The 48,452-nt window shown below is 70.8% G+C and carries 44 protein-coding genes and 3 tRNA genes (1 of these 47 running past the window's edge); 33 read left to right on the top strand and 14 right to left on the bottom strand.

Annotation, left to right across the window (positions count from 1 at the left end; all coding sequences use genetic code 11):
- The 10 genes from ACRWK7_RS25175 to ACRWK7_RS25220 all read left to right on the top strand — a co-directional run.
- On the top strand, positions 1-254 hold the final stretch of the coding sequence (locus ACRWK7_RS25175) for an NAD-dependent epimerase/dehydratase family protein (RefSeq protein WP_431859073.1). The gene continues 673 nt to the left of window position 1, outside the view; the window shows 254 of its 927 coding nt (coding positions 674-927); its start codon lies off the left edge, out of view; the stop codon is at positions 252-254.
- Positions 242-1,087 (top strand): endo alpha-1,4 polygalactosaminidase, encoded by an 846-nt coding sequence (locus ACRWK7_RS25180; protein WP_431859074.1) that lies wholly within the window; start codon positions 242-244, stop codon positions 1,085-1,087. The genes ACRWK7_RS25175 and ACRWK7_RS25180 overlap by 13 nt, the downstream gene beginning before the upstream one ends.
- Positions 1,087-3,336 (top strand): polysaccharide deacetylase family protein, encoded by a 2,250-nt coding sequence (locus ACRWK7_RS25185; RefSeq protein WP_431859075.1) that lies wholly within the window; start codon positions 1,087-1,089, stop codon positions 3,334-3,336. The genes ACRWK7_RS25180 and ACRWK7_RS25185 overlap by 1 nt, the downstream gene beginning before the upstream one ends.
- A gap of 4 nt (positions 3,337-3,340) precedes the next feature.
- Positions 3,341-6,397: a tetratricopeptide repeat protein gene (locus ACRWK7_RS25190; RefSeq protein WP_431859076.1), complete on the top strand. Its 3,057-nt coding sequence runs from the start codon at positions 3,341-3,343 to the stop codon at positions 6,395-6,397.
- 175 nt (positions 6,398-6,572) lie between these two features.
- Positions 6,573-8,036 carry a tetratricopeptide repeat protein gene (locus ACRWK7_RS25195; protein ID WP_431859077.1) on the top strand — a complete coding sequence of 488 codons (1,464 nt, stop codon included), beginning with the start codon at positions 6,573-6,575 and terminating at the stop codon, positions 8,034-8,036.
- 61 nt (positions 8,037-8,097) lie between these two features.
- Positions 8,098-9,489, top strand: a complete 1,392-nt coding sequence (locus tag ACRWK7_RS25200) for a GAF domain-containing protein (RefSeq protein ID WP_431859078.1) — start codon at positions 8,098-8,100, stop codon at positions 9,487-9,489.
- Positions 9,486-10,562: a tetratricopeptide repeat protein gene (locus ACRWK7_RS25205; protein ID WP_431859079.1), complete on the top strand. Its 1,077-nt coding sequence runs from the start codon at positions 9,486-9,488 to the stop codon at positions 10,560-10,562. The genes ACRWK7_RS25200 and ACRWK7_RS25205 overlap by 4 nt, the downstream gene beginning before the upstream one ends.
- Entirely contained in the window at positions 10,559-12,073 is a 1,515-nt protein-coding gene (pelF, locus tag ACRWK7_RS25210) for a GT4 family glycosyltransferase PelF (protein ID WP_431859080.1), read from the top strand. Before ACRWK7_RS25205 ends, pelF begins: the two co-directional genes overlap by 4 nt.
- Positions 12,073-13,452: an exopolysaccharide Pel transporter PelG gene (gene pelG / locus ACRWK7_RS25215; RefSeq protein ID WP_431859081.1), complete on the top strand. Its 1,380-nt coding sequence runs from the start codon at positions 12,073-12,075 to the stop codon at positions 13,450-13,452. The genes pelF and pelG overlap by 1 nt, the downstream gene beginning before the upstream one ends.
- On the top strand, positions 13,452-13,904 hold the full coding sequence (locus ACRWK7_RS25220) for a hypothetical protein (protein ID WP_431859082.1): 453 nt from the start codon (positions 13,452-13,454) through the stop codon (positions 13,902-13,904). Before pelG ends, ACRWK7_RS25220 begins: the two co-directional genes overlap by 1 nt.
- Before the next feature lie 73 nt (positions 13,905-13,977).
- Here ACRWK7_RS25220 and ACRWK7_RS25225 read toward each other — a convergent pair whose 3' ends face one another.
- Positions 13,978-15,171: an E22 family MetX-like putative esterase gene (locus ACRWK7_RS25225; RefSeq protein WP_431859083.1), complete on the bottom strand. Its 1,194-nt coding sequence runs from the start codon at positions 15,169-15,171 to the stop codon at positions 13,978-13,980.
- 222 nt (positions 15,172-15,393) lie between these two features.
- On the opposite strand from ACRWK7_RS25225, the gene ACRWK7_RS25230 reads away from it, so the two are divergent.
- From ACRWK7_RS25230 to trxC, 7 genes are all read left to right on the top strand, one after another.
- Positions 15,394-15,834, top strand: coding sequence for a MarR family winged helix-turn-helix transcriptional regulator (locus ACRWK7_RS25230; RefSeq protein ID WP_431859084.1), 441 nt, complete (start codon positions 15,394-15,396; stop codon positions 15,832-15,834).
- Positions 15,835-15,956: 122 nt separating this feature from the next.
- Complete coding sequence (locus ACRWK7_RS25235; RefSeq protein ID WP_431859085.1) at positions 15,957-16,592, top strand: XRE family transcriptional regulator; 636 nt, start codon at positions 15,957-15,959, stop codon at positions 16,590-16,592.
- A gap of 239 nt (positions 16,593-16,831) precedes the next feature.
- The gene (locus ACRWK7_RS25240; protein WP_431859086.1) at positions 16,832-17,746 is read left to right on the top strand and encodes a YqaJ viral recombinase family protein; all 915 of its coding nucleotides are present in this window, start codon (positions 16,832-16,834) and stop codon (positions 17,744-17,746) included.
- Between the two features lie 21 nt (positions 17,747-17,767).
- Positions 17,768-18,535 (top strand): hypothetical protein, encoded by a 768-nt coding sequence (locus ACRWK7_RS25245; RefSeq protein WP_431859087.1) that lies wholly within the window; start codon positions 17,768-17,770, stop codon positions 18,533-18,535.
- Between the two features lie 5 nt (positions 18,536-18,540).
- Positions 18,541-18,849, top strand: coding sequence for a hypothetical protein (locus tag ACRWK7_RS25250; RefSeq protein WP_431859088.1), 309 nt, complete (start codon positions 18,541-18,543; stop codon positions 18,847-18,849).
- Between the two features lie 22 nt (positions 18,850-18,871).
- Positions 18,872-19,213: a hypothetical protein gene (locus ACRWK7_RS25255; RefSeq protein ID WP_431859089.1), complete on the top strand. Its 342-nt coding sequence runs from the start codon at positions 18,872-18,874 to the stop codon at positions 19,211-19,213.
- A gap of 114 nt (positions 19,214-19,327) precedes the next feature.
- Complete coding sequence (gene trxC / locus ACRWK7_RS25260) at positions 19,328-19,753, top strand: thioredoxin TrxC (protein WP_431859090.1); 426 nt, start codon at positions 19,328-19,330, stop codon at positions 19,751-19,753.
- Between the two features lie 42 nt (positions 19,754-19,795).
- Here the strand turns inward: trxC and ACRWK7_RS25265 are convergent, their stop codons facing one another.
- Together ACRWK7_RS25265 and ACRWK7_RS25270 are read right to left on the bottom strand one after the other, a co-directional pair.
- Positions 19,796-22,132, bottom strand: coding sequence for a Tex family protein (locus tag ACRWK7_RS25265; RefSeq protein ID WP_431859091.1), 2,337 nt, complete (start codon positions 22,130-22,132; stop codon positions 19,796-19,798).
- A gap of 263 nt (positions 22,133-22,395) precedes the next feature.
- A complete protein-coding gene (locus ACRWK7_RS25270; protein WP_431859092.1) occupies positions 22,396-23,124 on the bottom strand; it encodes an ArsR/SmtB family transcription factor in 729 nt (242 codons plus the stop codon).
- 93 nt (positions 23,125-23,217) lie between these two features.
- Here ACRWK7_RS25270 and ACRWK7_RS25275 point away from each other — a divergent pair, with 93 nt between their 5' ends.
- From ACRWK7_RS25275 to ACRWK7_RS25310, 8 genes are all read left to right on the top strand, one after another.
- On the top strand, positions 23,218-24,144 hold the full coding sequence (locus tag ACRWK7_RS25275) for a DMT family transporter (protein WP_431859093.1): 927 nt from the start codon (positions 23,218-23,220) through the stop codon (positions 24,142-24,144).
- 20 nt (positions 24,145-24,164) lie between these two features.
- Positions 24,165-24,497, top strand: coding sequence for an antibiotic biosynthesis monooxygenase family protein (locus ACRWK7_RS25280; protein WP_431859094.1), 333 nt, complete (start codon positions 24,165-24,167; stop codon positions 24,495-24,497).
- A gap of 657 nt (positions 24,498-25,154) precedes the next feature.
- Complete coding sequence (gene hyfB / locus ACRWK7_RS25285; protein ID WP_431859117.1) at positions 25,155-27,167, top strand: hydrogenase 4 subunit B; 2,013 nt, start codon at positions 25,155-25,157, stop codon at positions 27,165-27,167.
- The gene (locus ACRWK7_RS25290; RefSeq protein ID WP_431859095.1) at positions 27,164-28,120 is read left to right on the top strand and encodes a respiratory chain complex I subunit 1 family protein; all 957 of its coding nucleotides are present in this window, start codon (positions 27,164-27,166) and stop codon (positions 28,118-28,120) included. Before hyfB ends, ACRWK7_RS25290 begins: the two co-directional genes overlap by 4 nt.
- A 160-nt stretch (positions 28,121-28,280) precedes the next feature.
- A complete protein-coding gene (locus tag ACRWK7_RS25295) occupies positions 28,281-28,943 on the top strand; it encodes a hydrogenase-4 component E (protein WP_431859096.1) in 663 nt (220 codons plus the stop codon).
- Positions 28,940-30,373: a hydrogenase 4 subunit F gene (locus ACRWK7_RS25300; protein ID WP_431859097.1), complete on the top strand. Its 1,434-nt coding sequence runs from the start codon at positions 28,940-28,942 to the stop codon at positions 30,371-30,373. The genes ACRWK7_RS25295 and ACRWK7_RS25300 overlap by 4 nt, the downstream gene beginning before the upstream one ends.
- 7 nt (positions 30,374-30,380) lie before the next feature.
- A complete protein-coding gene (locus tag ACRWK7_RS25305; RefSeq protein ID WP_431859098.1) occupies positions 30,381-31,946 on the top strand; it encodes a nickel-dependent hydrogenase large subunit in 1,566 nt (521 codons plus the stop codon).
- Entirely contained in the window at positions 31,946-32,461 is a 516-nt protein-coding gene (locus ACRWK7_RS25310) for an NADH-quinone oxidoreductase subunit B family protein (protein WP_431859099.1), read from the top strand. Before ACRWK7_RS25305 ends, ACRWK7_RS25310 begins: the two co-directional genes overlap by 1 nt.
- A 47-nt stretch (positions 32,462-32,508) precedes the next feature.
- On the opposite strand, the gene ACRWK7_RS25315 is transcribed toward ACRWK7_RS25310, so the two are convergent.
- Positions 32,509-34,779 (bottom strand): ankyrin repeat domain-containing protein, encoded by a 2,271-nt coding sequence (locus ACRWK7_RS25315; RefSeq protein ID WP_431859100.1) that lies wholly within the window; start codon positions 34,777-34,779, stop codon positions 32,509-32,511.
- Between the two features lie 189 nt (positions 34,780-34,968).
- Here ACRWK7_RS25315 and ACRWK7_RS25320 point away from each other — a divergent pair, with 189 nt between their 5' ends.
- The gene (locus tag ACRWK7_RS25320; RefSeq protein ID WP_431859101.1) at positions 34,969-35,874 is read left to right on the top strand and encodes an ROK family protein; all 906 of its coding nucleotides are present in this window, start codon (positions 34,969-34,971) and stop codon (positions 35,872-35,874) included.
- Between the two features lie 131 nt (positions 35,875-36,005).
- Positions 36,006-36,239 carry a hypothetical protein gene (locus tag ACRWK7_RS25325; protein ID WP_431859102.1) on the top strand — a complete coding sequence of 78 codons (234 nt, stop codon included), beginning with the start codon at positions 36,006-36,008 and terminating at the stop codon, positions 36,237-36,239.
- Between the two features lie 202 nt (positions 36,240-36,441).
- On the opposite strand, the gene nagA is transcribed toward ACRWK7_RS25325, so the two are convergent.
- Entirely contained in the window at positions 36,442-37,581 is a 1,140-nt protein-coding gene (gene nagA, locus ACRWK7_RS25330) for an N-acetylglucosamine-6-phosphate deacetylase (RefSeq protein WP_431859103.1), read from the bottom strand.
- Positions 37,582-37,995: 414 nt separating this feature from the next.
- Between nagA and otsB the strand changes: the two genes are divergently transcribed.
- On the top strand, positions 37,996-38,793 hold the full coding sequence (gene otsB / locus ACRWK7_RS25335) for a trehalose-phosphatase (protein WP_431859104.1): 798 nt from the start codon (positions 37,996-37,998) through the stop codon (positions 38,791-38,793).
- A gap of 109 nt (positions 38,794-38,902) precedes the next feature.
- On the opposite strand, the gene ACRWK7_RS25340 is transcribed toward otsB, so the two are convergent.
- The 6 genes from ACRWK7_RS25340 to ACRWK7_RS25365 form a co-directional block, all read right to left on the bottom strand.
- Positions 38,903-39,613 carry an ABC transporter ATP-binding protein gene (locus ACRWK7_RS25340; protein WP_431859105.1) on the bottom strand — a complete coding sequence of 237 codons (711 nt, stop codon included), beginning with the start codon at positions 39,611-39,613 and terminating at the stop codon, positions 38,903-38,905.
- Entirely contained in the window at positions 39,610-40,353 is a 744-nt protein-coding gene (locus ACRWK7_RS25345) for an ABC transporter ATP-binding protein (protein WP_431859106.1), read from the bottom strand. The genes ACRWK7_RS25340 and ACRWK7_RS25345 overlap by 4 nt, the downstream gene beginning before the upstream one ends.
- A complete protein-coding gene (locus ACRWK7_RS25350; protein WP_431859107.1) occupies positions 40,350-42,188 on the bottom strand; it encodes an ABC transporter permease in 1,839 nt (612 codons plus the stop codon). Before ACRWK7_RS25350 ends, ACRWK7_RS25345 begins: the two co-directional genes overlap by 4 nt.
- Before the next feature lie 138 nt (positions 42,189-42,326).
- On the bottom strand, positions 42,327-43,541 hold the full coding sequence (locus ACRWK7_RS25355; RefSeq protein ID WP_431859108.1) for an ABC transporter substrate-binding protein: 1,215 nt from the start codon (positions 43,539-43,541) through the stop codon (positions 42,327-42,329).
- Between the two features lie 108 nt (positions 43,542-43,649).
- A complete protein-coding gene (locus ACRWK7_RS25360; RefSeq protein ID WP_431859109.1) occupies positions 43,650-44,114 on the bottom strand; it encodes a MarR family winged helix-turn-helix transcriptional regulator in 465 nt (154 codons plus the stop codon).
- Positions 44,115-44,307: 193 nt separating this feature from the next.
- The gene (locus ACRWK7_RS25365) at positions 44,308-44,484 is read right to left on the bottom strand and encodes a hypothetical protein (RefSeq protein ID WP_431859110.1); all 177 of its coding nucleotides are present in this window, start codon (positions 44,482-44,484) and stop codon (positions 44,308-44,310) included.
- Positions 44,485-44,782: 298 nt separating this feature from the next.
- Between ACRWK7_RS25365 and ACRWK7_RS25370 the strand changes: the two genes are divergently transcribed.
- Both ACRWK7_RS25370 and ACRWK7_RS25375 read left to right on the top strand, forming a co-directional pair.
- Positions 44,783-46,075, top strand: coding sequence for an outer membrane beta-barrel protein (locus ACRWK7_RS25370; RefSeq protein ID WP_431859111.1), 1,293 nt, complete (start codon positions 44,783-44,785; stop codon positions 46,073-46,075).
- Positions 46,076-46,338: 263 nt separating this feature from the next.
- Positions 46,339-46,917 (top strand): polysaccharide biosynthesis/export family protein, encoded by a 579-nt coding sequence (locus tag ACRWK7_RS25375; RefSeq protein ID WP_431859112.1) that lies wholly within the window; start codon positions 46,339-46,341, stop codon positions 46,915-46,917.
- A gap of 99 nt (positions 46,918-47,016) precedes the next feature.
- Here ACRWK7_RS25375 and ACRWK7_RS25380 read toward each other — a convergent pair whose 3' ends face one another.
- From ACRWK7_RS25380 to ACRWK7_RS25390, 3 genes are all read right to left on the bottom strand, one after another.
- On the bottom strand, positions 47,017-47,334 hold the full coding sequence (locus ACRWK7_RS25380; RefSeq protein WP_431859113.1) for a hypothetical protein: 318 nt from the start codon (positions 47,332-47,334) through the stop codon (positions 47,017-47,019).
- Positions 47,335-47,413: 79 nt separating this feature from the next.
- Positions 47,414-47,572 (bottom strand): hypothetical protein, encoded by a 159-nt coding sequence (locus ACRWK7_RS25385; protein WP_431859114.1) that lies wholly within the window; start codon positions 47,570-47,572, stop codon positions 47,414-47,416.
- Positions 47,573-47,593: 21 nt separating this feature from the next.
- Positions 47,594-47,669: transfer RNA gene (locus ACRWK7_RS25390), tRNA-Thr, on the bottom strand.
- Between the two features lie 354 nt (positions 47,670-48,023).
- On the opposite strand from ACRWK7_RS25390, the gene ACRWK7_RS25395 reads away from it, so the two are divergent.
- The 3 genes from ACRWK7_RS25395 to ACRWK7_RS25405 form a co-directional block, all read left to right on the top strand.
- Positions 48,024-48,109: transfer RNA gene (locus tag ACRWK7_RS25395), tRNA-Tyr, on the top strand.
- Between the two features lie 65 nt (positions 48,110-48,174).
- Positions 48,175-48,248, top strand: a tRNA-Gly gene (locus ACRWK7_RS25400).
- A gap of 83 nt (positions 48,249-48,331) precedes the next feature.
- On the top strand, positions 48,332-48,452 hold a 121-nt coding region (locus ACRWK7_RS25405), incomplete at its 3' end, for a GTP-binding protein (protein WP_431854722.1).

The following is a 48,452-nucleotide window of genomic DNA, read 5'->3' on the forward strand; positions in this document are numbered from 1 at the left end:
CCGCCATGGACAGGCCGCAGGCGGGCGCGCCGGTCTACAACGTGTGCACCGGCAAGGCGACGTCGGTGAACCGGCTGGCCGAGGTGCTGGCGGAGCTGTCCGGCCGCCCCCTGGTGAAGACCCACGGGCCGGCGCGCGCCGGCGACATCCGGGTCTCGATCGGCGACCCGGCGCGCCTGATTGCCGCCTTCGGCACGGCCTGCGAGACCGCCCTGGAGGACGGTCTGCGGGACACGCTGGCATGGCTGGGGTGAAACGCGCCTTCACCGCGGCGGTTGTTGCCGGCATGACACTCGCGGCGCCGAACCTCCGGGCCGAGACCCCCTGGGTCGTCTACTACGCCGACAAGGAGCCGCTCTCGGCCTTCGAGCCCTACACGCTCGTCGTCCTCGACAGCGAGCACCATCCGCCATTGCGCCCGCTGAAGGAGCGCGGCAAGACGCTGCTCGGCTACATCAGCCTGGGCGAGGTGGAGAGCCACCGGCCCTGGTACGAGACGGTGAAGGGCTGGGGCATCCTGTCGGCCGAGAATCCGAACTGGCCCGGCAGCTTCTACGTCGACGTGCGCGACAAGCGCTGGACCGAACTGGTCGTCGCGGAGCTGGTGCCGGCCCTGCTGCGCCGGGGCTTCGACGGGATCTTCCTCGACACGCTCGACAACCCGCCGCACCTGGAGCGCACCGATCCCAAGGCCTTCGCGGGCATGACGGAGGCGGCGGCGCGGCTGGTCAAGGCGCTACGCCGGCACTACCCCGGCATCCGCATCATGCAGAACCGGGGGTACGAGCTGCTGCCGCAGACGGCGGGCGCCATCGACTACGCGTTGGGCGAGTCCGTTACCGCCGGCTGGGACTTCGCTGCCGGCAAGCCACACCTGCAGCCGCCGGACGACACCGCCTTCCAGGTCGAGGCGTTGGCCGCCGCCAAGCGCGCCAACCCGGCGCTGGAGGTGATGACGCTCGACTACTGGGATCCGAACGACGCGGCGGGCGTGGCGAAGCTGTACGCCACCGAACGCGCGCGGGGATTTTCGCCCTACGTGGCGACGGTGGAGCTGGACCGCGTGGTGCGGGAGCCGAAGCCGTGATGGGCCGCATTCTCGCAGCCCTCCTGCTGTTTTTCCTGGCCGTCGTTCCCGCTGCGGCGCAGACCGTGCCGCGGACCGTCCTCGCCCTGTACGACGGCCGCGAAGAGCCGAAGATCAAGCAGTCGCGCATCCATTCCATGGTGGAGATGCCGCTCAACCATCTCGGCCTGACGGTGGCGTACTGGGACGTGGCGAACGGCCTGCCGGACCCGGGCGCCTATCCCGACCTGCGCGGCGTCGTCACGTGGTTCGCCAGCGAGCCATTCGAGGATCCGGCCGCCTACGTGGCGTGGCTGGGCACCCTGACGGAGCGCGGGGTGCGTGTCGCCGTGCTCGGCCAGTACGGCGTGCGCGCGGCGCGCGGCGGCAAGGCGATGCCGATGGCGCTGGTGAATCGCTTCCTGCGGGTCTTCGGGCTGTTCGACGACGAAGGCTATTCGGACCTCACCTACCGCTCGCGCCCGGTGGTGCAGGATTCGGCGCTCGTCGGGTTCGAGCGCAGGCTGGACGGCGTCCTGCCCGGCTACCCGCGGCTGCGGCTGGTGGACGGCCGCTTCACCTCGCACCTCGTCATGCGGCGCGCCGACGATCCGGCGACGGACAGCCACCTGATCGTCACCGGCCCGAGCGGCGGCTTGGTCACCGAGGGTTATGCCCGCTTCTTCGATCCGGAATCGCTGCGCAAGCGCTGGATCATCGACCCGTTCGCCTTCTTCCGCCTTGCCTTCGCCACCGACGACCTGCCCAAGCCGGACGTGACCACGCTGTCCGGCCGCCGGCTGTACTTCAGCCACATCGATGGCGACGGGTGGCGCAACGTCACCGAGGTGAAGCCCTACGCCGACCAGTCCCGCCTCGCCGCCGAGGTCGTGCTGAAGGAGGCGATCGAGGCGCACCCCGACCTGCCGGTCACCGTCGCGCCCATCGTCGGCGACCTGGACGCCGCGTGGAAGGGAACGCCGCAGGCGCTCGCCGTCGCCAAGCGCCTGTTCGCCCTGCCGCAGGTGGAGCCGGCGAGCCACACCTGGACGCATCCGTTCTTCTGGGGCTTCTTCAAGGACTACGACCCGGCCAGGGAGGAGGAGTTCAGGGACCGGGCGCCGGCGCGCAAGGGCGGCTTTCTCGCCCGCTTCCGCAAGGGCGGGACGGACGACCACTACGAGAACGTCGGCGAGGTGGCCGAATCCGCCCCCGGCGCGGACATCGGGCGGTACGCCGTGCCGCGCGCCTTCCTGCAGACGCCGTTCGACCTCAGGCAGGAGATCGGCGGCTCGCTGGAGTATTTCTCCAGGCTGGCCCCGGAGGGCAAGACGGCGCGGCTGATCCAGTGGCCGGGCGACACTACGCCCTTCGAGGCGGCGGTCGTCGAGACGCGCCGCGCGGGCGCCCGCAACATGAACGGCGGCGACACCCGCTACGACCCGGAGTACCCGTCGCTCACCTCGGTGTCGCCCATCGGCGTGCCGGTTGGGGCGGAGCGGCAGATCTACTCCGCGACCAGCAACGAGAACACCTACACCGACCTGTGGAGCAGCCGTTTCTTCGGCTTCCAGAACCTCGTCCACACCGTGCGCGGCACCGAGACGCCGGTGCGGCTCAAGCCGTTCAACATCTACTACCACATGTATTCCGGCCAGAAGCTGGCCAGCGTCAACGCGCTGAAGAAGAACCTCGCGTTTGCGGAAGCCGCGGAACTGGCACCGGTCACCGCCACCGCCTACGCCGCCATCGCCGATGGCTTCTACACCGCGCGGCTGGTGGCCGAGGGGCCGGGGCGCTGGCGCGTAATGGACCGCGGCGACCTCGCGACGCTGCGTTTCGATCGCGCGGTGTTCCGCGGCGTGGACTTCGCCCGCTCGGTGGGCGTGATCGGCCAGCGCCACCATCAGGGCAGCCTCTACGTGGCGCTCGACCCTGCGGTGGCGGAGCCGGTGGTGGCCCTGGCCGACATCGACCGCGCCGACACGGATCCCGCCGCGTCGCGGCCCTATCTGGTGCACGGGCGCTGGGCGCTGGCTGGGCTGTCCGTGGATGGCGGTGGCTTCACGGTGCGGGCGCAGGGGTTCGGACCCGGCGCGATGGCGTGGCGGGTGCCGGGCCCCAGCCGCTGGACCGTGAGCGCCGAGCGCGACGGCCGCGCGCTGTGGCAGGGCGCCGCCGAGGCCGGAACGGACGGCCGCCTGACGGTCACCGTCGCGGCCGGGGCCGAGACGCCGTTGACGCTGCGCTTCGTGCGCGAGGGGCGCTGAGCCCATGCGCGCCAACCTCGTGGTCGTCGTGCTGGTGCTGCTGGCGGGCATCGCGGTCAGCCTGCTGCTGATCCCGCGCGGCAGCGAGCTGGCCCTGCAGCGCTTCCGCGACCAGGAGTTCGCCCCGGCGCTCGCCGCCTACGAGGCGCGCTACGCCCAGGGCGACCGCAGCGCGGGAACGGTGATGCCGCTGACCCGGCTGTATCTGGCCGAGGGCAGCGTCGACCGCGCCATCGCGCTGATGGAGGACTACGTCGCCCACGAGCCGGCCCAGGTGGAGGGGCGTGATCTGCTCGGCACGCTGTACAAGCACGCCCAGCGCCCGTTCGACTACCTGGACAACCTGGAGGCCATCGCGCAGCTGAAGCCGTCGGATGCCGCCTTCCGCGAGCTGGCCGACGCCTATGGCTACTACGGCGAGTTCGACCGGCAGGCGGAGGCGCTGAAGCGGCTGGTGGCTTTGCGGCCCGACGACGCCGAGGCGTCGGTGGACCTTGGCCAGCTGCTCGCCGCGCGCGGCCGCTTGGCCGAGGCGGCGGAGACGCTGGCCGCGGCCGACGACCGCCGGAACGGTGGCATCGAGTACGATGGGCGCGTGCTCCTGACCAGCCTGCTGCTCGATCTCGACCGCGCCGACGAGGCGTTCCGCCGGGCTGAGCGCTGGCTGACCGGAGACCCGCCGAGCTATGCCATCCTCAGCCTCACCGGCCTGATGATGGAGATCGGCCGCCCCGACCACGCCTATCGCCTGATCGCCCGTTTCGCTGAGCGCGCCAGCCGCGAGCCGGCGTTGGAACTGACGCTGATCGACCTGGAGATCGCCCAGGGCCGGGTCGAGGCGGCGCAGCGCCAGTTGCGCGCCTGGGCCGAGGGCAAGCCGATCGACGACGCATCCCTCGGCCGCTTCATCGCGCTGAGCATCAACGCCGGGCAGACGCGTCTCGCGTTCGACGTGGCTCGTCGGCGCGACCTGCACCTGATCCCCGACTGGGCGCTGGTGTCGCTGGCCGAGACCGCCTACCGCGGCCAGGACCGCGCGTTCCTCGATCGCTTGATCGACGAGCTGGGCGACACGTTCCTGGCCGAGCGCCCGCTGCTGGCCGGTGAGATCGCCTGGGCGCGCGGCGACAGCGAGGCGGCGGCGCGCTGGGCCGGGCTGGCGCTCGCCGACCGCGACAGCACCTTCGCCGAGCGGCTGAGCGCCACCCGCCTGCTCACCCGCACCGGACACAAGGAGCGGGCCGTCGCGGAATTCGACCGGCTGGCACCGGACTCTCGTGTGCCCGACGATCTGCTGGAGGAGTTGGGCCTGCTGTTTCTCGACCTCGACCGGGTCAAGGAGGGGCTGGCGTGGTTTCAGGCGCGGCGGGCGGCGCGCCCGTCGAACAGCGCGGACCTCGGCTGGGTGCGGCTGGCCGCCAGGGGCGGCGACGCCGACACGGTGGCGGCGTGGCTGGATACGCGTCCGCGCCTCGATCCGGGCCTGCTGCAGGACGTGGCGTCGCTGGCCGCCGAGCGCGGCGCCGCCGCGCTGGCCCTGAAGGCGGCCGAGCGGGTGTACGCCCAGGCGCCGACGCCGCGCAGCCGGCTGGCGCTCGCCAACGCGCTGCTCGCCGCCGGCCGTCCGAAGGACGCGCTGGGCCATCTGCGCGCGCTGGTCGCCGAGGACAGGGCGTCGGAGCTGCTGGCGCTGTACGTCACCGCGCTCGCCGGGTCCGGCGAGACGGAGGAACTGGCCCGCGTCGTGACGGCCCGTCTGGGCGACCCCACGGTCGGCGAGGCGGAGAAGGATCAGCTCGTCCAGACGCTGATCGACGGCCGGGCCTACCGGGCGGCGCTGCCGTACGTGCGGGCGCGGGCCGAGACGCGCGGGATGGAATGGGTGTACGCCTACGCCGACCTCGCCGCCAAGGCGGGCGCGGTCGAAGAGCTTGCCGGCTTCCTGGCGTCGGCTCTGGAGCGGCCGGGCCTCGACCCGAAGGCGCGCGACGCGATGACCGGGCTGCTGGTGGACACCGCCGGGCCGGCCAAGGCGCTGCCGGCGCTGAAGCGCCTCGCCGACGCCGCACCGGCCGGGGCGTGGGAGAGCCTGTACCGAGAGACGCTGACCAAGCTCGGCCGCAAGGACGAGTTGCGCCGCCACCTGCTGGCCCGGGCCGGCGATGACCGCATGCCGGCGCAGGACCGCCGCGGGATTGCCTTCACCCTGCTGGAGATGGGCGAGCGGGCAGCGGCGGAGGCGACCTTCCGCGCGCTGGCAGCCAAGCAGGGCATCGACGGGCCGGACGTGCGTCAACTGTTGTTCCTGTGGGGGCCGCGGCCCGGTGGACCGGCGCTCGACTGGCTGGAGACGCGCGCACGCGCCGCAACGCCGGCCGAGCAGGGCGCGTGGTACGACAAGCTGGCCGAGCTGGGCGGAGCCAAGCGTGTCGCTGCGGCGCTGGCCGCGCGGGGCAGCGAGGGGGCGTTGCGCGGTCCCTACATCGAGGCACTGGCCAACGCCGGCAAGCCGGCCGAACTGGGCGCCGCGGTGCGCGCCGCACTGCCCGGCGAACGTGATCCGGAGAAGCTGCGCCGCTGGGCCCGTCTCGCCGAGCGCGAGAAGCAGACCGGGGCGGCCGGCGAGGCGTGGCGGGCGGTGATGGCGCTGCGGCCGGACGATGCCGAGGCGCTGCGGCAGGTCGGCATGACCGCCTACGGCGAGGCGCGCTTCGCCGATGCCGAGCGGGCGCTCGGCCGGCTGCTGGCGCGCTCCGACGGCGATTACGAGGCCAACTACTTCATGGGCGAGGCGCTGGTCGCCCAGAAGCGGCCGAAGGAAGCCGAGCCGTACCAACGCCGCGCGCTGGCGCAGGTCCAGGCGATGCCGAACCGCAGCGATGCGGTGCGCCAGACCGAGGCCAATCTGCTGCATCGTCTGGGCCGTATAGACGAGTCCGTTGCCCTGTTCGACGCGCTGCTCCGCGCCCGCCCCAACGACCGCCAACTGCGAGCCGACTACGCCGCCATGCTCATCGAGAACCGCCGGCTGAAGGAGGCGCGCCATGTGCTTGGCGACTGACCCCCTCCCTCGCCTCCGGCGGGGGAGGGAAGGGGCCCATGCGGAGCATGGGAAGGGTGGGGGCTACGGGGTGTCCGCGAAGCCGCTGCCCCCACCCATCCTCCCCCAGCGGGGCTGGGGGAGGGGTCTGATCCTTGTTGTCGCTCTGCTCCTCAGCACCCCTGCGCACGCGCAGATGCGCATCGCCGCCGAGCGCCAGGAGGCCGCCGCCTCGCTCGTCCTGTCCTGGCCCGGCGCGGTGAAGGCCGAGCACGCGCAGGACGGGCGCGAGTTGACGCTGCGCTTCAGCAAGCCCATCGGCGACGCGCGCGTGGACTCCATCGCCGAGCGGCTGTCCGGCTGGGTGGACGGCGTGCAGTACGGCTACGACAGCCTGCTGCTGGTGCTGGCGCCGGACGTCGCCGCCACGGTGGGCATGGATCGCGACGGGGTGCGCGTCGCCTTCGCCCCGGCTCCGCGCGCTGCCGCGCCCAGCGCGGAGGACCAGACGGCGGAGCGGCGGCTCGACTACTTCCGCGCCGTGACGATGATGGAGGACGGCCGCGTCGGTGCGGCGCGCACGCTGCTCGGTACCATGCTGGAGCGCGACCCGGCGGACCGCGAGGCCGTCGACCTGCTGGCCCAGGTGGCCGAGCGGCAGGGGCGCTGGCGCGAGGCGGTGACGCTGTACGGCCGCGCCCTGGACCTCAGCCCCGACAACAAGCCGGCGCTCGACGCCCGCAAGCGCCTGCTGCGCGAGTACGGCGACCAGACGCGGCTGGACTTCGACCTGTTCCATGTGAAGAACGCCGACGTGCAGCGGATCACCCGTCTGACCGGCAATCAGGACGTCGGCTGGAACAGCACGCTGCGGTATACGGTCGAGCGCCGCACGCTGGACGTCGATCAGACGCGCCGCGCCGACGGCCGGCTCGAGGCGTTCCACGGCCAACGGCTGCGCGGCGAGATGAGCCTGCTGCACGACTGGGGCAACCTCGACCAATCGAGGCTCAGCCTGTTTGCCGCGCCGCGGACGCTGGGCATCGGCATCGGCCACGACCTGCGCGACACCACGGGCCAGACCCGCCTCAGCCTTGCGGTCAGTGAGCCGACCTACGCCTTCGTCGAGGGCATCGTCGATGCCGGCCGGCGCGACCGCCTATCGGTCCTGCGCGAGCAGCGCATCTCGGAGCGTTGGGGGGCGACGCTGGGCGGGGCGCTCAACCGCTACGGGCTGGCGGGGCAGAATGACTTGGCGCGCTCGGCGTCGGTGGAGGGATCGCTGCGCTACACCTTCCTGATGGAACGGCCGATCGCGTCGCTGGCCTACGTGCTGGACGCGGAGTACGTGATCCGTCGGGCCGAGCGGTTCGATCCGCTGGGCAACCTCTACGTCCCGCTGCCGGTGGCGCGGCGCGAGGTGCACTCGCTGCAGGTGGCGGTCGAGGACAGCTACGACAGCGGATTCCGCTATGCGCTGCAGGCGGGATGGTCCTACGACCGCTTCAGCAAGGGCGGGCCGTTCGCCGCCGGGATGGTCGGGTACGAGATGCTGGACGGGCTGGAGACCGGCCTGCGCGCCAGCCACACCATCAGCACCACCCGCGGCACCGGCAGCACCGTGGACGCGGTGGGAGGGTACCTGCTGTGGCGGCATTAACCACTTGCTATCCGTACCGCGCCAAGATCGGACGGATGCACGCGACGCGGACCTTGCACGCATGAGCAGCGCCTCCACCCTGGACCCGGATCCGACCCCGGACGCCGCCCCCTCCGTGCGCGACGACGCGTCGCCGCGCCTGCTGGGCTTCCGCCGCGCCGCGCTGGTCGAACTGGTGCTGTTCTTCGGCGCCGCGCTGGCGGTGGACGCGCTGCTGGGCGGCACGCGCTTCGGCGGGGTGCAGCCGCATCCGTTCTGGGTGCCGGTGTTGCTGCTGGCCGTGCAGTACGGCACCGGCGAGGGCGTACTGGCCGCCATCGCCGCCACGCTGGCACTGCGGCTCGGCAACATGCCGGAGCAGCTGATCTCCCAGGACTTCTATCAGTACCTCTACGCGGTCAGCCGCGAGCCGATCCTGTGGCTGGTCGCCGCGGTGCTGTTCGGCGAGCTGCGCATGCGCCAACTGCGCGAACGCGAGGAGTTGCGTGCTGGCATGGAGCTGTCGCGCAAGGAGGCCGACGCCATCGCGCGCTCCTACCGCCAGCTGAAGACGGTGAAGGAAAGCCTGGAGACCCGCGTCGCCGGCCAGCTGCGCACGGTCGTCACGCTCTACCAGGCCGCCAAGTCCATCGACAAGCTGGACGAGGGCGAGATCATGCTGGGCATCGCCGACCTGATCCGTACCGTGATCAAGCCGGACAAGTTCTCGCTGTTCCTGCTGAACAACGACGTGCTGGAATCAGTCACCAACGATGGCTGGGAGGACGACGACAGCTACGCCCGCTGGTTCGATGCCGGCTCGCCCGTCTTCGAGACGGTGGTGGGGCGCCAGCGCTTCCTGTGCGTGGCGCGCCCCGAAGACGAGCGCATCCTGCAGGGCGAGGGCATCCTCGCCGGCCCGTTGGTCAGTGAAGACACCGGCACCGTCGTCGGCATGGTGAAGGTTGAAAGCCTGGGGTTCATGGACCTCAGCGTCAACAGCGTCGAGAACTTCCGCATCCTGTGCGAATGGATCGGCACGGCGCTCGGCAAGGCGCGCCAGTACCGCGAGGCGGCGGCGCAGCGCGTCACCACCGAGGGAGGAACGCTCTACACCTCCGACTACATCGGTCGGCAGGCGGTGTTCCTCGGGCACCTTGGGCGCCGGTTGGGCTTCGAGACAACGATGGTGACCATCAAGCCCTCGGGCATGGCGCGCCTCAGCACGCACCAGCGCCACGAGGTGGCGGCGGCCATCGGCAAGGCGGTGCGCGCGAGCCTGCGTGACACCGACCTCGCCGGCGACTTCGGCAACAGCGGCACCGTGTACGGCGTGGTGCTGCCCGGCACCCCGGTGGAGCAGGCGCGGGTGGTCGCCGCGAAGCTGGAGACCGCGGTGCGCGCCACCCTGCCGCGCCCGCTGTCCGGCCTGCGCATCGAGTTCATCGCCGAACGCGTGGGGGAGGTGGGGTGAGCGACGCCCTTCTCCCCAACGAAGCCCCGCGCCTCGGCACCGCGGGGTTCGTCGTTGTTGCGCTCCTCGCGCTTGGCGCCGAGGCTGGCGTCACGCTGCTGGCGCTGGGCTTCTGGCCGGTGCCGGGGGCGGCATACGGCGCCGTGGTCGGGCATCTCGGGCTGACGGCGCTGCTGACGGCGTGGCTGCCGTGGCGCCGGCGGCGCGGGCTGGACCTGCGGCTGCCGGGGCTGCTGGCGGTGACCACGCTGTTCCTTGGACCGATGGGGCCAGCGGCGACGCTGGGCTGCTCGCTGCTGTTCGCGGTCTTCAGCCGGTACGCCATGGGCTTCCAGGACTGGTACCTGTCGCTGTTCCCGGAGAGCCAGGTCGAGCCGGCGCAGGAGCTGTACGAGTTGATCGTCTCCGGCCGCGAGCAGGCGCACCTCGCTGCCGCGGAGTCCTTCACCGACGTGATGGCGGTCGGCACGCCGCAGCAGAAGCAGGCGGTGATCGCGCTGGTGGCGCGGCACTTCCGCCCGGCCTTCACGCCGGCGCTGAAGCTGGGGCTGTCCGACGCCGACCCCTCGGTGCGCGTGCAGGCGGCGACCGCCACCGCGCGCGTTGAGCACGAATTCAACGAGCGCTGGCAGAGCCTCGACAAGGCGGTGGCCAGCAACCCGCAGGACGTGGCGACGCGCGTCGCGCTGGCCCGGCATCTGGACGACTACGCGTTCTGCGGCCTGCTGGACGCCAACCGCGAGGCCGAGGTGCGGCAGAAGGCGCTGGACGGCTACCGCGCCTGCGTCGCCATGGCGCCGGACGACGACGAGATCCGCCACGACTTCGGCCGGCTGCTGTTGCGCCTCGACCTCGTGGATGAGGCAGCCGACACGCTGGAATCACTGGTCGCGAGCGCCTCGGACCGCCGACTGCTGGTGTGGTACGCGGAAAGCCTGTTCCGCCTGGGCCGCTTCGGCGACCTGCGCGGGCTCTGCGCCCAGCGGCCGGAGATCCTGGGACCGGACGCGGAGCTGCCGGACACGCTGCGCGACGTGGTCGCGCTCTGGAACGGGCTGGCGGAGGCCGCATGACAGACACGGCTGACGTCTGCCTGTTGATGGAGGGCTCGTACCCGTACGTGGCGGGCGGCGTGTCGACCTGGACGCACGACCTGATCAAAGCGCACCCGGACCTGACCTTCCACGTCGTGGCGCTGGTCGCCGACCGCAGCACCCGCAAGCTGGCCTACGAACTGCCGGGCAACGTCACCGGGCTGACCCACGTCTACCTACAGGACCCGGACGCGGGCTGGCCGTGGATGCCGGGCCAGGGCGAGCTGTTCCGCCGCCTGGAGGAGCCGCTGCGCTGCCTCCAGCAGGGCGGCGGGCTGGCGGAGGTGGCCGCGGTGGCGAAGCTGCTGGCGCCCAAACGTGGGCGGATCGGCCGGCGGGTGCTGCTGAACTCCGAGGATGCGTTCCGCATGGTGGTGCGGCTTTACGAGGGGACGCTGCCCGATGCCTCGTTCCTCGAGTATTTCTGGGGCCTGCGGGCGCTGATGGGCGGACTGTTCGCGACCATGCTGGCGCCGATGCCCAAGGCGCGGGTGTACCACGCCATCTCCACCGGCTACGCCGGGCTGTTCGCGGCGCGGGCCAAGCTGGAGACCGGGCGCCCGGTGCTGCTGACCGAGCACGGCATCTACACCAACGAGCGCCGCATCGAGATCCTGATGGCCGAATGGCTGTTCGAGGGCGCCGATGTCAGCCTGTCGGTGGACAAGAAGAAACGCGACCTGCGCGACCTATGGCTCGACACCTTCGCCAGCTACTCGAAGGCCTGCTACGACGCCTGCGACCGGATCATCACGCTGTACGGCGGCAATCAGGAGTTCCAGCGCCGCCAGGGCGCCGACCCGGCGAAGCTCAAGATCATCCCGAACGGCATCGACTACGCCGGCTACAGCAAGGTCGTGCGCGACACGGCCCCGCGGTCGCCGACCATCGCGCTGATCGGCCGCGTGGTGCCGATCAAGGACGTGAAGACCTACGTCCGGGCCGCCGGCATCCTGCGTGAGGACATCCCCGACCTGAAGGCGATGATCCTGGGCCCCCTGGAGGAGGATCCGCAGTACGTCGAGGAGTGCCGCACCATCGTCGCCCACCTGGGCCTGGAGGACACGGTGATCTTCGCCGGCCGCGTCAAGCTCACCGACTGGCTCGGCAAGGTGGACGCCATTGCGCTGACCTCGGTGTCGGAGGCGCAGCCGCTGGTGATCCTGGAGGCCGGGGCATCCGGCGTGCCGACGGTGGCGACCGACGTCGGCTCCTGCTCCGAACTCCTCCTCGGCCGGCCGGACGAGGAGCCGCCGCTGGGCGCCGGCGGTGCCGTCACCGCGCTGGCGTCGCCGCTGGAGACGGCGCGCGAGCTGCGCGCGCTGCTGCTCGACCCGATCTGGCGCGAGCGTTGCGCGACGGCGATCAGGGAGCGGGTGCGCCTCTATTACGACAAGGTGGAGATCGACCGCATCTACCGCGACCTCTACGACGAGCATATCGTCCTGCCTGATTCCCAGGTGCCCAATCTTTCTCTGGGGGCCGCCTGATGGCTGGCATCGGCTTCACCCTGCGCAAGCTGGCGCGCCGCGACGACCTGCTGGGCGTCCTGCAGGGCTACGCGCATTCCGCCTTCATCTCCTCGGGGCCGTGGATGTTCACCATCCTGGCCATCGCCGGCATCAACCTCGTCGGTCGCGACGTGGCGCCGGAGGCGGAGCTGATGCTGTTCCGCGTCGTCACCATCTACAACTTCTGCTTCTCGGTGGTGCTGACCGGGCCGCTGGTGCTGATCGCCACGCGCTACCTCGCCGACGCCATCTATCTGAAACAGGTGGACACCGCGCCCGGCATGCTGCTGGCCAACCTGGGCGTGGCGTACGCGCTGGCGGCGCTGACGGCGGGGCCATTCTACCTGTTCCTCAGCGACCTGCCGCCGGCGATGATGCACGCCGCGCTGGTCAACTTCTTCCTGGTCTGCGGTATCTGGGTGGTGTCGATCTTCCTGTCGGCGCTGAAGGACTACGTGATGGTCACCACGGCGTTCGGCGCGGGGATGCTGCTGAGCTTCCTGGCGACGGTCGGGCTGGGCGTGGTGTTCGGCGGGACCGGTATGGTGTGGGGTGCCAACATTGGATTGGCCGGCATCCAGTTCGCGCTGATCGCCCGCGTCTTCGCCGAATATCCGTACAAGGTGGCGCGGATCTTCGCCTTCCTGTCCTACTTCCGGCGCTACTGGGACCTCGCTTTGATCGGGCTGGTGGGCAACGTGGCGGTCTGGGTGGACAAGTGGATCATGTGGAGCGCGCCGGAGCGCGAGGTGGTGACCGGCTCCATGGTCATCTACACCGCCTACGACAGCGCCATGTTCATCGCCTGCCTGACCATCGTGCCGGCGCTGACCATGTTCACCGTCAACGTCGAGACCCGCTTCTTCGAACGCTACCAAGCCTTCTACCGCGACATCCAGCAGCACGCGACGTACGCCCAGATCGCACGGAACCACACGGCGATCATCCGTGCGCTGTTGGAGAGTGCGCGCAACCTCATCATCCTGCAGGGCGCGGTGTGCGCCATCACCATCTTCCTGGCGCCGACCATCGTCAGCGCGCTGGGCCTGAACTACACGCAGATCGGCATGTTCCGTTTCGGCACGCTGGGGGCGTTCTTCCAGGTGCTGTTCATGTTCACCACGATCATCCTGGCCTACTTCGACCTGCGGCTGCGGAATCTGTTCGTGCAGGTCTTCTATCTGGCCGCCAACGCCGGGCTGACCTTGCTGTTCAGCGAGTTTGGCTTCGCATGGTACGGTTACGGCTATTTCCTGGCTTCGCTGCTGGCCTTCGCGCTGGCTTACCTGATGGCCGCGGATGCGTTGCGTCGGTTGCCGTACATCGCCTTCGTCGCCAACAACCCGTCGGTCCGGTGATGCGAAGGCTGTGCGTCGGACTGCTGTTGCTGGCGGCGCCGGCTCTGGCCGAGCAGCAACCGGAGCGCACCGATCCCGGCCATCAGCGCGGCATCCTGAACCTGTACGTGACGCCGCAGCCTCCGCCGCCGCGCACGCGGATCAGGCGCGCGCAGGTCGTCTACCGCCTGCCGAAGGACGTGCCGGAACTGGCGAAACTGGACGCCAAGCTGTCGGAGCTGTGCCGGCGTGGCGCGTTCATCCAGGAGATGAACGGCTTCTACTGGGCGCGCACGCCGAAGCGCACCTTCGGCGTGGCGTTCTCCGGCGGCGCCAACCTCGTCGACCCGCAGAACAAGCGCAAGCCGGGGAAGGTGTACTTCTTCGAGGAGCCCGAAGGGATGTGCAGCGTGTGGGTTGGCGATCAGGCGAAGCTGATGCCGCACTATGTCGGGCCGTTGCCGGGGGATTGAATGTGAAGTGATGCCCCCTCCCTGACCCTCCCCCGCTGTCGCGGGAGAGGGATGGGGTGGGGGCAAAAGCACCTTACTGCGCCAGGAACTTGGCGATGGTGTCCCCGGCCTTGGCGATGTTGAACAGCCCGTCCACGTGGCCCATCGGGCCGGTGATCGCCTCGCTGTACTCGACCTTGGTGATCTTGCCGAGCTTGTCTTTCAGCGACCGCATGTTCTCGTCCGCGAAGAACACGATGTCGTTGGCCGAGGGGATCAGCAGCACCGGCATCTTCAGCTTCGCCAAGCCCTCTTCCAGCGAGGCGCCATGCCCGGTGACGAAGGTTTGGTTGGCCTTCACCAGATAGAGGAAGTGGTTGGCGTCGCTGGTCGCGGCACGGGCCGCCGCGGCCTTGTCGAGGAACGCTTCCACTTCGAACTGGTTGGCCATGGCGGCACGCGGGTCCTTGCCCTCCTCGGCGAACTTGCGGCCGAACTTGCCGTCGAACCACTGCCAGTAATTGGCCTGCAGCGTCACCACCTTCAACGCCTCGGCGAGGCCCTTCACCGGCTCCGCCTTGCCGTAATAGTCGCCGTTGTTCCAGTTCGGGTCGAGCTTGATCGGCGCGGCCCAGACGTTGAGCCAGGCGATGAGGAAGGCGTTGGCCTCCGCGCCGCCGATCACCGGAACGAGGCGCTTGACCATCTCGGGATGCGCCGCCCCCCACTCGAACGCCTGGAGCGAGCCCATGGAGGCCCCCATCACCGCGTGCAGGGTCTTGATGCCCAGGCTCTCGACCAGCGCCTTCTGCACCTCCACGAAGTCGCGGATGGTGACGACGGGGAAGCTCATGCCCCAGGGCTTGCCGGTGTCGGGGTTGATGCTGGCCGGGCCGGTGGTGACGACGTTCGGGTCCTTGGCGCCTAGGTTGACCAGCGTGTCCGAGCTGATGATGAAGTACTTGTCGGTGTCCAGCGGCTTGCCGGGGCCGATGATGGCATCCCAGTAGCCGGGCACCTTGTCCTCGGCCTTGTACTTGCCGGCAGCGTGTGAGGTGCCGCTGAAGTAATGGGTGACGAGGATGGCGTTGTCCTTGGCGGCGTTGAGGGTGCCGTAGCTCTCCCAGCCGATTCGCACGTTCTTGATGGTCTCGCCGCCGAGCGTCGTGTAGCTCGGCATCTCGAAGACCTTCTTCTCGACGATGCCGTCGTAGGCGAAGGCGGGCGCACCAAAGACCAGCCCGGCGGCCACCGCTAGGCTTCTCAACGCCCAAACCATGCTGCGCATGCAGTTTTCTCCCATATCCGGATGGTCGACGTGTTTTGGAGCGTCGGATCCTGTTTTCATTTTTTGGGGAAGTCTACGCGGGCAATCCCGCTTGTCCAGCCGGGCGAAGGGCAGGGGACGGTGTGACACGCAGCGTGTTGCTTCCACTTTCGTGCCGTGTCGAAGAGTGGTAAGACCAAAGCCCCTTCGCCCTTGGGGGAAACTTCCGGTCCGGAACCCGTCATGTCCTTGCGTCGTACTGACTCCTTTGGGTATCAAGTCAACTACCTCGGCCGTCTGTTCACGCGGGCGCTGGAGCGGCGGCTGGGCCAGCACGGGCTGTTTCCCGGCCAGATGCCGGCGCTGCTGGCGCTGTGGGAACGCGAGGGGATCAGCCAGGCGGAGTTGTGTCGCATCGTCCAGGTCGAGCAGCCGACCATGGCGAACACGCTGAACCGTATGGAGCGCGACGATCTGATCCGCCGCGAGCCGGATCCGGAGGACCGCCGCCGCGTGCTGATCTTCCTGACCGAGCGCGCCCGCGCGCTGGAGGAGTCGGTGACGGCGCTGGCCCGCGACGCCAGCGACGCCGCTGCCCAGGGCCTCGACGATAAGGAGAAGCGCGAGGCGATGCGGCTGCTGGGCACGCTGATCGCCAACCTGGAACGCGACGTCGGCGTCTGATACCCCTCCTGCGACTTTGCACGTCGGAAGGTGACTATTTGGGTCACCCCAGGGGAATCCCTTGCGAATGCGCAGAGCCCATGCACCTTTCTGGCAGGTCTCGAAAGGTCAGGGGTGCGGGCATGGACAACACACGGCGGGCGCTGCTGCGCTGGATGACCGGCGTCATGGAGGCGCACGGCTGGAGCGCCGGGGCCTGGGCGCGCGCGGCCGGGGTGACGCCGACCAACCTCACCCGCTTCCTGCGCGATCCGGTGGGCGCCAGCCTGCCCAGCGCCGACACCATCGGCCGGCTCGCCCGTGTCGCCGGGGCGGAGCCGCGCTTCCTCGACGACGGCGCCTATCCGGCAGTGTGCCGGGTGCCGCTGCTGGACCTGGACCAAGTGCACGCGCTGATGGCGCTGGGCCGGCGGGCGGGGGAGGCGTACCTCGCGGCGGCGTTGCGCGACGGCAGCCCGTCCGTTGCGGTGGATCGCCCGGCCTCGCGCCGCGCCTTCGCGTTGAAGATCGGCTCGCGCAGCCTGAACGCGGCGGGCGTGCTGCCCAACGACCGTGTGGTGCTGGAACCGCCCGACCTTCTGCCGCCGAAGCCGGGAGACGTGGTGGTCACCGTGTCGGACCACACCGTGTGCGGTTACCGCTTCTTCCCGCCGCACCTGCTGCCGGTGTCCACCGATCCCGACTGTTCGCCGACGCCGCTGGATGACGCGCACGTCGCCGGGGTGGCGGTGCACGTGGTGCGGGCGTTGAAGGAGTAGGTTGCGGGTAGGCTGAAACCTCCGCATTTCCGTTCTTGCCGCGAAGACGAAAGGGCGAGGTGGGAAGCTCAAGCTGGGCCATTCCATTTCGGCGTCTCGAATCTTCGATCCTTCGCACCTTACGGCCACGCTGTAGGTTCTCTTTTTGTTCTTGAACGATGCGAAAAAGCAGCCATATTTAGGGTCCGGCGCCATGGTTAACGCCGGAGTAGCTGCAAACTCGCATCGGACGGCGTGGCATGGCGATTACGGAGCGGCAGAAGGCCCTGCGGGCCGGGCGGATCGGTTCGTCCGACGCCGGGCGCGTGATGGCCGGCGACTGGCTCGCGCTGTGGCGCGAGAAGACCGGGCGCGCCGAGCCGGCCAACCTCGATCTGGTGGCCGCCGTGCAGATCGGCATCGCCACCGAGCACCTGCACCCGCGCTTCGTCGAGCACGCCACCGGTGTTCCCTGCATCCCCGCCGAGGACACCGCCGTCCACCCTGAGCACGACTGGCTGGTCGCCCACCCCGACTTCCTGAGCTGGGACGGCGCGCCGGTCGGCACGCCGGACACGCTGGTGGAGGCGAAGTTCTCCGGCGGCTTCCAGTCGGACGCGGAATTGGCGCAGCGCTACCACTGGCAGCTCCAGCACCAGTTCCTGGCGACCGGGATGGAGCGCGGCCTGCTGTCGATCCTGCGGCCGACCGGGCATTCGCTGATGCGGGTGCGGCGCTCGGAGGTCGAGTGCGACCGGCTGCTCGCCAATCTCTCGGCCTTCTGGTGGCACGTGGCGAACGACGTGGAGCCGAGCGATCCGCTGCCCGCCGATGCGCCACGCTACGAGACGCTGCGGGTGGTGAACATGGAGCGGCACAACCGCTTCGCCGCGCTTGCCGCCACGCTGGTGGAGCGCCGCCCGGCGGCACTGGAGTGCCGTGAGGCGGAAGCCGCCCTGAAGGCGCTGATGCCGGCCGACGCCAAGGTGGCGTTCGTCGCCGGCCTGTACCTCGCGCGCGACCGCGAGGGGCGTTTGAGCCTGCGCTACGGCGAGCCGCCCCGGCGGACGCTGCAGCGCGTGGAAATCTGGGAACCGGCCCTGTCCCCTGACCTCAGCCTGTCCGCCGCGCTGGACGGGGGCTGGGGTGAGGGGAAAGACGAACAGCTTGTATAGGGGATCCCTGCGATGGGACGTATGAGCAAGACCGACACCGTGGCCGACGCCGAGAAGGCGGAGACCAAAGTTGACGCGCCCACCGGCAACGTGGTGCGCCTCGACAACCTCGACCTGTGGAACCGGCTGAAGCGGACCGATCCGAAGGCCACCAAGCCGTTCACCCGCGCCGGCGGCTTCCGCGGCACGCAGATCGACCCGACCTGGCGCTTCCAGATGATGACCGAGGTGTTCGGCCCGGTCGGCAAGGGCTGGGGCTACGAGCAGATGGACTGGACCATCGCCGAGCGCATGATCTTCATCTGCGCCCGCGTCTGGTACATCGATCCGACCAGCGGCGAGAAGTGCTGGACCGGCCCGCAGTGGGGCGGCACGGAGATGGTGCGCCGGCGCAACGGCATCGAGGCGCCAGACGACGAGTGCTTCAAGATGTCGATGACCGACGCGGTGGGCAAGTGCCTGCTGCAGATCGGCCTCGCCGCCGACGTCTACATGGGGCAGTTCGACGACTCCAAGTACCGCGAGGAGTCGGAAGCCTTCTTTGCCGCCAAGTCCAACCCGGATCTGCAGCCGGACGCGATATCCGCCTTCGAAGCGGAGGTGAAGAAGCGCCTGAACGCCTGCATCGACCTCGACGACCTGGAGGAGGTCTGGCGCGCCGGCGTCGGCACCCGCCTGCGCGAGATCGGCGCGGTGGACAAGGCGGCGCAGCACCGCATCACCGGCCTGTTCGCCCAGAAGAAGGCCGAGATCATCAAGCGCGAGGAGTCCCGCGAAGCCGCGGAGTGACGCCCATGGCATCCACCTACGTCGAACGCTCCCCTAGTGGCCTGTTCCGCATGGCCGCCTGGGAGGGCGACATGGAACGACGCCACGCCCAGCTGCCGCGCTGGTACTGGGACCGCGCCCAGCGGCACCGCCAGTTCGCCCGCTGGGTGGAGGCGGAGGCCGACGGCATGGCGATGCAGCTGTCCCGCCACCTGCGCCCCGACACCCCGGCCGACACGGCCGGCGCGGTGCGCCGGATGGTGGACCTGCTGGCCCGCGACGCCGAGTGGGCGCGGCATGCGGAGGAACTCCAGCCGGCGGAAAGGGCGGCCTGACATGAGAAGGACCACGAAAGCCATGACCATCGAGGAGGTCCAGGCCCGACTGCGCGCGGCGCACGCCCGCATCGGGCACGAGGGCCGCTTCGCCCTCACCCTGTCTCTGACCGGAACCCCCGGCGGATCCGAAGAGGCGTACCTGACGCACTGGTTCCGTCCCGACCCCTACGCCTTCGAGGACTGCAAGGCGGTGGGCTCCGGGACGGTCGCGGAATGCCTGGCGGCGCTGGAGCGCTACGTCGCCGGCTACCGGCGCCAGCCGACCGTCGACGAGGTCGGCCGCACGCTGGGCCTCGTTCCATCCGCCGTGGACGAGGAGCACGAGCCCGGGGAGCACCGCTTCCTGGTGGCGGCGGAATGAGCTGACGCTCCACTGTAGACTCTCCATCCTGGCCCCTTCCCCGTTGCCGCGGGGGAGGGGCTTTTTTCGTGCGCGGGCGCCGCTTACATCAGGGAAAGCTGAAGGAGTGGAGCCATGCACGTCGTCTGCCCGCACTGCGACACCGTCAACCGCATCCCCGACAACAAGCCCGTCGGCCGCGGCAAGTGTGGACAGTGCCATCACGCCCTGTTCGACGGCCACCCGGTTGCGCTGACGGCCGAGCGGTTTCGGGCGCACGCGGAGAAGGGCGACCTGCCGCTGCTGATCGACTTCTGGGCACCGTGGTGCGGCCCGTGCCGGGCGATGGCGCCGGCGTTCGAGCAGGCGGCGCAGGCGCTGGAACCGCGTGTGCGGCTGGTGAAGGTCAACACCGACGAGGAGCAGCAACTGGCGGCGATGTTCGGGGTGCAGAGCATCCCGACGCTGGCGCTGGTGCACAAGGGGCGGGAGATCGCGCGGACGGCGGGTGCGATGCCGGCGGCGGCGCTGGTGCAGTGGGTGCAGGGGCGGTTGGCGTAATGCAATAAGCCCCTCCCCCCTCGCGGGGGAGGGGCCTTATCTTTAGCCCTTCCGCGCCGCCAGCGCCCGCGCGAACGCGTCGGCCAGGGTGCCGTCGGCGGCTGGTTCCGGCTTCTTCGCCGGCTGCGGCTTCGGGGCAGGACGGCTACCCTGCGGTCTGGCCGGCGGCGGGCCGCGGCGTTCCTCGCGCGGGCCCTGGGGCGCCGGCCGGGCCGCCGGCTCGCCGAGGCGCATCGTCAGGCTGATGCGCTTGCGCGGGATGTCCACCTCTTGGACCTTCACCTTCACGATGTCGCCCGCCTTCACCACCGCGTGCGGGTCCTTCACGAAGGTGTTGGACAGCTGCGAGATGTGCACGAGGCCGTCCTGGTGCACACCGACGTCCACGAAGGCGCCGAAGGCCGTGACGTTGGTCACCACGCCCTCCAGCACCATGCCGGGCTGGAGGTCCTTCAGCTCGTTGACGCCCTCCTTGAACTCGGCGGTCTTGAACTCGGGGCGGGGATCGCGGCCGGGCTTCTCAAGCTCCTTCAGGATGTCCTCCACCGTCGGCACGCCGAAGCGCTCGTCGGTGAACTCCTCCGGGCTGAGCGAGCGGAGGAAGCGCGCGTCGCCGATCACCGAGCCCAGTTCGCGGCCGGACGTCTTCAGGATGCGCTGCACCACCGGGTAGGCCTCGGGGTGCACCGAGGAGGCGTCGAGCGGCGTCTCGCCGTCGCGGATGCGCAGGAAGCCGGCCGCCTGCTCGAAGGTCTTCGGCCCGAGGCGCGGCACCGCCAGCAGCTGCTTGCGCGAGCGGAAGGCGCCGTTGGCGTCGCGGTACTCGACGATGTTGCGGGCGATGGTCTCGTTGAGGCCGGAGACGCGGGTCAGCAGCGGGATCGACGCGGTGTTGAGGTCGACGCCGACCGCGTTCACGCAGTCCTCGACCACCGCGTCCAGCGACTTCGCCAGCTTCTGCGGCGCCACGTCGTGCTGGTACTGGCCGACGCCGATGGACTTCGGTTCGATCTTCACCAGCTCGGCCAGCGGGTCCTGCAGGCGGCGGGCGATGGAGACGGCGCCGCGCAGGGACACGTCGAGCTGCGGGAACTCCAGCGCCGCCGTCTCGGACGCGGAGTAGACCGAGGCGCCGGCCTCCGACACCATGATCTTGGAGAGCTTCAGCTCCGGGTGCCGGGCGAACAGGTCGGCGACCAGCTTGTCGGTCTCGCGTGACGCCGTGCCGTTGCCGATGGCGATCAGCTCCGCCTTGTGGCGCACCGCCAGCGCGGCGATGGCGGCGATGGAGCCGTCCCAGTCGTTCCTGGGCTGGTGCGGGTAGATGGTGGTGGTCTCCACCAGCTTGCCAGTGGCGTCGACCACGGCGACCTTCACGCCGGTGCGGATGCCGGGGTCGAGGCCGATGGTTGCGCGCATGCCGGCCGGGGCGGCCAGCAGCAGGTCGTGCAGGTTGCGGGCGAAGACGCGGATCGCCTCGTCCTCGGCCTTCTCGCGCAGGCTCCCCATCAGGTCGGTCTCGATGTGCGGGCCGATCTTCAGCTTCCAGGTCCAGCGCACCACGTCGGACAGCCACTTGTCGGCGGGCCGGCCCTGGTCCTGGATGCCGGTGTGCGCCGCGATCGTGCGCTCCGCCGGATGCTTCTCGCCCTCCGGCACCTCCAGGTCGAGGTTCAGGTCGAGCACGCCCTGCGCCCGGCCGCGAAACAGCGCCAGCGCGCGGTGCGACGGCACCTTCGCCCACGGCTCGTCGAAGTCGAAGTAGTCGGAGAACTTGGCGCCCTCGGCGCGCTTCTCCTCAATGACCTTGGAGGAGACCTTGCCCTTTTCGGCCATGGTGGTGCGCAGCCTGCCGACCAGCTCGGCGTCCTCGCCGAAGCGCTCCACCAGGATGTGGCGGGCGCCGTCCAGCGCCGCCTTGGCGTCGGCGACGCCCTTCTCGGCGTCGATGAAGGCCGCGGCCTCCGCCTCCGGGGCCTTCGTGGGGTCGCCCAGCAGGAGGTCGGCGAGCGGCTCCAGCCCGGCCTCGCGGGCGATCTGCGCCTTGGTGCGGCGCTTGGTCTTGTAGGGGAGGTAGAGATCCTCCAGGCGGGTCTTGGTGTCCGCCTGGCGGATCTGGAGGTCCAGTTCCGGCGTCAGCTTGCCCTGCTCGGCGATGGACGACAGGATCGTCTTGCGGCGGTCCTCCAGCTCGCGCAGGTAGCCGAGGCGTTCCTCCAGGGTGCGGAGCTGCGTGTCGTCGAGGCCGCCGGTGGCCTCCTTGCGGTAGCGCGCGATGAAGGGGACGGTGGAGCCTTCGTCCAACAGCGCGATGGTGGCGGCGACCTGGGCTTCGCGGACCTGGAGTTCGTCGGCGATGCGCTGGCTGATCGGGAGCATGGCGGGTCGTGGCGTGGTGGAACCGAGGGGGGCTCCTATACCCCCGTCCGCCCCCGCCGCGCCACTGGCGAGATGGCAGAGCCCCGAATGGAACGCTGTGGAACACCATGAAACATTGTGCGCCGCCTGTTCAGTACGTTCCCCGGCGCGGTGCGCTTATAGGTACATGATCCTAGCTCACGAGGCGGCGTTCGGCAAGACTCCAGCGGCGTAGGTTGGGTTGAACCGCAGGCGAAGCCTAACCTGCGGATCACCGGCCCTCGTCAGAACGCCAGCCCGAACGCCTCGGCGAACCCGCGTTTTCCGGCGTCGGTCACAGCCACCGCGCGGCTGTCGCGCGTCGGTTCGATCCAGCCCAGCGCGAAGCAGCGGGCGCACAGCGCGGCGCCGAGCCGGCCGGCGAGGTGCGGCCGGCGCTCGCTCCAGTCCAGGCAGGTGCGGCAGAGCGGGCGGGTGCTGCGGCCGGCGAGATCGACGCCCAGCGTGTCGGCCAGGAAGCGTTCGCCCGATGCCGTGAGGCTGCCGGCACCGTCGGCGATCACCACATGGCCGCGCGCCTGCAACGCGTCCGCCAGCCCGACGCCGAGCCGGCCGGCGAGGTGGTCGTAGCAGGTGCGCGCCGCGCGCAGCGCCTCGTCGCGCGGCCCCACCGGACGGTGGCGCGGCGGGCTGGACGCCGCGACCGCCATCAGCGCCTCCAGCGCGTGCGCCACCTCCGGCCCGGCGAGCCGGTGGTAGCGGTGGCGGCCCTGGCGTTCCTCGGCGACGAGGCCGGCCTGGCGCAGCCGGGCGAGGTGGCCGCTGGTGGTCGGCGCGCCGACTCCGGCGTGCCACGCCAGTTCGCCGGCCGTCAGGGCGCGGCCGTCCATCAGCGCCGCCAGGATGTTCGCCCGCGCGGTGTCGCCGATCGCCGCGGCGACCTCGGCCAGCGTGGTGCCCGAGACCATGGTGTTCATGGCGCCCAGCATAGCCGCGGACAACGATCCGGTCACGCCGCGACGCTTCGGCCGGGACCGAAGCGTTCCGCCGCGACAGGCGCCGGGGGGCATGGCAGGCTGCTCCGCGACACTGGAAGGGGCAGGGCGATGGCGGAGCGGGGAACGGGAAGCGGCGGGCTGGCCGGGGAGATGGCGCTGCTGGGAGTGCTGGCGGTGCTGTGGGGTGCCTCCTACACCTTCATCCGGGTGGGGGTGACGACCATCCCGCCGGTGACCTTCATCGCCGGCCGGACGCTGGTTGCCGGGCTGCTGCTGCTGGTGGTGCTGCGGCTGCGCGGCGTGCGGCTGCCACGCGACCGCGCCACCTGGGGGCAGTTCCTGATCCAGGCGGGGCTGAACAGCGTGCTGCCGTTCACGCTGATCGCCTGGGCCGAGCTGCGGGTCGAGGCGAGCCTCGCCGTCATCCTCAACGCCACGACGCCGGTGTTCACCTTCCTGCTCACCTGGGGCCTGACGCGGCACGAGGCGGTGAGCGGGCGCAAGCTGCTGGGCGTCGCGGCCGGGCTGGCGGGGACCGGGCTGATCGTCGGGGTGCGGGCGCTGGACGGGCTGGGCGTCGATCTGCTGGCGCAGCTCGCCATCGTCGCCGCCACGGTGGCGTACGCGGGGGCGGCGATCTTCGGCACGCGGTTCAAGCACCTGGATTCCATGGTGCCGGCCGCCGGATCGCTGCTGTGCGGCGCCGTCGTGCTGCTTCCGGTCAGCCTCGTCGTGGACCGGCCGTGGACGCTGGCGCCGTCGGCGGAGTCCCTGCTGGCGCTCGGCGGGCTGGCGGTGTTCTCAACGGCGCTGGCGTTCGTCATCTATTTCCGGCTGTTCCGCACGCTGGGTTCGGTCGGCGCCACGGCGCAGGCGTACCTGCGGGTGCCGGTGGGAGTCGCCATCGGCGTGGCCGTCCTCGGCGAGGGCTTGCCGCCGACGGCGTGGGCGGGGCTGCTGTGCGTGGTGTTCGGCGTCGCCGCCATGACGCTGCCCGCCGGCGCGTTCACCCGCCGGGCGGCGCGCCCGGCCTGATACGGAGGAGGGAGGTCCCCATGATCGCCGTGATCTTCGAGGTGTGGCCGGCCGAGGACGGCCGCGCCGAGTACCTGGACATCGCCGCCCAGTTGCGGCCGGAGCTGGAGCGCATCGACGGCTTCATCTCGGTGGAGCGCTTCCAGAGCCTGACCGACCCGGCCAAGGTGCTGTCGCTGTCGTTCTGGCGCGACGAGGACGCGGTGAAGGCGTGGCGGAGCAAGGCCGAGCATCGCGTGGCGCAGGGGCGCGGGCGCGGCGCGCTGTTCCGCGATTACCGCCTGCGGGTCGCCGCCGTGCTGCGCGACTACGGCATGAACGAGCGGGCGGAGGCGCCGGCCGATCTGCGCTGAGGGAGGCCGTCCGGAGTCGCGGGCTGTGACATAAACATGGTGAAGAATTTTGGTTAATTTCTTTACCTTGCCTTAACCAAACCCGCGTAGAACGGTCTTCAGCAACTTGGTTGCGTTTCCTCCCGAACCAAACCTCAGGCTCCCGACGCAAGTCCGGGAGCCTTTCTTTTTGCGCCCGATTCCAAGGGCTCCGGGCTTCCTGCGGCCGGCGACCTTTCACTCCTCAATCGTCAGCCTCGCGAAGGCGCTAAGTTTAGCGGTTGGCGGCCGGTTTTGGCGACCAATCACGGTCCCAAACCGTCATCCCCGCGAAGGCGGGGATCCATACGTTCCACAGCCTCTTGCCTCGGGAATTATGGATCCCCGCCTTCGCGGGGATGACGGCCAAAGAATATCTGGAGCGATGTCCAGGACGCTAATTTAGCGCCCATGCGCCTTCGCGGGGATGACGGCAAAACGAGCGTGCGAACCGGTGGAAGCACGCTGGATGCGCCGTGAACAGGCACGAGGTGCGGAGGGGAGCAGACCGGCCCGCCTTTCTCCCAGCAGCAACACCGCGGCAAATTGCCGAGCCACAGTTTTTCCCCTTGCAACGAGCAGGGGGAAAGATCCTTACTAAGTGCGTACTCCTTTCATAGGTCCGCGGCTTTGGCTCTCGTGGTCTCAGCAATCGTCGGTCTCCTGCTGCTGGCGGCGGCGGGGGTGGCGGCATCCCGTATTCCGTTCGCGCGCGGGATCGTCTACGGCGGCACCGGGGCGCTGTGCGCGCTGCTGGCGCTGTGGTCGGTGCAGGCGCTGGCCGGCGGCGCCGGAACCGAGGCGCTGGCACTGCCGCTGGGTCTGCCGTGGATGACGGCGCACGTGCGCGCCGACGCGCTGTCGGCGGTGTTCCTGCTGGTCGTCAACCTGACCGGCGCCACCGCCAGCCTGTTCGGCTGGGGCTACGAGCGGGCGCACCACGACGCCCGGAGCGGGCCGGTGCTGCCGCTCTACCCGCTGTTCATCGCGGGGATGAACGCGGTGCTGATCGCCGACGACGCCTTCGGGTTCCTGGTGTCGTGGGAGTTCATGTCGCTGGCCTCCTGGCTGCTGGTGCTGTCCACCCACCGCGATCCCGACACGCCGCGCGCCGCGCGCATCTACCTGATCATGGCGAGCTTCGGCACCGCCTGCCTGCTGCTGGCCTTCGGGCTGCTGGCGGGGGCGCACGGCGACTACCGCTTCGACGCCATCCGCAGCCACGCGCCGGAGGGCTGGGCGGCGACGCTGGGCGTGCTGCTGGTGCTGGTGGGGGCGGGATCGAAGGCGGGGCTGGTGCCGCTGCACGTCTGGCTGCCGCTGGCGCACCCGGCGGCACCCAGCCACGTCTCGGCGCTGATGTCCGGCGTGATGACCAAGGTGGCCGTCTACGCCATCACCCGCGTGCTGTTCGACCTGATCGGCGAGCCGCTGTGGTGGTGGGGCGGCGTGATGCTGGTGCTGGGCGCCATCACCGCCATCATGGGCGTGCTGTACGCCATGCTGCAGGACGACCTGAAGCGCCTGCTCGCCTACTCCACGGTGGAGAACATCGGGGTGATCGTCGCCGCGCTGGGCATGGCGCTGGTGTTCAAGGCGGCGCACGTGCCGGTGATCGCGGCGCTGGCGATGTCGGCGGCGCTGCTGCACGTCATCAACCACTCGCTGTTCAAGAGCCTGCTGTTCTACGGTTCCGGCGCCGTGCTGTGCGCGGTGCACAGCCGCGACCTCGGGCGCATGGGCGGGCTGATCCACCGCATGCCGGTGACGGCGGCGTTCATGCTGGTCGGCGCCGCGGCGATTTCGGCGCTGCCGCCGCTCAACGGTTTCGTCGGCGAGTGGCTGCTGTTCCAGGCCATCCTCAACGGGCCGGCGCTGCCGCAATGGTCGCTGAAGATCCTCATCGCGGTGATCGGCGCGGCGCTGGCGCTGGCGGCGGCGCTGGCGGCGGCGTGCTTCGTGCGGATGTACGGCACCGCCTTCCTCGGCCGGCCGCGCGGCAAGGAAGCCGGGGAGGCGCGCGAGGTGAATTCGGCCATGCGGCTGGGCATGGCGGTGCCGGCGGTCCTGTGCGTGCTGCTCGGCGTGCTGCCCACGCCGCTGCTGCGGCTGTTCGAGCCGGCGACCCGGCTGATGGTGGACGCCGGGCCGTTCGACGACCGCGCCTACCAGCCCTGGCTCTGGCTGGCGCCGACCTCGGCCATTGGCAACTCCTACAACGGGCTGGTCATGGCGCTGGTGATCGGCGCGCTGTCGCTGCTGCTGGTGGTGGCGATCCACCGCTGGGCGTCGGCCAAGGTGCGCCGCTCCATCCCCTGGGGCTGCGGCTATGACGGGCTCGACCCGCTGGCGGTGACGCAGTACACGGCCTCGAGCTTCGGCCAGCCGATCCGCCGCGCCTTCGGCTCCACGGTGTTCCGCGCCCGCGACCATGTGGACATGCCGCAGCCGGGCGACACGCGGCCCGCGCGCTTCCACGTCACCTGGACCGATCCGGCGTGGCACGGGCTGTTCACCCCGCTGATCCGCCTGGTGGAGTGGCTGGCCGATCTGGTGAACCGTCTGCAGTTCCTGACGATCCGCCGCTACCTGATGCTGATGTTCTTCGCGCTGGTGGTGCTGCTGGTCATGGTGGCGGTGACGCAGCGATGACCCTTGTGACCTCCATTTTCCTGCAGATCGTGCAGATGCTCGTGGTGCTGGCGCTGGCGCCGGGGCTGACCGGGTTCGTGCGCTGGGTGAAGGCGCGGCTGCTGGCGCGGCGGGGGCCGTCGATCCTGCAGCCCTACCGCGACATCCTGCGCCTGCTGAAGAAGGAGGCGGTGCTGGCGCACAACGCCTCCTGGCTGTTCCGCACCACGCCGTACATCATGTTCACGGCGATCTGGCTGGCGGCGGGGCTGATCCCGACCTTCTCGACGCAGCTGGCGCTGGCCCCGACGGCGGACCTGATCGCGCTGATCGCGCTGCTGGGGTCGGCGCGGTTCTTCCTGGCGCTGGCCGGCATGGACGTGGGCACCAGCTTCGGCGGCATCGGCTCGTCCCGCGAGATGATGATCGCGGCGCTGGCCGAGCCGGCCATGCTGATGGTGGTGTTCTCGGTGGCGATCCTGGTGCGCACCACCTCGCTGGCGGAGATCGCCGACTTCATGATGTCGGGCGCGGTGGGGCTGCGCATCTCGCTGGCGCTGGCGCTGATCTCGCTGGTGATGGTCGCCATCGCCGAGAACGCCCGCATCCCGGTGGACAACCCCGCCACGCACCTGGAGCTGACCATGGTGCACGAGGCCATGGTGCTGGAGTACTCCGGCCGCCATCTGGCGCTGATCGAGGGCGCCAGCATGCTCAAGCTGCTGCTCTACGCCGCGCTGATCGGCTGCGTCTTCGCGCCGTGGGGCATGGCCGGGCCCGGGGCCGACAGCGCGGCGGTGATCCGCGGGCTCGTAACCTTCGTGCTGAAGCTGGGCGTGGCCGGGGTGCTGCTGGCGGTGTTCGAGACCTCCATCGCCAAGATGCGCGTCTTCCGCGTCGGCGAGTTCCTCGGCGGCGCGCTGCTGCTCAGCCTGCTGGGGGCGATCTTCCTCTACGTGTCGCGGGGGGTGTGATGACGGGCGTCGGGACGTCTCCCTTCCCGTCATCCCCGCGAACGCGGGGATCCAGCGTGAGCCGCGGCAGCGGCGACATGAGTCATATGGCTCGCGGATGCGAGCGCTGGATCCCCGCCTCCGCGGGGATGACGGCAAAAATGACGGCGAGGGGGGTGTGATGCACGATCTCGGGTACGATGCCGCGCACCTGCTGGGGGCCGTCGTGCTGCTGATGAGCTTCGCGCTGCTCTACCAGCGCCGGCTGTTCGCGCTGCTGCATGTGTTCACCGCGCAGGCGCTGGCGCTGTCGGCCGCCGCGGCGTGGCAGGGCTACATCCAGCACGCGCCGCACCTCTACGTCACCGCGCTGCTGACGCTGGGGCTGAAGGCCATCGTCATGCCGGTGGCGCTGCACCGGATCGTCGTCAAGCTGAACATCCACCGTGCCATCGAGCCGGCGCTGTCGGTCGGCCTGACCATGCTGGCCGGCGTGTCGCTGGTGACGCTGTCGATCCTGCTGGTGATGCCGGTGACCGAGAGCGCCTCGGCCCTGACCCGCGAGGATCTGGCGCTGTCGCTCTCGGTGGTGCTGCTCGGCCTGCTGATGATGATCACCCGGCGCAACGCGGTCAGCCAGGTGGTCGGCTTCATGTCCATCGAGAACGGGCTGATCCTTGCCGCCGTCGGCGTCGCCGGCATGCCGCTGGTGGTCGAGATGTCCATCGCGTTTTCAGTGATGGTGGCCTTCATCGTCTTCGGCATCTTCCTGTTCCACATCCGCGAGCGCTTCGACACGCTGGACATGCAGAAGATCGAGTCCTTCCGGGGGGAAAGCCATTGAGCCCGATCTACGGCATCGTCGCGCTGCCGCTGCTGTCCGCGGGCGTGCTGGCGCTGGTGCCCGGCTACCGGCTGGGCGCGTGGCTGAACGTGGCGGCGTCGGGGACGACGCTGCTGCTGTCGCTGCTGCTGTTCACGCAGGATCCGGGCGCCGACGCGCTGTTCGTGGTGGACGCCTTCAACATCTATCTGGTGGTGCTGACCTGCTTCGTCGGCTTCACCACCTCGATCTTCTCGGCCACCTACATCGGGCACGAGATCGCGGCGGGCAAGCTGAAGCCGCTGAACCTGCGCTTCTACCATGCCATGTACCAGGCGTTCATGTTCACCATGCTGCTGGCGCTGAGCGCCAACAACCTGGGCGTCATGTGGGTGGCGGTGGAGGGAGCGACGCTGACCACCGTGCTGATGGTCAGCCTGTACCGCACCGCCGCGAGCATCGAGGCGGCCTGGAAGTACTTCATCCTGTGCGGCGTCGGCATCGCGCTGGCGCTGTTCGGCACCATCCTGATGTACCTCGCCGCCCAGCCGGTGATGGGGCCGGGCATGGCGGCGATGACCTGGACCGAGCTGATGACGTTCGTCGCCAAGGTCGATCCGGCGATCCTCAACCTCGCCTTCGTCTTCCTGCTGGTCGGCTACGGCACCAAGGTGGGGCTGGCGCCGCTGCACGCGTGGTTGCCGGACGCGCACGCCGAGGGGCCGACGCCGATCTCCGCCGTGCTGTCGGGGCTGCTGCTGAACGTGGCGCTGTATGCCGTGCTGCGCTTCAAGATGCTGCTGGCGGCCAACGGGGCGGCGCTCAGCCCGGGGCCGCTGATGGTGACCATGGGGCTGGCGTCGCTGACGCTGGCCGGCTTCATGCTGTACCGGCGGCGCGACATCAAGCGCTTCTTCGCCTACAGCTCGATCGAGCACATGGGCATCATCACCTTCGCCTTCGGCATGGGCGGGCCGCTGGCCAACTTCGCCGGCCTGCTCCACATGGCCATGCACAGCCTGACCAAGTCGGCGATCTTCTACGCCGTCGGCCACGTCACCCAGGCCAAGGGGACGCAGGCCATCGACAAGATCCGCGGCCTGACCATCAGCCACCCGGCGCTGGGCTGGGGCCTGCTGATCGGCGTGGTCGCCATCGCCGGCCTGCCGCCCTTCGGCATCTTCATGAGCGAGTTCCTGCTGATCACCTCCACCTTCGCCCGCGAGCCGCTGCTGGCGCTGCCGCTCACCGCCGGCGTGCTGCTGGCCTTCGGCGCGCTGGTGCTGCGCGTGCAGCAGCTGTGTTTCGGCGAGGCGGAGGGCGAGTCGGCGCCGATCCACGGCTCGCTGGTGCCGCTGTACGCGCATCTCGGGCTGGTGCTGGTGGCCGGCGTCTGGCTGCCGGGGCCGCTGGTGGCGTGGTTCCAGACCGTCGCGCATCTGTTGGGGTAAGCGGGCCATGTATTTCGGCGAGGATCCCCTGTTCGGTCTCCTGCGGCGCATCGGCAAGCCGGTCGAGGGGCACCGCCCCTGGCCGCGCTACACCACCACGGCGGGCGGCTGGCGCACCATGATCGAGGCGCTGGGCGGCAACGCGTGGTCGCTGCTCGGCCTGTGGGCCGAGCCCGGCACGGTGCACGCGGCGATCCGCGAGGACATGGCGGGCGACCTCGCCGTCGTCTCGCTGGACTGCCCCGACGGCACCTTCCCCAGCCTGAGTGCCGCGCGCCCCGGCGCCATCCGGCTGGAGCGCGCCATCCAGGACCTGTTCGGCCTGACGGCGGAGCGGCTGACCGACGGCCGCCCGTGGCTCGACCACGACCGCTGGGGCGTGCGCCGGCCGCTGTCGGACAAGCCGGCGGCGCCCATGCCGAACCCGCCGCCCTACACCTTCCTGCCCATCGAGGGCGAGGGGCTGCACCAGGTGCCGGTCGGCCCGGTGCACGCCGGCATCATCGAGCCCGGCCACTTCCGCTTCACCTGCAACGGCGAGACGGTGGTGCGGCTGGAGGAGCAGCTGGGCTGGGTGCACAAGGGCATCGAGGGGCTGATGCGCGGCAAGCCGGTCGAGGACGCGGCGAAGCTCGCCGCCCGGGTGTCGGGCGACAGCACGGTGGCGTACTCGCTGGCCTTCGCGCAGGCGGTGGAGGCGGCACTGGGCGTCGCGGTGCCGCCGCGCGCCGTGTGGCTGCGCGCGCTGATGGCCGAGCTGGAGCGCATCGCCAACCACCTGGGCGACATCGGCGCCGTCTGCAACGACGCCGCCTTCGCCTTCATGCTGGCGGAGCTGGGCCGGCTGCGCGAGCTGGTGCTGCGCACGGCGGATGCCTGCTTCGGCCACCGGCTGATGATGGACCGCGTGGTGCCCGGCGGCGTCGCCGTGGACATCAGCGAGGACGGCCCGGTGCGGGTGCTGGAGCTGGTGGCGGAGCTGCGCCGCCGCTTCCCGCCGCTGGTGGCGGTCTACGAGAACAAGGCCAGCCTGCAGGACCGCACGGTGGGCACCGGCGTTGTGTCGGGCAGCCTGATCAACCGCTTCGGCGCCGGCGGGCACGTCGGGCGCGCCTCGGGGCGCGGGCTGGACGCGCGGCGCAGCCCGTCCTACGCGCCCTACGAGGATCTGGAGTTCGAGGTGCCGGTGCGCACCGAGGGCGACGTCAACGCCCGCGTCTGGATCCGCATCTGCGAGGTGGAGCAGAGCCTCGGCCTCGTCGAGCAGATCGTCAAGCGCATGCCCGGCGCGCCGCGCAACGAGAAGGGCGAGCGCCCGCTGCCGCGCGTGCCCGTCGAGGGTGCGGGCGGTGAGGGCCCAAGGGAAGGCATGGCGCTGGTGGAGAGCTTCCGCGGCGAGGTGCTGGTGTGGGTGCGGGTGAACGGCGACGGCACCATCGACCGCTGCCACCCGCGCGACCCGTCCTGGTTCCAGTGGCCGCTGCTGGAGGCGGCGATCGAGGGCAACATCGTGGCCGACTTCCCGATCTGCAACAAGTCGTTCAACTGCTCTTATTCCGGGCACGACCTCTGATGCTGACGCACATCCTCAAGGCCCTGCGCGGCGGCCCGGTCACCGAAGACGCTCCGCCCGCGTCGCGCGACGCGCTGGAGGAGCTGGGCGCCAGGGTCCGGACGTCGGCGCAGGCGCGGCTGGGCCGCAGCCTGTCGATCCGCGAGGTCGATGCCGGCTCGTGCAACGCGTGCGAACTGGAGATCCACGCCCTCAACAACCCGGTCTACGACCTGGAGCGCTTCGGCATCCGCTTCGTGGCCTCGCCGCGCCACGCCGACGTGCTGCTGGTGACCGGCCCGGTGAGCAAGAACATGCGGGAAGCGCTGCTCCGCACCTGGGACGCCACGCCGGACCCCAAGTGGGTGGTCGCCTGCGGCGCCTGCGCCATCGACGGCGGGCTGTTCAGGGACGGTTACGCGGTGACCGGCGGCGTGTCCGAGGTGGTGCCGGTCGACCTGCACATCCCCGGCTGCCCGCCACGCCCGGTTGAGCTGTTGGCGGGCCTGCTGGCGCTGCTGGAGACCAGCGCGTGACGATCTGAGCCCTTCCCCGCCGGAGGCGGGGGAGGGCTTCCACTTCACTACCGCCCCATTAACGTTCCGACCATCTGGTTGTGCCCCTGCTGGCGGCCGAGCGTGATGGCGGAGTTGCCCATCTGGTCGGTGCGGTTCGGGTTGGCGCCGGCGTCCACCAGCAGGCGGACGACGGCCTCGTTGCCGGCATGCGCGGCGTACATCAGGGCCGTCCAGCCGTGGTTGGCCGCGCGGTCGACCACCGCGCCGCGCGCCAGCAGCGCGCGCACCACGCCGGCATGGCCGCGCGCCGCCGCCGCCATCAGCGCGGTCTTGCCGTCGTCATTGCCGGCGTTGACGTTGGCCCCGGCGTCGGCGAGCTGCGCCACGATCTCGTCGCGCCCGTTCCACGCCGCGTACATGATCGCGGTGGCGCCGTCGCGGGTGCGCAGGTTGGCGTTGGCGCCGCGCTCCAGCAGCTGGCGCGCCGCGTCGCGCAACCCGGCCTCGGCCGCCAGCATCAGCGGAGTCTTGCCGTTCTCCAGCCGCTTGTTCGGGTCGTGCCCGGCCGCCAGCACGGCGCGCAGCGTCGCCGGCTGCCCGAGGATCGCCAGCGTCGCCTCCTGATCGGCGAAGCCGTCGGCCGCTTCGGAGGGCGGCAGCTTGGCCGGCTCCGGCCTGGAGGCAGTGCTTTCGCCCTTGAGCTGAGCGCGCAGCGCCGGGTCGTCGGGGCTGACCACCAACGCGCGCTCCAGATAGCGGCGCGCCTCGGAGCTGTTGCCGTCCTTCTCGGCGTAGGCCGCCCAGCGTCGGTAGGTGTCCACCATCGCCGCCACCAGGGCCGGGATCTCCGGCGAATCCGGAGCCAGCTCGCGGATGCGCTGCACCGTCTCGTTGGCGTTGTCGCCCGGCGGGGTGGTCAGGCGCTTGCCGGCCATCTGGCGGCGCGCCTGCTCGACCAGCGCCTGGATGCGCTCGGTGACGCCCTCGGCCGGCGCGGCGCTCTGCGCCGGGGCGCCCGGCGTCGGGGCCGGCGCCACGGCGACCGCGGATGGCGAGGTCGGCGGAGACGGAACCTCGGGCAGCGGTACGGGCGCGACCTGGGGCGCCGTGGCCGAGGGCGCCATGATCGTCGGCGGCAGCGGCCCGGCGTCCGGCGCCGACTCGGTGCGCGGCAGCGGCGGCACCAGCGGCGCCGGAGCGGACGCCGGCGGCTCGGCGGCGGGCGGGCGGGCCTGCGGGCGCTCGCCGGCGGGAGATTGGGCGGGTGGCGGCAGCGCGGCGACGCGGTCGCCGGCACGCGGCTCGGGCAGCGGAAGACCGGTGGGCGGGAGAGCGGCCGGCGGCAGGTCGGTCAACCCCGGGTAGCGGCTGCGTTCGAGCGCCAGCGCGTCGCCGTTCTCACCGCCCGGCGGCCAGCCGAAGGTGTCGCGCGACCACGCGCCGACCGTCGCGCTTGCGTCGGCCCACAGCGCGTCCGCCTTGCCGCGCAGGTCGGCGGCGGTGCGGTCGACGTCCATGTCCTCCCCGAACTGCTGGACGGCGACCACCGCGCCGGCCCCGACGACGGCGAGCACCAGCGCCGCCACGGCCCATGTGCCGGCGCGGCTGCGGCGGGGCGGCGGCGCCACGCCCAGCGAGGGCGGCACCGTCCAGTCCGACGCGGGACGCGCCTCGGGCTCCGGAACCAGTTCGGGCACGGCGGCGGGCGGGCGGTAGGTGCGGTTGAAGCTGATGGGGGTGACGGCCGCGTCGCCGGGATCCTGCGGCGCCGCCGACGGCGGGGCGTCGCCGATCAGGCGGTAGATGACGCCGAGGTCGCGCACCGCCTGCTGCAGCGCCGGGTGGGACAGCAGCCGCTCCAGCTCCGGCGCGCCGGACAGCAGGATCTGCAGGAAGCGGCCGCTCGCGGTCTCCGCCCGGGAGAGGTCGGCGAGGTCGGTCAGCGTCGCCGGGGTCAGCAGATGGGCGTCGTCCACCGCCAGCAGGCCGCTGCCGGCGAGGTCGAGCTGGCTTTCCAGCTCGCCGATCAGCGCGTCGAAGTCGGCCTCCTCCCCGGCGGGCCGGATGCCGGCGGCGTCCGCGGCGGCGGCCACGAGATCCTCCACCTGCATGCCGTGCTGCGCCACCACCGGCAGCACCAGCGATCCGTCGGCGGTCACCTGACCGGTGACGCGGGCGAACACGTCGGAGCGCTCCGTCCCGGTGCCGCCGGCCAGCACCATCAGACGCTTGCGGGCGAGCAGGGCGAGGAGAAGCCCGTCGTACGCCTCCTGCTGATCGGGGCGAAGGGGAGCGGCGCCGCGGCGCGGCGAAGGCTGCTGAGCGTAACGGTCCATGGAGCTGCGTCGGCCTGTGCAAATTCGAGACCCGACCTTGAGTCTAGTGACGGCCTCGCCCTGTGCGACGGTGCAAACGGGCTGTGCCCACCCTCTTCCGGGGGAGCGGGGCACCACGGTAGGGCTGGCCGGACGCCGGGGGCGCGGTATAGGCTGCCGCCCCCGCACGCCTTACCCCGAGCCTGTTCCATGCGCATCGGCATCGACCTCGGCGGCACCAAGATCGCCGCCGTCGCCCTCGACGACCAGGGCGTGGAGCGCGCCCGCACCCGCGCCGACACGCCGCGCGCCTACGACGCCACGCTGACGGCTCTGGCCGATGCCGTGGCGGCGCTGGAGCGCGCCGCCGGGCCGGCGCGCGGCGTCGGCATCAGCCTGCCCGGCGTGGTCGATCCGGCGGCCGGGACCGTGCGGGCGGTCAACCTGCCGTGGCTGGACGGGCGACCCTTCGCCGCCGATCTTGCGGCGCGCTGCGGGCGCGGCGTGCGGATCGCCAACGACGGGAACTGCTTCGCCTTGTCTGAGGCGGTGGACGGCGCCGCCGCCGGGTGCGACGTGGTGTTCGGCGCCATCCTCGGCACCGGCGTCGGCGGCGGGCTGGTGGCCGGCGGGCGCATTCTGGCCGGCGCCAACGCGCTGGCCGGGGAGTGGGGGCACACGCCACTGCCCTGGCGGAACGAGGCGGAGGACGGCCCGGCGGAACCCTGCGGTTGTGGTCGGCCGGGCTGCGTCGAGACGCTGCTGTGCGGCGCCGGGCTGGCGCGGCTGCACCTCCGGCACAGCGGCGAGGCGCTGGACCCGCCGGAGATCGCCCGGCGCGCCGAAGCCGGCGACGCGGCGGCGCGCGCCACGCTGGACCGTCACGCCGACGCGCTGGCGCGTGCGCTGGCGGTGGTGGTGCACATCCTCGACCCCGACGCGGTGGTGATCGGCGGCGGGCTGTCTCAGCTGCCCGGGCTGGCCGAGGCGGCGTCGGTGCGGCTGGGCCGCCACACGCTGGCGCCGGTGCCGCGCACGAGAATCGTCCGGGCCCGGCACGGCGCCGAGAGCGGCATGCGCGGCGGTGCCTGGCTGTGGCCAAAAGACAACCGCTGATTGGCACGATGTTTGCGGGAATCGGCGCACCACACGGAGAGCGGTGCCCTATGATTCACGGAAATGGCGGATTCGAGCGCGTGGCGAAACTGAACGCGTTGCAGATTGCAAACCGAATTGCATATCGCGGTATGGAAAACGCCAAGCCGCCGCGCCGTCGGCTGGAGCAGGCCTGCGTGTCGCTTCAGGACGCCGTGGAGGAGCTGGAAGGGGTGCTGGATGCCCTGCCGTCGCCGCACGCCCAGGGCGCGGACGAGGTGAACGAGGCCATCGGCGCCATCATGGAGACGCTGCGTCTGCTGAACACTGCCTACGGCAGCCTGGAGACGCGCGACACGCTGCGGGTCGTCCGCAGCGTGGAATAAGAGCGGAGCCTCCCCCTCTCCCGCACCGCGGGGGAGGGGGCTCTTTCCGGGCAGTATCAGTCGCTGATGGTCTGCCAGAAGAAGAAGATCGCGGCGATGGCCAGCAGGGCGATGTCCATGACGGGACTCCCAGGATTGTAAGGGGTGCAGCGGGTTCGGACGCTTCTATACGCCGGATCGCGCGGCGGGGGGAGCCCCCGATTCAGCACCGCTCCATTTTTCCGGCGACCCAGGTGGCCAGGGGCCTCAGGTCGTCGTCCAGGTGCACGAGGTCGGCCGCCAGACCCGGCAGAAGGCGGCCCCGGCGGTCGGCCACGCCCAGGAAATCGGCGGGGTAGGCGGCGGCCATGCGCAGCGCCTCGTCCAGCGGGATGCCGATTCGCCGCACGCAGTTGCGCACCGCCGCCGCCATGTCGAGCGCCGAACCGGCCAGACGCCCGTCGGCGCTGACGCAGCGGCCGTCGCGCACGGTCACCGTCGCGCCGTACAAGTGGAAGTCGCCGGGGGGCGCCCCGACCGGCGGCATGGCGTCGGTGACCAGGAACAGCTTGCCCGCCGGCTTGGCCTTCCAGGCGAGGCGCACCGCGGCGTCGTGCACGTGGTGGCCGTCCACGATGATGCCGCACCACAGGCGGTCGTCGGCGAGCGCCGCGCCGGCCGCGCCGGGCTCGCGGTGGCCGAGCGGGCTCATGGCGTTGTAGAGGTGGGTGACGCCGCTCACCCCGGCCTCGATGCCGGCCTCCATCTGCTCCCACGTCGCCGCGGTGTGGCCGGCGCAGATCCGGACGCCGCGCGCGGCGAGGGCGCGGATCACCCCGGCGGGCACCGTTTCCGGCGCCAGCGTGACCAGCGTGCGGCCGAGGCCGGGCCGCGTCATCAGCGCGAGATCCTCCTCGTCCGGCGGGGCGATGAAGCGGGCGTCGTGCACCCCGCGGCGGCCGGCGTCGATGTGCGGGCCTTCCAGATGGATGCCCAGGACGCCGGGCTCGCCCGCCGCCAGCGCGGCGGCGACGGCCTCCACGGCACGGGCGCGTGTGTCGCGCGAATCGGTGATGAAGGTGGGCAGAAGCGCGGTGGTGCCGAAGCGGCGGTGCGCGGCGACGATGGCGCGGATGCCCTCGACGTCCGGCCGATCGTTGAACAGCACGCCGCCGCCGCCGTTCACCTGCAGGTCGATGAAGCCGGGCGCCAGGACGCCGCCGCCGAGGCTATTGCGCGCCGCGCCGGCCGGCACTTCGGACCGCGGCACCATGCCGAGGATCGAGCCGCCCTCGATCAGCACCGCGGAGTCGGTCAGCACCGCGTTGCCGGTGTGGATCTGGGCGTCGAGCAGGGCGTCCACGGGGCCTCACCATCCATTCGGCATGGGTTGTCCGCCCAGCTAACCCACACCCTGCGCGTTCGGCAAGGCCGCAACGGCCAGAGCCTTGGTACGGTGGGATTATTCCCTTTGTCAGGGCTTGCCGATCGCCCAAGCTTATGGCAGAAAAAAGGCCGCTGAAGCTCAGCGGCCTGAGTTTTAGGGAGGAAACGCCCAAGAAGGGCGAAGCAGCAATCTCTTGCTGCGCTGCAAAAAATACCAGGAAACCAAGGTGTGGCAACACCGAAGCACGGCCCCTTTTAAGGGGCCGTCGCTTTTGGGGCGATGCTGTTGCTGCGGCGCCACAACTTGCGCGGCCCGGCGATCCATTTGGAAACATAATTACAGCGCCCGGTGTTGGATGTGTCGTGGACCCAAGGACACGGAGGCTCCCGCATGGCCGAGGCAAGGCCCACCCAGCACCACACGCCGCCCTCCGCCGGGCGGGACTTCGCGGCGTTCCTGACGGCGCTGGCCGGCCGGCGCCCGGCGCTGTTCCTCGACTACGACGGCACGCTGACGCCGATCGTCGACCGGCCGGAACGCGCCCGGATCGACGACGCCACGCGCGCGGCGGTGGCGCGGCTGGCGGCGTTGTGCCCGGTGGCGGTGGTCAGCGGGCGCGACCTCGACGACGTGGCGGGAATGGTCGGGCTGGACGGGCTGGTCTACGCCGGCAGCCACGGCTTCGACATCCGCGGCCCCGGGTTGCGCACGCAGATCGGGCTGGAGTACGCCCCGGCGCTGGAGCGCGCCGACTCGGCGTTGCGGCAGCGGCTGGCGGCCGTGCCGGGCGCGCTGGTCGAGCGCAAGCGCTTCGCCATCGCGGTGCACACGCGGCTGGTGGAGCCCGGCGCCAAGCCGGCGGTCGCGGAGGCGGTGCGCGCCGTCGCGGCGGGGGAGGCGGAACTGCGCGTCACCGGCGGCAAGGAGATCCACGAGCTGCGCCCGAACCTGCCGTGGGACAAGGGGCGGGCGGTGCTGGCGCTGATCGACGCGCTGGGTCTGGGCGACGCCGTGCCCGTCTACATCGGCGACGACGAGACCGACGAGGACGCCTTCCGGGCGCTCGCCGGGCGGGGGATCGGCATCCGGGTGATGGACCGGCCGGCGGAGACGGCGGCGGAGTGGAGCCTGGGCGATCCGGCCGAGGTGCGGGTGTTCCTGGAGAGGCTGGCGGGGGTGGTGGGATAGTCTTCGCGTTGGGCCCCCCTCCTAACCTCCCCCATCTTCGACGGGGGGAGGAACTTGGGCCCTCCCCCGCGCAGTGGGGGAGGGTTGGGTGGGGGACCAATGATGCGCCCTACACCGCCAGATACGCCCGCCGCGCTTCCGCATCCTCCAGCAGCGCCGCCATCGCCCCGTCCCAGCGCACGACGCCCTTCTCGATGACCACGGCGCGGTCGGCGACGGCGGCGGCGAAGCCGAGGTTCTGCTCGGACAGCAGCACCGACAGCCCCTCGGCCTTCAGCGTCCGCACGGCGTCGGCCATCTGCTGCACGATGCGCGGCGCCAGGCCCTCCGACGGCTCGTCGAGCAGCAGCAGCGACGGGTTGCCCATCAGCGTGCGGGCCAGCGTCAGCATTTGCTGCTCGCCGCCGCTCATCCGGGCACCGCGGCGGTCCTTCATCTCGGCGAGGTTGGGGAACAGCGCGTACAGGCGGTCCGGCGTCCACAGCGGCGCCCCGGTGCGCGGCGGCTGCCGGCCGACCTCCAGGTTCTCGCGCACGGTCAGCTCGGCGAAGACGCGGCGGTCCTCCGGCACGTAGCCCAGGCCGAGCCGCGCGATGCGGTGCGGCGGCCACGCCGAGACGTCGGTGCCGGCGAACGCGACCCGGCCCTTCCGCTCCGGCACCAGGCCCATGACCGCCTTCATGGTGGTGGACTTGCCGGCGCCGTTGCGGCCCATCAGCGCCACCACCTCGCCGCGCCCCACCGTCAGGCCGACGCCCTGGAGGATGTGGGCGCGGCCGTACCACGCGTGCAGCCCCTCGACGCTCAGCAGCGCGCTCATGCGGCGTTCCCCAGATAGACCGCCTGCACCCGCGGATCGGCGCGCACGGCGTCGGGCGGCCCTTCCGCGATCAGCTGACCGCGGTCGAGCACGATGACGCGGTCGGCGTGGCCGAACACGACGTCCATGTCGTGTTCGGTGAACAGCACCGCCATGCCCTGCTCGTGCGCCAGCGAATCGGTGAGCGCCATCAGTTCCTGCCGCTCGCCCGGCGCCATGCCGGCGGTGGGTTCGTCCATCAGCAGGAGCTTGGGCGCGCTGGCGATGGCCATGGCCAGCTCGACGCGTTTGAGGTCGCCGTAGGCCAGCACGCCGCACGGGCGCTCGGCCTGCCCGCCCATGCCGACGCGGTCCAGGACGGCCTGCGCCTCGTCGCGGTACCGCCGCGCCGCCGGGCGCCACAGGCCGAGCATGCGGCGGTGGCGGGAGAGCAGCACCATCTGCACGTTCTCGCGCACCGTCATCGAGGCGAAGGTCGCGGTGATCTGGAAGGTGCGGCCCACCCCCAGGCTCCAGATCCGGCGCGGCTCCAGCCCGACGAGCTCGGTGCCGTCCAGCCGGATGCTGCCCGAGTCGGGGCGCAGCTGGCCGTTCAGCAGGTTGAAGCAGGTGGTCTTGCCGGCGCCGTTCGGGCCGATCAGCGCCAGCAGTTCGCCGGCCTCCAGCCGGAACGAAACGCCGCGCACCGCGTGCACGCCGCCGAAGGAGCGGACCAGGGTGTCGACGACGAGGCGGCTCATGCCTCCGCTCCCCGGTTCCAAAAGCGACGGGCGAAGCCGGCGATGCCCTGCGGGAACAGCAGCACCAGGGCCACGATGACCAGGCCGAGGATCACCCGCCAGTACTCGGTGGCCATCAGGCTGGTGCGCAGGAGATGGAAGGCGGCGGCGCCGACCACCGGCCCGGCGACGGTCTGGATGCCGCCCATCAGCACCATGACCAGCGCGTCCACCGACTGCGGCACCGCCAGCAGGGTGGGGAAGACGCTGCCCTTGGCGAAGGCGTACAGCCCGCCGGCCAGCCCCGCCGTGGTGCCGGCCAGCGCGAAGCCCAGCCATTGATGGTGGCGCACGTCGATGCCCACCGCCTCGGCCCGCAGCGGCGAATCGCGGCCGGCGCGCAGCGCGTAGCCGAACGGCGCGAAGGCGGCGCGGCGCAGCGTCCACAGCGCCGCGGCGACCAGGGCCAGCGTGATCTCGTAATAGACGGCCTTCGACGCCGCCCAGTCCGGCGGCCAGACGCCGAGGATGCCGTTGTCGCCGCCGGTGACGCCGTACCATTGGAAGGTGACCGACCACGCGATCTGCGCGAACGCCAGCGTCAGCATGGCGAAGTACAGCCCCGAGCGGCGCACGCAGAACCACCCGGCGAGCAGCGCCGCGGCGCCGGCCAGCGCCGGCGCGCCGAGCAGCGCCAGCGGCATCGGCGCCGCGAGATGCTTGACCAGCAGCGCGGCGCCGTATGCACCCAGGCCGAAATAGGCGGCGTGCCCGAACGACACCAGCCCGCCGAAGCCGACCAGCAGGTGCAGGCTGGCCGCCACCAGCGCCAGGATCGCCACCTCGGTCAGCACGATCAGCGCGTACTCGCCGGCCAGCAGCGGCACCGCGGCCAGCGCGGCAAACAGCGCCAGCGCGGCGAGGCCGGTGCGCCGCCCGCCGGGGGCGAAGGGCGGGCCGGCCGCGGCGGCCGGGGGCGGCGCCTCCTCCTTGCGGCCGAGCAGGCCGTAGGGGCGCAGCACCAGCACCACGGCCATGAACAGGAACACCAGCACCAGCGTGATCTGCGGGAACACCAGGATGCCGAACGCCTGCAGCTGGCCGATCAGCAGCGACGCCAGAAAGGCGCCGGGCAGGCTGCCCATGCCGCCGACCACGACCACCACGAAGGCCTCGACCACCATCGCCATGTCCATGTGCAGGGTCACCGCCTCGCGCGGGACCTGCAACGCGCCGCCCAGCCCGGCCAGCGCCGAGCCGAGGAACAGCACGCCGGTGAACAGCTTGGCCTGATCGACGCCGAGCGCGGCGGTCATCTCGCGGTCCTGCGTCGCGGCGCGCACCAGCGTGCCCCAGCGCGTCCTGGTGAACAGCAGCCACAGGAGGCCGAGCACCAGCGGCCCCAGCACGATGAGCAACAGGTCGTACAGCGGGAACGGGCGGCCGAGGATGTCCACCGTGCCCTTCAGCAGCGGCGCGCGGCGGCCCAGCAGATCCTCCGGCCCCCAGATCCCGAAGGCGGCGTCCTGCACCAGCAGCACCACGCCGAAGGTGGCGAGCAGCTGGAACAGCTCCGGCGAGCGGTACAGCCGGCGCAGCAGCAGCACCTCCATCACCGCGCCGAGCGCCCCCACCAGCAGCGCCGCCAGCAGCACGCCGCCCCAGAATCCGAACGCGTCGGAGCCCCAGCGCTCGACGAAGGTCCAGGCGAGGTAGGCGCCCAGCATGTAGAAGGAGCCGTGCGCGAAGTTCACGATTCGCGTGACGCCGAAGATGATCGACAGCCCCGACGCCACCAGGAACAGCGTCGCCGCCTGCGCCAAGCCGCTGAGGAACTGGACGAGGTAGAAGTCCATTAGCCCTCTCCCCTCTGGGGAGAGGGGTGGGTGAGGGGGATTGCGGGGGACCGGGACCGTCCGCTGTGCAGGACCCCCTCACCCCATCCCTCTCCCCAGGGGGGAGAGGGGGTTCCGCGCCTCACCAGCACCCCGATCTCACTCCGCCGGCCGCAGCGTGCGGACCACGTCGTCGGGCGGCAGGTAGGCGGCGCCGTCGGCGTAACGCCAGTCCACCATGGTGGGCTTGCCGTCCTTCACGTCGGTGCGGCCGACGAAGGCGCCCATGGTCGACTGGTGGTCGATGGCGCGGAACAGCACCGGGCCGAACGGGCTGTCGATCTTCAGGTCGGCCAGCGCGGCCAGCACCTTCTCGCGGTCGGCCGAGCCGGCCTTCGCGATGGCGGCGGCGATCGCCTTGAAGGTGGCGTAGCCGACCACCGAGCCCATGCGCGGCGGCTCGTTGAAGCGCTTGCGGTAGGCCTCGACGAAGGCGGTGTTCTCCGGCGTCTTTACCTGGTCCCAGGGATAGCCGGTGACGATCCAGCCCTTCGGCGCCTCGTCCTTCATCGGCTCCAGGTATTCCGGCTCGCCGCTCAGCAGGCTGACCACGCTGCGCTTGGCGAACAGGCCGCGGTTGTCGCCCTCGCGCACGAACTTGGCGAGGTCGGCGCCGAAGGTGACGTTGAAGATGGCGTCGGGTTTTGAGGCGGCGAGCGCCTGCACGGTCGGCCCGGCCTCCAGCTTGCCCTGGGCCGGCCACTGCTCGGCGACGAACTCGACGTCCGGGCGCTTGGCCTTCAGCAGCTCCTTGAACCACTTCACCGCCGACTGGCCGTATTCGTAGTTCGGCGCGACGGTGGCCCAGCGCTTGGCCGGCAGCTTGGCCGCCTCCTCCACCAGCATGGCGGCCTGCATGTAGGTGCTGGGGCGCAGGCGCCAGGTCCAGCGGTTGCCCTTCTCCCAGGTGACGGCGTCGGACAGCGGCTCGGACGCCACGAAGGGGATCTTCTCGCGGGCCGCGAAGTCGGCGACCGCCAGCCCGACGTTGGAGAAGTAGGTGCCCGACAGCAGGTCGACCTTCTCGTTGGCGACCAGCTCGCCGGCGATTCGCACGGCGTCGTCCGGCTTGCCGGCGTCGTCGCGCGAGACGACCTCCAGCTTTCGCCCGCCGAGCAGGCCGCCCTTGGCGTTGACCTCCTCGACCGCCAGCTGCCACCCGTTGCGGTAGGGGATCGTGAAGGCCGGCAGCCCGGTGTAGCTGTTCACCTCGCCCACCTTGACCGGCGGCTGCTGCGCCGATGCCGGGGAGGGAACGGCGAACCACGCCGCGGCGGCGGCGCCCATGAGATGAAGGATGTGGCGGCGGTTCATGGCGTCCTGCGTCGAGCGTGGAGGACAGGGGAAGCCCTGGAGGATCCCGCGTTCATACCAAACCGACGCGAAAAGTCACGGTTCCGCTGCCGTACCCGTACGATTCGGCTACATCAGCCGGGCCAGCAACCCCAGGAAGGTGTCCTGTTCCTCCGCCGACAGCGGCGCCAGCGTGCGCGCGTGCGCCTCCTGCGCCTTCGGCATCAGCGCGGTCACCAGCGACCGGCCGGCCGCCGTCAGGCGCACGCTGGTGCGGCGACGATCGTGCGGGTCGGGGTGGCGCTCGACCAGCGCGCGATCGACCAGGCGAAGGATCACGCCCTGGGTGGTCGCCGGGTCCATGCAGGTCAGACGGCCCAGCTGGTTCTGCGACAGCGCGTTCTCGGCGTGCAGCGTCACCAGCGCCGCCCACTGCGTGGGGGTGAGCTGGAAATCGCCGATCGTCTCCAGGAAGATGGCGCTGGCGCGCTGGTGGGCGCGCCGGAGGCGATGGTTGATCTGCTCGGCCAGGGCATAGTCGCCGTCGGCGGGCAGATCGTCCTCGAACGGAATCCTCAATGCAGTCGCGCGCATGCCGTCCCCCCTGTCGATCCGACCTGCCCGGAAGAATATCACTAACGTGGTAGGTCTATGACGGAAGTTTAGTGCTTGTGGGTGTGCATAGCAACGCCAACCCCTGCGTCATAGGGACACAGTTTAGAAAAACTCCCCTAAAATTCGACATACACGAGTATGCGTGAGGCCGACTCGGGAGCGGGCAGCGTGCTCACGGCCGCTGCTTGGGCGGGTAGCTGTCCGGCGGCGGGGTGCCCTCGGCCGGAGACTGCGGCGGGGCGCCCTGTGGAGCGGGCACGCCGCCCGGCGTGTAGGGCGGGCTGGTCTGGTCGTCCGGGCGCTTCGGGGATTTGGGGAGGTGGTCGGGGGCCTCCGGCGGGTTCGCCATGCTCGCCTCTCCTGTGGTGGAATCGCGTCGACAACAGCCGGGCGCCGGTGACGTCCCCGCGGCGGGCGGCGGCGTATGACCTTTGTGGGAAATGGGCGCGAGACGACGCCTCCGCCCGCCTGTAACGTGCAAGTCTTGTGGCCGCGACAACACAGCGCCGGGCAAAATCCGGGGCGCGGCGGCTTCACTGTTGCCTTGGAACCACGGTATGGGTTGACTTTGCGGCGACTGCCTTCGGGATTCCGAGTCGGCGGACATACAGAAATAACGGCCAACGAGCCCAAGCGCGGTGTCCAAAATGAAGCACACGTCCCTGTCGATCCTCGCCCTCGCCTCGGTGGCGACCGCCCTGACCGGCATGCCGGCGTCCGCGCAGGAGCTGGAGCGCGGCGAAACCGTCCTGCAGCGCCGCCGTCCCGAGGTCGAGCAGCTCGGCGTGCGCGCCGGCTCCTTCAATTTCCTGCCGCGCTTCGAGGTCGGCGAGACCTACGACAGCAACGTCTTCCTGACCGAGCGCAACACGCAGAGCGACTGGATCTTCGTCGCGCGGCCGAGCCTCGACATCCGCTCGGACTTCACCAACCACGCGCTGAACTTCTCGGCCTCGGGCGACTTCGGCCGCTACCACCGGTTCTCCAGCGAGAACTACAACGACTACCGGCTGGACCTGAACGGCCGCTACGACGTGGCGCGCGAGACCGCGGTGAGCGGCGACGTTTTCCACCGCCGCCTGCACGAGGGACGTTCGGACCCGGACGTGTTCACCCAGGGGCAGGGCACCTTCAGCCTGGGGTCGTTCGCCGAGCCGGTCATCTACTACGCCACCGGCGGCGAGGCGGCGATCACCCAGGGCTTCAACCGCATCCGCGCCCGGCTGAGCGCCACCGCCACCAACTACAGCTACAACGACGTGGCGACGATCGGCGGCCCGAAGGCCAACCTGGACGACCGCGACCGCTGGGAGTACGGCACGGCGCTGCGCGTCGGCTACGACCTTGGCACCGGCATCCAGCCCTTCGTGCAGGGCAGCTACACGCGCACCAACTACCGTCTGAACGCCGACTTCGCCGGCCGCAACCGCGACTCCAACGGCTATGAGATCGTGGCCGGCACCACGCTGGACCTCACCGGCCTGATCACCGGCGAGGTGTACGCCGGCTACCTGTCCAAGAAGTACTCCGACGCCCGGATGGAGGACTTCGGCGGCCTCGCGCTCGGCGCTCAGCTGAACTGGGCGGTCACCCAGCTCACCACCGTCTCCGGCCGCGCCAGCCGGACGGTGCGCGAAAGCGACCTGACCCAGGGCGGCCGAGTCGCCTCCAGCTACACCCGCACCATCGGCGCGCTCGGCGTCGATCACGAGCTGCTGCGCAACCTGCTGCTGAACGGCCGGCTGCAGTGGCGCCAGGACGACTTCACCGGCATCGAGCGCACCGACAACGTCTACACCGCCGGCGCCGGCGCCACCTACCTGGTCAACCGCTACCTCTACCTGACCGGCGGCTACACCTACGAGACCCGCAAGTCGAACGTGAACGGCCTCGACTACAAGGACAACCTCGTGTTCCTGCGCGTCGGCGCCCAGATGTAGCCGTAAAGGCCAAGTCCCGGCTGAAAACGCCCGCCCTTGTGGCGGGCGTTTTTCTTTGTGGGATGTCATAGGGGTGCGGCATAGGCGGCCTGTGCCGTTCGCACGGCATGCGGCTCCTCCGGGTGCGTTACTCCGACTCCACTTTTTCCCAATTCGATCCGAGTTGCTAGGCTGCGATTCGAGACCACCGGGCCGACGTCCCCTTGCCTTGCCGCAGGGGCGCGCCCGCCGGTCCGGGTTCACGAGCCAGGGAAGGTTTTGGGATGAATCGACGCACTTTGTTCCGCGCGCTCGGGTTCGCCGCTGTCGGTGCCGGTCTCGCCGTCGCCGGCTGCGCCAGCCAGGACGCGCCGCCCGAGCCGGTGGGCCATGCCCCCACCGCGAGCGAGTACCGCCTGGGCGCGGGTGACGCGCTGCGTGTCATCGTGTTCGGCGAGGACCAGCTGTCCGGCGAGTTCCGCCTGGACGCCAACGGCCGCGTCGCCATGCCGCTGATCGGCGAGGTCGCGGCCAAGAACAAGACGACGCGCGACGTCGAGAAGGAGATCGCCAAGCGTCTGGAGGCCGGCTACGTCAAGGACGCCAAGGTCAGCGTCGAGGTACTGAACTTCCGGCCCTTCTTCATCCTGGGCGAGGTGCGCAACCCCGGCCAGTACGCCTACGTCAACGGCATGACCGCACTGTCGGCGATCGCCATGGCCGGCGGCTACACCTACCGGGCGAAGGAGGACTACATCCTCATCTCGCGCGGCAGCGACCCGAAGAAGGAGGTCTACAAGGCGCCGATCACCACGCCGGTGCTGCCGGACGACGTGGTCCGCATCCCCGAGCGCTACTTCTAAGGCGGACGACTCGGGCGTTCCTGGCGCGGCGGCCTTGCGGGACGGGTCCTCTCCCTCCCGCGGGGCCGCCGCGTGCGCGTTCCGCCCCACGCGGTCCCGTCAGGTGGCGACGATCACCACGGCCAGCACCACCGCGACCACCGCCAGCGTCGACGCGATGGCGACGCCCAGGCCGCGCGCCGAGCCGATCTCCTTGCCCTTCTGGTGCCCCGGCGGATGCGATGCTGGCGGCGGGCGGACGCCGCCGGTGGGGCGGGTGCCGGCGGCCTCGTCGTCGGTGCCCAGCGGCGCGGCCGCGGGATCCTCGACGGGGATCTTGTCGCCGGCCCGGCCGCTGTCGATGTCGTGGCGCAGGCGTTGCGCGTCCGCGGTGGGCGGCGCCGGCGATTCGCCGCCGCGCGGTTTGTACTCGGCCATGAACGGACCTCCGGTTCCAGGCGTCTCGCCCGACTCAACCGGGGCCGCGCGCGGCCGGTTCCCTCAGCGGCCGGTTCCCTCAGCGGTAGGTGAAGATCAGGAACGCCAGCACCGCGGCGGTGGCGCCGAACACCGTGATCAGCCCGGGGGTGCGCAGCGCGCCCTGGCGGTGCAGCGCGATGGCCACGCCGAGGATGGCCACGCCCAGGAACAGCAGGGTGAACTCGCGCTCGGTCATGGGAGGGCCTTACGGTGCGGATGGTGCCGGCTACAGGATTCGAACCCGTGACCGTCAGTTTACAAAACTGCTGCTCTACCAACTGAGCTAAGCCGGCGTACCCGCGCGAACGTGGGCGGCCCTAACCTAGCGTCGGTCCTCGCCAAGAACAAGCCGTCCGCGCGCCTACGCCGCACACGCGGTGATTCGCCCGAAGTGGCGTCCCCGGGGCCGCCGCGGCAGCCGTGATTCGCCGTCCGAGGGGGCAGGGCGGTCCGGGGCGCCGGCACGGGGGGGCATGGCCGGAACGGCGGCTGGCCTTGCGAACACACGGTTTTGCCGGGGTGCGGCGAGGCGCTGGCGGGGCCGTTTGCGATTTCCTGGAAATTCCCCGATCACGGCGGTTGACAAGGCCTGAAAAATTCTCATAGTGCCGATCTCCGCGGCGGGGTTAACTCCGGCGCGGGGCTACGGAAGGGTGGCCGAGTGGTTAAAGGCAGCAGACTGTAAATCTGCCCGCGTCAGCGTACGTAGGTTCGAATCCTACCCCTTCCACCATATATTCCAGGGCTAGGCCGGGAGCGGTGCTTCCGGACGGTCGCGAGAAGCGGAGCTTGGGTCAGGCGGGTGTAGCTCAATGGTAGAGCAGAAGCCTTCCAAGCTTACGACGAGGGTTCGATTCCCTTCACCCGCTCCAACTCGCGCGACCTCCGGGACGATTGTGCTCCAGGCTGGCCCCATACCTGTGTCTCGGGAACGGCTGGAACGAAAGATACGGCAATGGCGAAGGCGAAATTCGAACGTAACAAGCCGCACTGCAACATCGGCACGATCGGTCACGTCGACCACGGCAAGACGTCGCTGACGGCGGCGATCACGAAGGTTCTGGCCGAGTCGGGCG

The sequence above is a fragment of the Azospirillum sp. genome (assembly GCF_050789165.1).

Excerpts from the sequence above, each read along its gene's own strand:
- ACRWK7_RS25225 (WP_431859083.1), bottom strand. The coding sequence starts at position 15,171 with ATGCGCAGCATGGTTTGGGCGTTGAGAAGCCTAGCGGTGGCCGCCGGG.
- pelF (WP_431859080.1), top strand. The coding sequence starts at position 10,559 with ATGACAGACACGGCTGACGTCTGCCTGTTGATGGAGGGCTCGTACCCG.
- ACRWK7_RS25385 (WP_431859114.1), bottom strand. The coding sequence starts at position 47,572 with ATGACCGAGCGCGAGTTCACCCTGCTGTTCCTGGGCGTGGCCATCCTC.
- ACRWK7_RS25190 (WP_431859076.1), top strand. The coding sequence starts at position 3,341 with ATGCGCGCCAACCTCGTGGTCGTCGTGCTGGTGCTGCTGGCGGGCATC.
- pelG (WP_431859081.1), top strand. The coding sequence starts at position 12,073 with ATGGCTGGCATCGGCTTCACCCTGCGCAAGCTGGCGCGCCGCGACGAC.
- ACRWK7_RS25310 (WP_431859099.1), top strand. The coding sequence starts at position 31,946 with ATGCTGACGCACATCCTCAAGGCCCTGCGCGGCGGCCCGGTCACCGAA.
- ACRWK7_RS25365 (WP_431859110.1), bottom strand. The coding sequence starts at position 44,484 with ATGGCGAACCCGCCGGAGGCCCCCGACCACCTCCCCAAATCCCCGAAG.
- ACRWK7_RS25180 (WP_431859074.1), top strand. The coding sequence starts at position 242 with ATGGCTGGGGTGAAACGCGCCTTCACCGCGGCGGTTGTTGCCGGCATG.
- ACRWK7_RS25340 (WP_431859105.1), bottom strand. The coding sequence starts at position 39,613 with ATGAGCGCGCTGCTGAGCGTCGAGGGGCTGCACGCGTGGTACGGCCGC.
- ACRWK7_RS25185 (WP_431859075.1), top strand. The coding sequence starts at position 1,087 with ATGGGCCGCATTCTCGCAGCCCTCCTGCTGTTTTTCCTGGCCGTCGTT.
- ACRWK7_RS25195 (WP_431859077.1), top strand. The coding sequence starts at position 6,573 with ATGCGCATCGCCGCCGAGCGCCAGGAGGCCGCCGCCTCGCTCGTCCTG.
- ACRWK7_RS25265 (WP_431859091.1), bottom strand. The coding sequence starts at position 22,132 with ATGCTCCCGATCAGCCAGCGCATCGCCGACGAACTCCAGGTCCGCGAA.
- ACRWK7_RS25240 (WP_431859086.1), top strand. The coding sequence starts at position 16,832 with ATGGCGATTACGGAGCGGCAGAAGGCCCTGCGGGCCGGGCGGATCGGT.
- ACRWK7_RS25375 (WP_431859112.1), top strand. The coding sequence starts at position 46,339 with ATGAATCGACGCACTTTGTTCCGCGCGCTCGGGTTCGCCGCTGTCGGT.
- trxC (WP_431859090.1), top strand. The coding sequence starts at position 19,328 with ATGCACGTCGTCTGCCCGCACTGCGACACCGTCAACCGCATCCCCGAC.
- ACRWK7_RS25220 (WP_431859082.1), top strand. The coding sequence starts at position 13,452 with ATGCGAAGGCTGTGCGTCGGACTGCTGTTGCTGGCGGCGCCGGCTCTG.
- ACRWK7_RS25315 (WP_431859100.1), bottom strand. The coding sequence starts at position 34,779 with ATGGACCGTTACGCTCAGCAGCCTTCGCCGCGCCGCGGCGCCGCTCCC.
- ACRWK7_RS25380 (WP_431859113.1), bottom strand. The coding sequence starts at position 47,334 with ATGGCCGAGTACAAACCGCGCGGCGGCGAATCGCCGGCGCCGCCCACC.
- otsB (WP_431859104.1), top strand. The coding sequence starts at position 37,996 with ATGGCCGAGGCAAGGCCCACCCAGCACCACACGCCGCCCTCCGCCGGG.
- ACRWK7_RS25345 (WP_431859106.1), bottom strand. The coding sequence starts at position 40,353 with ATGAGCCGCCTCGTCGTCGACACCCTGGTCCGCTCCTTCGGCGGCGTG.
- ACRWK7_RS25255 (WP_431859089.1), top strand. The coding sequence starts at position 18,872 with ATGACCATCGAGGAGGTCCAGGCCCGACTGCGCGCGGCGCACGCCCGC.
- ACRWK7_RS25350 (WP_431859107.1), bottom strand. The coding sequence starts at position 42,188 with ATGGACTTCTACCTCGTCCAGTTCCTCAGCGGCTTGGCGCAGGCGGCG.
- ACRWK7_RS25250 (WP_431859088.1), top strand. The coding sequence starts at position 18,541 with ATGGCATCCACCTACGTCGAACGCTCCCCTAGTGGCCTGTTCCGCATG.
- ACRWK7_RS25230 (WP_431859084.1), top strand. The coding sequence starts at position 15,394 with ATGTCCTTGCGTCGTACTGACTCCTTTGGGTATCAAGTCAACTACCTC.
- ACRWK7_RS25325 (WP_431859102.1), top strand. The coding sequence starts at position 36,006 with ATGGAAAACGCCAAGCCGCCGCGCCGTCGGCTGGAGCAGGCCTGCGTG.
- ACRWK7_RS25320 (WP_431859101.1), top strand. The coding sequence starts at position 34,969 with ATGCGCATCGGCATCGACCTCGGCGGCACCAAGATCGCCGCCGTCGCC.
- ACRWK7_RS25360 (WP_431859109.1), bottom strand. The coding sequence starts at position 44,114 with ATGCGCGCGACTGCATTGAGGATTCCGTTCGAGGACGATCTGCCCGCC.
- ACRWK7_RS25290 (WP_431859095.1), top strand. The coding sequence starts at position 27,164 with ATGACCCTTGTGACCTCCATTTTCCTGCAGATCGTGCAGATGCTCGTG.
- ACRWK7_RS25370 (WP_431859111.1), top strand. The coding sequence starts at position 44,783 with ATGAAGCACACGTCCCTGTCGATCCTCGCCCTCGCCTCGGTGGCGACC.
- ACRWK7_RS25235 (WP_431859085.1), top strand. The coding sequence starts at position 15,957 with ATGGACAACACACGGCGGGCGCTGCTGCGCTGGATGACCGGCGTCATG.
- ACRWK7_RS25305 (WP_431859098.1), top strand. The coding sequence starts at position 30,381 with ATGTATTTCGGCGAGGATCCCCTGTTCGGTCTCCTGCGGCGCATCGGC.
- ACRWK7_RS25355 (WP_431859108.1), bottom strand. The coding sequence starts at position 43,541 with ATGAACCGCCGCCACATCCTTCATCTCATGGGCGCCGCCGCCGCGGCG.
- ACRWK7_RS25200 (WP_431859078.1), top strand. The coding sequence starts at position 8,098 with ATGAGCAGCGCCTCCACCCTGGACCCGGATCCGACCCCGGACGCCGCC.
- ACRWK7_RS25245 (WP_431859087.1), top strand. The coding sequence starts at position 17,768 with ATGAGCAAGACCGACACCGTGGCCGACGCCGAGAAGGCGGAGACCAAA.
- ACRWK7_RS25295 (WP_431859096.1), top strand. The coding sequence starts at position 28,281 with ATGCACGATCTCGGGTACGATGCCGCGCACCTGCTGGGGGCCGTCGTG.
- ACRWK7_RS25275 (WP_431859093.1), top strand. The coding sequence starts at position 23,218 with ATGGCGGAGCGGGGAACGGGAAGCGGCGGGCTGGCCGGGGAGATGGCG.
- ACRWK7_RS25280 (WP_431859094.1), top strand. The coding sequence starts at position 24,165 with ATGATCGCCGTGATCTTCGAGGTGTGGCCGGCCGAGGACGGCCGCGCC.